The following is a 49,229-nucleotide window of genomic DNA, read 5'->3' on the forward strand; positions in this document are numbered from 1 at the left end:
TAGACATCTCTCCATGGAGTTTTGGTCCAATACCTGGAAATTTTATCTGAACTGGCAAAGTTGGGCGGAATACAAGGGTAACCCAACCCACCGAACACTGGATTCCAAACCATTCTCGGATGAGGAAATCAGTGACAACAGCTATCAATGTAGAGACATAGCCTAAAATTCTCCTAATTTGATGTCCTTGATTTGAATTGCATCCAATGCATCGAATTTGGTCGGATTCATCATCTCTTCCAATAGTTTTTTTATATCGTCAACACTGGCTTTTGCCAGATTGATGTCTAGTTCTACTGTTACTTCAACTTTCATACATAGCTCCTTTGGCAGTTTTTTTATCTTAATTCAGTGTGTCCTATTACTCCGTACCGTCAATTAGCTTACAAATGAAATCGATGGATTCGCCTGCCAGGCTAGGCGCAAACCGTAGTCATAGCCATAGCTATGGCGAGGATTTGCAACAACGCATGACAGGCGAAGGCGCGATTTCATGTAAGCGGTTTGGCGGAACGGAGTACTATAGCCATACTATTCGACATGATCTTAAAAAACAAACTGAGAAGATTGTACAAGACACGTTCAATTGTCAGTTCAGCAGTAAGCGGTGACAAGGTGATCTATGCGCTGATAGTATTCTGTCCACTTTGTTTGTCATTGCTCGCTTCCACGCTACAAGCATTATTGGGGCAGCCAGTTGTGAACTGGCTGCGAGGAGGTGAGTGAATCAATGATCAGAACTGGTAGGAGGCCATGAGTTTGTAATTCCGGCCGGGGTCCCTGAGGACGGTAAGATGACGCCGGTAGTCCTTGTCTGTCAGGTTGTCGATGCCAAAATCCAATCTGATTCCCCTGAAAGCACCATTCTGCGGCATCCAGGCGAGTGTCAGGTCGTGTAACGTATAGCCGGGAGTCGCCGTTCCTCCGGCTGGAATGCGGTTCTGGGCTGAGACGATGCTGCTGCGCCAGCCCATGGAGAGATCGTAGGTGGGCCAGTTCAGGCCTGCCAGGACAATCCATTTATCCGGTTGTACGTTGGAAAGTGGACCGCCGAGTGTCTGGTTGCGGCCTCTTGTCTGGCCGTACGAGAAACCGGCATAACCGTATTTTGCAGCATAATTGGCTTCTATTTCGAAGCCTTCCAATATCGCATTGCGTACATTGCCGCTGGTTGTGGTGCCGCCTCTATCCGGATTGCCGGGTACCGGAAAAGGGGCGACGGTAACCATCATGTCGATGAAATCCTTGACTTGGTTGTGGAAGTAGGCTGCGCGAATGGCCAGCTGGTCCCCGCTATTCAGCAGGTTGGCGCGATGAATGCGCACCCCGGCTTCCTTGTTGAAGGCGGTTTCTGGTTTCAGGTTGGGGTTGGGGACGAACAGATTGGCGCAGCCTGGCCCACAAGTGAAATGTGTGCCGGTAGTGAACAGTTCACCCAGCGTGGGGGCGCGAAATGCCTCGTTGTAACTGGCCGTGATGGAGAGCCAATCAGTCACTTCGAAAAGCCCACCAATCTTGAAATTAACCCGGTCGTTCTGGTTGGCGCTGATGGCCTGTCCGTCTGCCTGGCTGCGGAAGTAGTCCCAGCGAACACCGGGAATCAATGATAATCGTTTCCACAAAGTAATTTCATCCTGCAGGAATACCCCGACCACATCGGCATCGCCACGCGGAAATTCCGGCCGCGTGGCGCCATTGCGCCGGCCTTTGCCCTGGTTGTGGAAATAATCGACGCCATAGGTGAGCCGTTGCGTAATGTGGGTGTTGATATCCATCTGCGAGGTATTGCGCAGGTTGACACCGGTCGTCGAGAAATTGGTCTCGTCGCGCCGTTGGTCAAATAGGCGTTTTTCCAGGGAGTGAGTGGTGTTGTGGTAAAGCAGTAATTCCGGATTGAGCCATTGATTGTCCGGGTTCTGGTAACGATAGCGCAACGTATAGTTCCGCTGTTCGGTGTCTCTGTCGACCAGTGTATTGGTCGTTGAAGGAGATTGTGCATTGGATGGTACTTTTCCAGCTTGGTCGAATGTCTGCGCGGAGAATGTGAACTGGTGGAAACCAGGCGTCCAGTTCAGTTTTGCCAGGCCTGCGTAGGACGAGAACCCGGAGTGCTGCAGTTTGGATCCGTCGCCGTGGCGGATGTCATCGGCGGCATGGCGGTAGGAAAAATCCAGCAAATAGTCAAATTCATCCCCGAGCAAGCCAAACATGCTGAGTCCGGGTGTGTATTGCTCATTCATGCTCTGAAACCCGCTCCTGACCTTGACACCGAAGCGTTCATTGGCGCGCAGCAGATCGGTTGCATCCCGAGTGGTGAAGGAAAGCACCCCGCCTAGTGCACCGCTGCCCCACACAACCGATGAGGGTCCACGCACAATATCAACGCGCTTCAGCAATGACGGGTCGATAAAGATCCGTGCATTGTGCCCGCGCCGGAAATCCTGCCTGGCACCATCCAACAGGAACAGAACGCGCGCATCGCCCAGGCCGCGAATATTGGGATTGAGGCCGATATTGCGCGGCCCGCCACCCAGATCGACGTTAGGGACATAGCGCAGCACATCCGCGATATCGGCCGCCTGGCGGGTTTGCAGCTGCTCGCTGTCGACCACGCTGACCGACTCCGGGACATCTTTGAGTGCGCGGGTGGTGCGCGTCGCGGTAACAGTGATTTCCTGCAAGTCACCCATAGCGAGTTTATTTGTGGATGGTGTGTCGCTGAATGTCTCTTGTGCTAAGGCATGTTTGCAAAAAAAGAGTGAAATAACAATTAAGTAAACCCCTTGCATGAGCGGGGTTTGCCAGAATTTTGCACGCATAGGTATGTTCTTCCAAAATGGTGAAAGTTTCTGGCTGGCTGGCGACTAGTACTCCGTTCCGCCAAACCGCTTACATGAAATCGCGCCTTCGCCTGTCATGCGTTGTTGCAAATCCTCGCCATAGCTGCGGCTATGACTGCGGTTTGCGCCTAGCCTGGCAGGCGAATCCATCGATTTCATTTGTAAGTTAATTGACGGAACGGAGTACTAGTGTGCTGGCTGGCTAACAAAAATGAATGCTGTCGATCAGTGATTCATCGCTTGGGCGTACTGCTGCATGCCTTGATGAATTTGTTCCTCTACCCACTGCGTAAACAGTGGGTGGGGCGCGAAGCCGCTGCCCAGTTCAAATTGCAATCCGGCCAGGAATCTTTTCTCTGGACCAGTGGCGGTTGTGCGAGCGGGAATCACGATTGCCCTGCCATCGTGCTTGCTGGCTTCCGTGACCATGTTTCTGACTTTTTCGATCCAGGGGGCGCGCTTGTCGGGCCAGTCTTCGCGCCAGGTTGCCACCTGGATGGCCTTGAATTGCTGGCCGCCGTTATGGCGCATATGCTGGGCGATTCCTTCCAGTTTATTGAGCCAGGCGAGATTGCGTTGATCATCCTTTGTGCCATGCGCAACGACAATGATGGTTTCCTTGGCAGGATCTTTGGATAATCCAAGTGCGCGATCGAGCAGTGCAGTGGCAAACAGTGGATGGTCGTCATAGCCGCCAGTGAAGATGACAGGCAGGGTGGTCAGGATTCGGGATGGGGATTCACCGGGTTTTCCATGGTGGCCATGATCGGTATGTTTGCCAGGATTATCGGGGGTGGCCTGCCCGGCACGCCGGTTCTCGAAATCCAGGCCGGTCAGCTGCTCGATTTCCTTGCGGAATGAGCTACCGGTTGCGTAGGCGCTGACTATGATCGCTGTTTTTGCGCCGCGTTGTTCCAGTTTGCGTAATGCGCGTTCGATTGTGCCAGGGTCTGCCATGGAGAAGGCAAATTCGACCAGATAGCGCTCCATCAAAGGTTGTACGGCTGTTCGCAGATTCTCGTTCCAATGGAAATCAGAGCCATGGGCAAAGAGAATGACGCCGGTACTGGCGGGGGTAAGGGACTGGCTGCGGTTGGCTTCGCGTGTCATCCAGGTGGTCAGGTATTTGGGATCAGCCGGATGATCGACCAGTTTGGCATGTTCCGGGAGCAGCCATGTCAGACGTGCTTCGAGCGACATCATGCTGTCATGCCTGGGTCCGAAGGCAAACGGGAGGACATGGAATTGCTTGTCCGCCTTGGTGGATGAGCGAGATTTGAGTGCCGTGGCGAGCAATTGCTTGATATGTTTGAAATAGGCTTCTCCATCTTCATCTTGACCTCTTTCTGGAAGAATCAAGGTTTGGATAGATTGCACGTCCAGGCCGTTTGCAGCGTGATGGACTATTTGCTCCCAATCCTGTTGCATGCCCCGTTGACTGGCCTCATCTCTGGCGCCATAGCCGACGATCAGCAAATCCTGACCGGCGATTGATGGTGTGGCGCGCATGCGGCCAGCGAGTTCCTCGACCGCGATATAGCTTTTTCCATAGGCACGGGCGAATGACAGGGAGAGATCCGATTCTTTCTGGATCAGCAGTTCCCGGACGAGTTGATAGCGTGGGGTCGAGGTGGACAGGAACAGAGGCAGCACGACGATATGTTTGGCGCCCCGGTTCTGAAGCGAAGCCAGACTAGATGTCAGGGACAGATTTGTGCGTTCATCCGTGACAAAGACTAATGCTGCATTGCGATGTTGTTCGAAATTCGCGAATGCATCGCGAATTTCTTCGTTGCCGACAAAACCGCGATCGGCGGCAACGACCAGAAACCCGGTGGAATTGTTCTGCTGGGTGTCTTGCGCTTGTACAAGAGCAGTATGCAACATGGCAATGAAAGCGATAATGAGTAAAACTGGCTGTTGCAACGCAGGCCAAAAATTCATAAACCCTCCATGAAATTATGATAGTTATTGGTTTGTTGATGGTTTCAACGAGATGCTTGGTTAAGGGTGCGCCACTGCCAGAAACAATCATGTCAGCGCACCCGGTTTCATTTGCATAGCGCATGCGGACCCGCTCCGGTTGATAGGGTGTTTGCCCGCATACGTTATGCCATTCACATGGCAGTGCTGTGAATGGTGGAATTGCCGGTTGTAATCCTGGTCAATGCCGTGGCAAAGCTGGAGACGCCCATGCCTTTGAAGAGCAGGCAGGGAATATGGCTCAGGCGGCAGAGTCGTTTGACTTGGTAATAGGCGGCGTGACTCACGCAATCAGTGGGGCAGATGACCGCGTGTGCGCTGTATATCATTTCGGGTAGGCGTGACAGAGCATCTTCCTGGCCGCCGTCATGATGGGCCAGCTCGAGTCCCATTTGCCTGGCAAGCGCCCGGTATTGCGGCAGCAAAGTGATCTTGCCGCCCACACACAGTATGCAAGGACAGGATCCGGTGTCATCAGTCGCACTGGCCTTGCTCCCATCCGCGTCATTGCCGTGGTCAGCATGCTGTGTGAGCAGCAGCTGTTCTAGTGCATCCCGTTCCTTGCGCAGATTGTCGCATTGGTGTTGTATGGCAAATAAATCCTGTTTGGCGCGTTTATATGCCTGATCGAGCTGCTTGGCGCCTTCAGCCTTGATTCGCAATTGTTCGTTTTCGGTTGTCAAGCGCATCAAACGTTGTCCCATGGCATGCATGGCCTGACAGGATTCCAGTTTCTCCAGGCGCTGGCGGAGCATTTCGGCCTCCTGCTGGCTAGCCTGCAGGCGCTTGATTTCTGCCAGCGCCTGGTTCAATTGAGTGCGCAAGCGGGATTCTCTGGTGGCGTGCTGTTGTTTGTATTTTTCCAGTGTGCCGGTTGTTTCCAGCAGCATTTGTTCCGATTCCAATAGCCTGGCTTGCGCCGAGGCGAGATCGATAACTGCCTGATGCATATGCATGTGTATGCAGTCGTGAATGCGTGCCTGGCTGGCATCGCCAATGCGTTTGTGGGTCAATGCCGCCCATAACGGGCCGGCAATTTTTCCTTGTGAATAATAGTGCTGCCAGAGAAGCAGCACTTCATCGTCGCTTTTGGCACTCTCAAATTGTTTGATATATCCCTGATATTGCTTGTCCAGATACTTGTGAATGGCTTCAGAAAATCGGTTTCTGCTGGCTGCGCGGCAGACCGCCTCGACATGCAGGGCATGCGTGTGGCTGATGGGCGCATCAAAATGAAAGCGCCGGGCAAACCGCTCCAGTTCTGCAGTCGATATGCAGATGCCCATAATGGGGCAGTGAAAGGTGCGGTTCAGATCCCAGATTTTTGTGCGTTTTATAGGAGAGGGTGTGATTTCAACGGTAATGGTCTCGGGCAGTTTTCGTGCTTGCGGCCATGTATCGAATGAAGGTTGTTTTTCTATTACCGGGCTGTTCATACTCGGATCTCCGTATTGGGTATTTATTCTCAAGGGTGGTTAGTGCTCGGATCAGTATCGGTGATACGATTTAAATGAATAATAATACAAATGATAATCATTATCATTAAATGATTCAACTGGCGTGAATTTGACCGGGGTAAGCTTGCAGGACCGAATTACTTCCTATTATTCATTGCAAGCGTAAATCTAAATGGAATCAGGGAGTTGTTGCAGCCCCCCCTCTTTGGAGAATAGGCTGCTAAATAATTTTCAGTGGGAGGCATGAGATGCTGGATAATCTCGCATCAGTTGTAGGGCGCATGGCACGCACTTGCGCTTGCCGGCATCCGCTTGCGTGCCCTTGTTTGCTGAGGGGTGCTTGCTCTTTGCGTTTCATGCTTGTAATCTCTTTAACAAGAAAGGCTTTGCGGTATATTGCTTTGAACCAGCCTAGGAGGCTGTCTGAGAATAGCGATCGTAGCGAGGGCGAGGCTGGTTGAGTTGGATTTTTCGATCATTTGAGGCGAATAGTCGTTCTATTTAACGAAAAGGATCGTAAAATCCGGCCAATCAGGCTTGTTCGCAGTAGATCAGTCTATTCTCGGACAGCCTCCTAGCACAGGGAGGCGGGCAGTATTTTCCGATAATCTGATCAAACGGGGGGAAATTTGAATAATAATCCATTCATCGTGAGGAAAGCTGCAGTATTGGGCGCAGGTGTCATGGGCGCGCAAATTGCAGCGCATCTGGTCAATGCCAACATAGAGACACTGTTGTTTGAATTGCCTGCGGCATCCGGCGATGCCAACGCCAACGTTATCAAGGCGATTGGCAAGCTGAAAAAACAGGAACCGGCGCCATTGTCGAGCAGTGCCAGAGCGGGCAGTATCGAGCCCGCCAACTACGAGCATCATCTGGAAAAGCTGCGGGATTGCGATGTCGTCATCGAGGCGATTGCCGAACGCCTGGATTTGAAAGCGCAGCTATATGAGAAGGTTGCGCCGTATCTGCATGATCAAGCCATTTTTGCGAGCAACACTTCCGGCCTGTCCATCAATAAACTGGCCGAGGCGGTGCCGGAATCCTTGCGCCCACGTTTTTGCGGCATTCATTTTTTCAATCCGCCACGCTATATGCACCTGGTGGAATTGATTCCGAGCGCGCACAGTGATGGGGGCGCATTGGACGTGTTGGAAGCCTTTCTGGTGACTGCCCTGGGCAAGGGGGTGATCCGCGCCAAGGATACGCCCAATTTCATTGCCAATCGGGTGGGCATCTTCTCGATTTTGTCGAATATTCATCATGCTCAGCAATACGGGTTGAGTTTTGATCTGGTGGATAAGCTTGCCGGGACGCTGATCGGGCGGCCGAAGAGTGCGACTTTTCGTACGGCGGATCTGGTCGGGCTGGATATTCTCGCGCATGTGATGCAGACCATGCACGATGAACTTGCCGATGATCCCTGGCATAAATACTTGGCTGTGCCGGATTGGTTGCAGAAACTGGTGGAGCAGGGCGCACTCGGGCAGAAGAGTGGCCAGGGAATCTATCACAAGCAAGGTAAGGAGATTCATGTGCTGGATCTGGCTACTGGCGATTACCTGCCCGCTGCAAGCGAAGTCGATAGCGAGGTCGAAGCATTGTTGAAGCAAAAAGATCCAGTCGCCAAGTTTGCCGCCTTGCGTGAGCATGACCATCCGCAGGCCCAGTTCCTGTGGGCAATTCACCGTGATTTATTTCATTATTGTGCTGTGCATTTGGCTGCAATCGCTGACAACGCACGCGATCTCGATCTGGCTGTACGTTGGGGATTCGGCTGGCAGCAGGGGCCGTTCGAGATTTGGCAGGCGGCAGGCTGGCGCGCTGTCACGGAATGGATTAACGCTGACATCGATGCCGGTAAATCCATGGCTCAGACACCCTTGCCGGATTGGGTGCAGGCAGCCGGTCAAGGTCCGGCGCCAGGCGTGCACACGCAGGAAGGTTCCTACGCGCCCGCGGCGGACAGCCTGCAACCACGATCACAACTGCCAGTCTACCGGCGCCAGCTGTTTCCTGATCGCTTGGTAGGCGAAACGGCGACCTATGGCGAGACCGTTTTTGAAACCGATGCATTACGCATGTGGCACACCGGTGACCAGCTCGCGATCGTCAGCTTCAAGACCAAAAAACACACCATCGATGATGCGGTTCTGCAAGGCATGCAGCAGGCCATCTCGGAAGCGGAGCGGCATTTCCGTGCCTTGATTCTCTGGCAGACCGAGCCGCCATTCTCGCTTGGCGCCAATTTGCAAAAAGCGACAGAGCGTCCAAAACGCGAGGCGCCGCCGTCTGCATTCGACGAGTTTGTCAAGAAGATCAAAAAGACTGCGCAGTCCACCATTCTGCAGGCTGCTCGCAGTCTCGATATGGCCGATGCGCTGATGGCTGGAAAGTTGGCTGAAGTGGAAGCGATGATTGCCCGTTTCCAGCAAGTCTCGCAGAGCTTGCGCTACAGCAGGGTGCCGACGGTTGCGGCAGTCGATGGGCTGGCCCTGGGCGGCGGGTGTGAATTTGTCATGCATTGCGATCGCGCAGTGGCGACATTGGAAACCTATATCGGGCTGGTCGAGGCGGGCGTGGGGTTGCTGCCGGCTGGCGGTGGCTGCAAGGAATTTGCAATGCGGGCAGCAAGTCATGCGATCGATGGCGACCCATTTCCCTATCTGAAACATTATTTCGAGACGGTTGCAATGGCGAAACTGGCCAAAAGCGCGCAGCAGGCGAAGGAGTTGGGTTATCTGCTCTCGGCCGACCAGGTGGTCATGCATCGTTTTGAATTGCTGCATGTTGCCAAGGCTCAGGCGCTTGCCTTGGCTGAGGCCGGCTACCGGCCGCCTTTGCGTCCTCGTGAAATCGTGGTGGCCGGTTCGACCGGCGTGGCCACCATCAAGGGCACATTGGTCAACATGCGGGAAGGGGGCTTTATTTCCGAGCATGATTATCTGATAGGCGGCAAGATTGCGCATGTGATGTGTGGCGGCGATGTGATGGCGGGCAGCCAGGTGGACGAGGAGTGGCTGCTGGAGCTGGAACGCTCCGCCTTCATCGAATTACTGGCGACCGAAAAAACCCAGGCCCGTATTGCCCATACGCTCAAAACCGGTAAGCCGCTGCGCAACTGAGGGCGTGATGGCCAGGCCGGTCAATGTTTCAAGTTTAGCGAAGCAGTGTCTGCTGGCGCTGCTCTCTGAGAAGCCGGATATTCAAGAATCAAAGGAGAAGTCTGATGATCAAGCAAGTTCAGGATGCCTATATCGTCGCCGCCACGCGCACCCCGGTCGGCAAGGCGCCGCGAGGAATGTTCAAGGATGTGCGCCCCGACGATCTGTTGGTGCATGTCATACGGTCGGTATTGGCGCAATGCGAGGGGCTGGATCCGGCAGCGATCGATGATGTCATCGTCGGTTGCGCCATGCCGGAGGCAGAGCAGGGTATCAATGTGGCACGTGTGGCTTTGCTGCTGGCCGGTTTGCCTGACCGCGTGCCGGGCATGACGATCAATCGTTTTTGTGCTTCGGGATTGCAGGCGGTCGCAATCGCTGCTGACCGTATCCGTCTGGGAGAAGCTGATGTGATCATGGCCGGCGGCACCGAAAGCATGAGCATGATTCCCATGATGGGCAACAAGGTGGCGATGAATCCGGCATTGTTTGTGAATGATGAGCATGCCGCCATTGCTTATGGCATGGGGATTACTGCCGAGAAAGTGGCGACCCAGTGGAAAATTGCACGTGAGGACCAGGATGCCTTCGCGCTGGAAAGCCATCAGCGGGCAATGCGGGCAATCGAACAGGGCGAGTTCAAGGACGAGATCTCACCCTATGTTGTCGAGCAGAACCGGCTGGATTTGTCTGCCCATGAAATCCGTCATTTGTCAGTAGTCAGGGATACCGATGAGGGTCCGCGCGCGAATACGAGCCCGGAAATGCTGGCTAAATTGCGATCTGTCTTCGCGGCCAAAGGGTCGGTGACTGCGGGCAACAGTTCACAAATGTCCGATGGTGCCGGGGCGGTATTGGTCATGAGCGCGGCCGCATTGCAACGTTTCAATTTGACCCCGATCGGACGATTTATCGGTTACAGCGTGGCCGGTGTGCCGCCTGCAATCATGGGGATCGGTCCGGTTGAAGCAGTGCCCAAGGTATTGAAACAAACCGGGATGAAACTGGATGATCTGGACTGGATTGAATTGAACGAAGCCTTTGCCGCTCAAAGCCTGGCTGTCATCAACGATTTGGGACTCGATCGCACCAAGGTCAACCCTTTGGGTGGCGCAATCGCGCTTGGCCATCCCCTGGGCGCGACTGGCGCAATTCGCGTCGCCACGCTGATGCATGGCCTGCGGCGCCGTAATCACCGATACGGCATGGTGACCATGTGTATCGGCAGCGGCATGGGCGCAGCCGGTATCTTTGAGGCACTGTAAGTACCTCGGTTATGATACTGCGTTGTGATACCCGGTTGCGGTATTGAGGGTCTGCCTGAGACAGGTGGGCCCAAATACAATTCCTTGGATCGTGGTAGTGATGCCTTGAGCGCCATGTGGTGGTTGCTAGGAGGCTGTCCGAGAATAGACTGATCTACTGCGAACAAGCCTGATTGGCCGGATTTTACGATCCTATTTCGTTAAATAGAACGACTATTCGCCTCAAATAATCGAGAAATTCAACTCAACCAGCCTCGCCCTCGCTACGATCGCTATTCTCGGACAGCCTCCTGGTACTCCGTTCCGTCAATTAGCTTACAAATGAAATCGATGGATTCGCCTGCCAGGCTAGGCGCAAACCGCAGTCATAGCCGTAGCTATGGCGAGGATTTGCAACAACGCATGACAGGCGAAGGCGCGATTTCATGTAAGCGGTTTGGCGGAACGAAGTGCTAGCAGTCAGAAAGCATGAATCAACCGCCAGGCAACCGTCCACTCGGTCCGTTTGGGATCTTCCAGCTTGGAGGGGCCGCCCCCCACTTGTAGGGAAGTGTGAGGGGTAAAGTCGTAATGGATTTGTGGCACCAATCGATAGCGCCATTTGCTCCAGCGAGGCATCTCGTTATTGATTTCAAATCCGAGTGTCAGCTGTCGTGAGAAATGATAGAAGAGGCTATTGTTGAGCAGTCCGTTGAAACGTTCCCGTTTTTCAGAAAAATTGTTGCGTACGCCCAGCATGTGGAACATGCTCCATTTGCTGGAGAGACGCATGCCATTCAAATAAAGTGTGTCGGTCAGGTAGGCTTTCTCATGCCGGTTATAGCGGCCAATGATTTGCCAGCCATGGATCATGCGTGCATTAAGCAGTGTGCCGAATGTGCCCTGGAGCGCAAGTTTGTATTCGGCCACTGAAAAATCCTGGAATGGCAATTCCAGCTCGATTGCATAACCGTCGAGGAATGCATATTCAATTTCCGGCGCCCATTCAGTATGTCCGGCACGTAAAGCGTGATCAACCAGTGTATTGATTTCCAGTTCGCCCTTGGCCGCACCCAATGGCCTCACCAGGTCAAACAGCATCGGTTCCGGAATATGGGGAATAACGCTGCTTTGTGTTGCGTCCACCGGTCCAAATTTGTGATTGTTGTTGGAGGCTTGGGCGCTGGAGATGATCGCTATGGACGTAATGACAGCTAACAATATGAAAACATGTTTCATTGGCACTCTGATCTATCAAGATATGTTTTATTAGCCTGGCAGTAAAATTTGTATGATTGCCGTAATCGCTGGCTATAACGGCAAATCACGAATAGAACCTGAATCCCTCTGAGATCGTTTGAGAATTCTAAATTCCAGTGAAAATACAACTACCTGTGTACCCTGGCAGGTGCAGTTTCTTCAAAATTGCCATCACCACTGCCATGACGAGCGTATCGATCCCTGCTGCGCCCATTCCGCTTGCGGATTGATGGGATGTTAAGGGTCTGACCTCAGGCAGGCATGCTCAAATAACTTTTCAGCCGGTTGCCGATTCTGACGTAAACATTATCAGTTGTTAATATTTCAGAATTGCGAGGAGGCGTGAGCATTTTGCAGCGAGCCATAAGCATGGATAAAACGCTGGTTATTTCTATAACGCCCAGCCATAGGGAATGGTTTTCTCTCGCCGGTAGCATGGCGAACGGCTACCACCCAGGCTAAAAGCCGGTTAGTTTATCACTACCTGGCCATCGTTTGTGCCAATCCTAAAATACAGCCTGGCATTTGTGCTGGGGGCCATTTTATTGCAGCAACAACCGCAGTTGCCGGATATGTCTCTGGCTGCCGGGTGGGCGTTGACCGCACTGCTGGTGCTGCGCCTTCGGCGCTATCGCTCCGGGGCGGCCTTGCTTGCGAATGGATTTCTTCTGTACGGTATCGTGCTGGGTGCTGGATTTCTGTGGGCGGCATTTTGCGCCCAGACCAGGCTGGCGGATGCTTTGCCGCATGCATGGGAGGGACGGGATATTAGCTTGGTCGGTGTGGTGGCCAGGATGCCGCAGCGCGACCGCCAAAAAATACGATTCCGGTTTGATGTCGAACAGGTGCTCACGCCCGATGCCACTGTTCCGGGGCGTATTGTGCTTTCCTGGTATCAGGGCAGGCAGAAAACGGTCCATGCGCCACCCGACTTGCGGGCTGGTGAACGCTGGCAGTTACTGGTTCGGCTCAAACGTCCGCATGGTAATGCCAATCCGCATGTGGCTGACTACGAGGCCAAGCTGCTGGAGCGCCGGGTGCGTGCGGTGGGGTATGTGCGCCCAGCACCCAGCAACCAGCGTCTGGAGGACTGGTGCGGCAACCTACGCTATGGGTTCGAGCGGATGCGGGAGCATGTGCGCGCCCGCTTTACGCATTATTTGGCGGATAGCCCTGATGCAGGCGTATTGATTGCCCTGGCGGTGGGTGATCAGCGTGCCATCCCTGCGGTGCATTGGCAAACATTCACGCGTACCGGCACCAATCATCTGATGGCCATCTCTGGGTTGCACATCACCCTGGTGTCCGGTCTGATAGCCATGGCCGTGTATGGATTGTGGCGGCGCATCGCCTGGTTGTCGCTGCGATTGCCGGCGCGCAAGCCGGCAATGCTGGCGGGATTGATCGCAGCCCTTGCATACGCGTTGCTGGCTGGCTTTGCCATTCCCGCGCAACGCGCCTTTTTAATGTTGCTGATCGTGGTGGCGGCATGTTGGCATGACCGGCGTGTTGCCATGTCAGCCGTGCTGGGATGGGTGCTGCTGGTGGTCGTGACCGGCGACCCCTGGGCTGTCATTGCACCGGGGTTCTGGCTGTCGTTCGGGGCGATTGCCCTGATTGGCTACGCTTTATCCGGGCGCATCGGCCAATCTGGCAAGGCGGCCGGCTGGGTGCGCATCCAGTGGATGATCACACTGGGCTTGTTCCCGCTGCTTCTCAGCCTGTTCCAGCAGGTGTCATTGGTATCGCCCATCGCCAATGCGCTGGCCATCCCAGTGATGACTTTTGCCGTAGTGCCCTTGACTCTGCTGGCGGCTGTGCCGGGCTTGGAGTTTTGCTTATCGATCGCGCTTTTTATTTTGCAGGGATTAATGACCGGCCTGCAGTGGCTGGCTGAGTCTCCACCTGCCATTTGGCAGCAGCATGACCCGCCAGCCTGGACGGTAGCGGCAGCGGTAGCGGGTGTGCTGTGGCTCATGTTGCCCGGAGGGCCGGGGCTCGGTATCCGGGCGGGTTTTCCGGCACGCTGGTTGGGTTTGCTAATGCTATTGCCTCTCTTTCTCGTGTTCCCGGCCAGACCGGTAGAGGGAGAGCTATGGTTGGATGTGCTCGATGTGGGGCAGGGCCTGGCAGTGGTGGCGCGCACGCGTCATCACGCCATGCTTTATGATGCCGGGCCAAGCTACGGTGACAGCGACAGTGGAAAGCGCATCATCGTGCCTTATCTGCGTGGCGAAGGCATACGAGCACTTGATTTGATGATCATCTCTCACGCCGACTCGGATCATAGCGGTGGCGCATTGTCAGTGCTGCAATCTGTGCCGACCGCGGCGCTGCTGGCCTCGCTTGGGCAGGATCACCCGATCCGGCAGAAGTTCGCCGACCATAGGAACTGTCTGGCAGGGATTGCCTGGGTGTGGGATGGCGTGCACTTCGAGGTATTGCACCCCCGACAGCCTAGCTATCTGGCACAGCGGCACAATACCAATGAATCGAGCTGTGTGCTGAAGATCACGACCCGTCACGGCAGTGTGCTATTGCCGGCGGATATCGGCCAGCCGACTGAAAGCGAATTGCTCCGGCAAGTGCCCGACCGGCTGCCAGCCACCGTCCTGATCGTGCCGCACCATGGGAGCAAGTCATCTTCCTCGCAGGCTTTTGTGCACGAGGTGAACCCGGCCTACGCAATTTTTACGGCGGGTTATCGCAATCCTTTCGGACATCCCCGAGCAGAGGTGGTCAATCGCTACCGCGCACTAGGCAGCACACTGCGGCGCAGCGATCAGGATGGCGCAATCCTGCTGCGTTTTGCCCAAGGCGGGGTGGAGGTAAATACCTGGCGCGCGCTCAAGCGCCGGTACTGGCATGACAGGTTGTTCGAGGAGGCGCAATAGTCAATAGTTATACGGTGATACGACCTCTATGCCGTTTCAGGGTCTGTGTGCGGATCCGGCGGGCGACTGCCGCCACGGAACGCGCGCAAGCGGCAGCATGCAATGTCGCTACCTTGAGTAGTCACGCACACCCATACACACTCAATTGCAGAATCCAAGATGATTAAGGGAAAACTTTTAACCGAGAAGTGTAATTTATTTTTAAAAAAATAACAAGCATGGCTTCTATGCAGTGAAATTCTATATAAGTTATTGATAATAAAACATATTGTATGGTTTGTGTTTTGTGAGAAAACATGCTGATTTTCCATGTTTGGACGGGTTTCGCATTTGACAGGACGATGCAACTTCCTATAGGGTAATAAGGAAGCAGTGATCTGGAAATTGAAGATTATCAACTGAAAACAAACTACAGGACTCATATTTGGAAGTAGAGCAGCTCAGTAATATCGTTATACGCCAACCCTTTTCCACGGATGGGGCTTCTGTAAATGCACTGATTGCAAACTGTCCACCGCTCGATCAAAACTCCCTTTACTGCAATTTGCTGCAGTGCACGCATTTTTCAGCAACTTCCGCCCTGGCCGAACAGGATGGCAGGATTCTCGGTTTTGTTTCAGGCTATCGGTTGCCAGAAGAACCCGAAACGCTGTTTATCTGGCAGATGGCAGTAGACCGTGTCGCACGAGGCAAGGCTTTGGGTAAACAGTTGATCCTCGATATTTTGTCGCGCCCCGTATGTGCCAGTGTTTCCATGCTGAAGACCACTGTGACTCAGCCCAACGCAGCGTCGTGGGCAACGTTTGAAAAAATAGCTGCGGCATTGGGCGCACCCCATCAACGCACACTGTTATTTGACCGCGACCAGCATTTGGGCGGCCAACATGACAGCGAGTTCCTCATATCTATTGGCCCGTTTCAAGTGCCGGGCAGGGTAAATCAAACAGAAGGAAAGAATCATGACCACACATAAAACAGTCACAACGGCAGATCATATTAATACCGATATTTTTAAACGCAATGAATCGCAGGTGCAAAGCTATGCGCGCTCCTTTCCTTGTGTCTTTGAGCGCGCTGAGAACGCTACGCTTTATGATAGCGATGGGCGCGGCTATCTCGATTTTCTGGCGGGCGCTGGCAGTTTGAATTACGGTCATAATCATCCAGTGTTGCGCGATGCGCTGCTGGAGTATATCGCTTCAGATGGCATCACCCACAGCCTCGACTTGCACACCCGTGCCAAGGCTGGCTTTCTCGAAGCCATGCGGACACATATTTTCGAGCCGCGCGGTCTGGATTATGTCATTCAGTTTACTGGCCCGACCGGTGCCAATTCGATTGAAGCCGCGATGAAAATAGCCCGCAAGGTCAAGCGGCGTACCAATATTGTATCTTTCACCAATGGTTTCCATGGTGTCACGCTGGGCTCGCTGGCGGCAACCGGTAACCAGCATCATCGCGGGGGCGCCAACATGTCTCTGACAGGGGTCACGGCAATGCCCTATGATGGCTATATGGGTGATGAAGTCGACACCATAGACTACTTTGAGAAAGTGCTGGGGGATGCCAGCAGTGGTCTCGATCACCCTGCCGCAGTCATTCTCGAGACCGTGCAGGGTGAAGGCGGGTTGAATGTGGCGTCTTATGAGTGGCTGCAGCGGCTGGAGCGCTTGTGCCGCCGTTACGATATGCTGCTGATCATCGACGATATTCAGGCAGGTTGTGGCCGCACCGGCAATTTTTTCAGCTTTGAGGCCGCCAATGTCAAACCGGACATTGTTACCTTGTCAAAATCGCTTTCCGGATATGGTTTGCCCTTCGCTGTCACATTGATCAAACGTGAACTCGATATCTGGGAACCGGGTGAACATAATGGCACTTTCCGCGGCAACAACCACGCTTTTGTGACCGCCGCGGCGGCGATCGAAACATTCTGGCGCGATGACCAATTTTCCAAATCTGTTCAGGCCAAAGCGGCGATGTTAACCCAACGCTTGCGTGCCATTGCCGAGAAACATAACAAGGGCCTCATCAAGGTGAAGGGGCGCGGTTTGATGCAGGGCATTGACTGCGGGAGTGGTGAGCTGGCTGCAGCCGTTAGCCGTGCCGCCTTCGCGCGCGGCCTGGTCATTGAGACCAGCGGACCTGATAGCGAAGTTGTCAAATGCTTGTGCCCGCTGACAATCAGCAATGAAGATCTGACACGCGGTCTGGATATTCTGGACGAAAGCGTCACGGTGGCTGTTGCCAGCCAGCGCAAACCCCTCAGTAACGTAGTGGCTGCCTAGATATTATGATCGTGCGTAATTTGAAAGATGCGCGCAACTCTTCTCGCAGGGTTGTGGCGCAAAACTGGGAAAGTACTCGTCTATTGTTGAAAAATGATGGTATGGGTTTTTCTTTCCATATCACGACCATCTATGCGGGTACCTTGACTGAGATGCATTATCAGAACCATCTTGAATCGGTTTATTGTATTTCCGGCCACGGGATGGTCGAAACTCTGGATGACGCCAAGCAATATCCGATCACGCCAGGGACGATCTATATTCTGGATCAACATGATAAGCATGTCTTGCGTGCCGATACCGAAATGGAGCTGGCGTGCGTCTTTAATCCACCACTTAACGGCCGTGAGGTGCATGACGCAACTGGCGCCTACCCTCTTGAGGCTGAAACCGTCGAATGATGAGATATAAAGATGAAAGAGCAACTTCAAGCGGGCTTTGTTACAACACAAGCTGATTGTTATCCATCGCGCGTGCATGCCATGCCCGAGATGCTGGCACGTCAGGATCCTGTCGTCTACAGCGACTGGACAACGGTGTCACCCCTGACACGCGCACAAACGGAAAGCTATGTCCGGGATGGCTTTCTGGTGTTGCCTCATTTGCTTACCCCTGACGAAATTGTCTGTTTACAGCGTGAAATGGGGGGGGTGCGAACCGAGACAGAGGGCATTGACCCGGAACTGCTGATCCGGGAGCCTGGCAGCGGGGCGCTGCGCTCGATCTTTAAAGTTCATGAGGTCAGCCGCATTTTTGCGCGTCTGGCCAGCGACCGGCGCCTTGCAGGCATCGCCCGTTTCCTGTTGGGTGACGATGTTTACATTCACCAGTCGCGTCTCAATTTCAAGCCGGCCTTTCGGGGTAAGGAATTCTATTGGCATTCCGATTTCGAGACCTGGCATGTCGAGGATGGTATGCCGCGTATGCGCGCTTTGTCGATGTCGATCGTGCTGACACCTAACCGCAGCTATAACGGGCCGTTGATGCTGATCCCGGGTTCGCACCAGAAATATATCGCCTGTGTCGGGGAGACACCTGATAATCACTATGTACAGTCGCTCAAGAAGCAGGAATACGGCGTGCCCGATGACGATAGCTTGCGCGCATTGGCCGAGGCGGGCGGCATCGAGACGCCCTTGGGACCGGTCGGTACCGTGATTTTGTTCGATTGCAATACTATGCATGGTTCAAACAGCAATATCACACCCTTTCCGCGCAGTAACTTCTTTGTTGTGTATAACGCGCTCAGTAACCGCCTGGTAGCACCCTTCGGCGGAAAACGCCCCCGGCCTGATTTCCTGGCAAAACGCGGTTCGCCATACGCCTTGCCGATATACGAGGGCGACATCGCCTGAGACTGCACTGTTTCGCAGGCGCGCTATCAAAATAGGATCATCGCCACATGAGCATGGCTAGTTTTATTATCTTTCTGGCCGGCTTCTTGTTGGTTGGACTTGCCTCGGTGTACAAGAGCCGTGGCACCAAAGTCGATTATTATCTCGCCAGCCGTTCGGTTTCGCCCGCGTTGACAGGCTTGTCAGCCGTCGCCACCAATAATAGCGGCTATATGTTCATTGGTGTGATCGGCTTTACCTATCTCACTGGCCTGGCCGCAATCTGGCTGATGCTGGGCTGGATATTGGGCGATTTTCTTGCTTCGCTATTCATTCACCGGCAATTGCGGATATCGACCGAGCATACCCGCGAGATCACCTTCGCAGGCGTGCTCAGCCGTTGGCAGGGCGGGGACTTGATCTATGTGCGCAAATTCGCTGCCGTCATCACGGTCCTGTTTCTCGGGGCCTATGCGGCAGCGCAGCTCGCCGCCGGTGGCAAGGCATTGCATGCCTTGTTTGGCTGGGAGCATCAGTCCGGTGCCATTCTGGTCGCTGTCATCGTGGCCGGTTATTGTTTGGCAGGGGGCATACGTGCATCGATCTGGACTGACGCGGCGCAGTCGCTGGTGATGGTGTGTGCGATGGGGCTTTTGTTCATAGTGGGTGTGGATGGCCTTGGGGGCATTGACGCGACCTGGCGGCAATTGGAGCAAATCCCACATTACCTGAACTGGTTCCCCGATAATCTGCTGATGCCTGGTCTGGGCGGTGTGGTACTGTTCGTTGTCGGCTGGATGTTTGCGGGTTTCAGCGTGATTGGCCAGCCGCATATCATGATCCGCTTCATGGCGCTGGACAATGCCGCCCATATGCGCCAGGCGCGCGTCTATTATTACAGTTTTTTTACGATATTCTATGCCTTGGCGACCGGTGTCGGCATGCTGTCACGGCTATATCTGCCCGAGCTGCAAGGACTGGACCCTGAGCTCGCCTTGCCAACCATTGCGATGCAATTATTGCCGCCGGTCTTGGTTGGCCTTATCCTGGCAGGTATTTTTGCCGCGACTATGTCGACAGCCGATGCCTTGGTGCTTGCCTGCTCATCAGCGTTGACCCATGATCTGGCACCCAGGCGACTGGAAAAAACCTGGGAGATCAAGAGCATGACGCTGGCGGTCACAGCGCTGGCATTGCTCATTGCACTGGCGGAAACGCAGAGTGTCTTCAACCTGGTGATCCTTTCCTGGTCGACCCTGGCGGCTGCATTTGGGCCGCTTTTGTTCATTCTGGTACGCCAGCATCCGGTCGATGAACGTTTGGCGCTGGTCATGATGGCTGTGGGTATGGGCACGGCCTGGCTTTGGCGTTATTTCGATTTGCATGAAGACATTTACGAAGGCATGCCGGGCATGCTGGCCGGGTTGGCGGGCTATTACCTGCTCCGCCCTGCACTGGTTTCCAAGGATGAGAAGCCTGCCTAATTCTTAGGAGCCGTGAAGGAATAAGTGTGACAATTGAGCGCGTCTGGCTGGATGCAATGCAAGGCGAGAGGAGGAGTCATAGCGAGCTATGGCAACGACGAACAACGCCGCAGTGTACCTGCCAGATGTGATCCAAGTGTTACAGTTATTCATGAACGACTCCTTAATGCCAGGCGAGTACCAGTCGTTTGAATTTGCCGAGGGTCGGGCAGCCTACATATGCAATATAAGTTGACTCATCTGTACACAACCTTACAATGCCCATAAATACCGTTTCCCCGGCTGCTCGGTTCGGAAAGATGACCTATTGCCAGCAGCCGTGATGGAGCAGCAGCATACGTTAAACAATTCATGGACTGCTTATCATGATTACAGAGTCTGACTGGAAGAAGTTCAAAAAACTTAAAGAGGCCGCCCTGGAGAGATTTTGTGCGGAGGTGCTTGCTGACGTTCAGGCAGCGAACAGCCAGGCGGATATGTCGAATTATGCCAAATACATCTATCTTTACAAGCTGGTTGAGAATGCAGACAAGCGGCTGTCTCTGCTATTCGACAGTCACAGCCGATCGAAAGCACGCATGCAACTAATGCATCTGCGCAGCGAGGGATTGATTGCAGAGAATGATTTGGAGGGTCTGTCGGATGAACTGATCCAATCTACCGAGCCGATTGTAAGGAATCCCTGACAAGCTGCCCGCGCTCGCTCTGGACTCTGCTGCGCTTCATGCATCCTGCTGAGAATTTGGAAGCACAAAATAAAGCAGGCATCAGCTGGGGAGCGGGGCTCATTCCGACCGCGTGCATGTTTGTAAATATTGCCAGGCCATGCGGCCCAGATGGGGGTTTCCCTTTAGTGAGGCGGAGACAGTTGCGCCGTCGGTTGCTTTCAACAGCAAGGAAAACCTGAAGGCTGGCATGAGGTAGGTGCGATCGATTTTATCGTAGGTGTGCACCACTTCCGGGGCTGGCGAAACATATTCCATGACCGCATCCGGGTTGGTGGGCGAATTGCGTGCATAGATGCCGGGCAATAGTCTCATGTCATGGGCAAGAATCTCCGATGCCTCAATGTCCTGAAAGGTTCTATTCCTGAACTGTAGCAGGCGCATGGACCACCGCCTGTCCCTCTGCAATTTTTCAGTGACGCATAATGCAAGTTCAGCGTGATTTCCCGCAAAACTGTCTTCATAGGCCGAGCGGCTTTTTCCAGGCTCGTCGATACTGGCGCAAGCGGTCAAAGATACCGCCAGGATTGCAATCAATGGTTTCATATCAAGATGCTCCAGGAATTTGATGCTGTTTGAGTATAAACATATTCTCGAATGCTGCCGATCGATATTATCAGACGAAAGTTTTGCCTCTGGCTATTGCAATGATTACATCATATTTTCGTCTGGGTCATCTGACTAATGCTGCTTGTTTATGGGGTAGGAGGCATTCAATGTATGTAGAGTTTGACGGTACTCGCAAAACACTCGGTGACGTTGATATCGTTTATCACGATGACTGCTATCACCTCTTTCACCTGGTATTGCCCAATCATGATTATATCGCGCATGCGGTCAGTCGTGATGGGCTGCATTGGGTGCGCGTGGAAAATGCGATTTTCATCGGGCATCCGGGCAGCTGGGATGATTCGATGTTGTGGACGATGCATGTGACACCGGATCCATACCAGCCCAAGGGCTGGCGAATGTTCTATACCGGTATCTCCCGCCGCGATCACGGTTTGATACAGCGTATCGGCCTGGCTGTAAGCGATGATCTGTATCATTGGCGCAAACAGCCGGTTGCCTGGCGGCATAACGAGAACAATCGTGGTGACGCAAATCCCGAATCGTCATTGATTTCGGCGCCGCTCGATCCGGCCAGTTGCTATCCCCTGGCGTCCTCGTCAGAACATTATGAAGCGGATATCTGTGAAGGCAGGCAATGGGTCAGCTGGCGGGATCCGTTCTATTTCCGGGAGGACTCGCGTGGCTGGCTGCTTTGTTCGGGCAGGGTCAACGATGGCCCTATTGTCCGGCGTGGTTGTGTGGCGGCGATGGAGGAGGTTGAGGAAAACCGTTTCGTTCATCGTCCGCCGCTCTATCATCCTGGACTCTATGACGATATTGAAGTCCCCAATTTACTGAAGATCGATCAGGAGTATTACTTGATTGGCAGTATACGCGAGGATGCCAAGATACGTTATTGGCATACGCGACGCATGGGTGCTTCCTGGAAAAGCTATCACGATAACGTGTTGCTCGGCGAGGGGAATTACGCGGGGCGTATCTGTGCTGATCCTGGCGGCTGGCTGCTGTGGAGCTTCTTCACGCATGACCGGATGCGGCGCGATGTCGCCAATATGCTGCCGCCGCCCAAGCGCCTGGTGAGAACGCCGTCGGGTTTGCTGCGCGTGCAGTCGTTCGAGAAAATACTTGATGCTGTCATCGAGCGGCTGGACACGAGAGGGCTGCGCCCGCTCAATCGAACCGGGCCCGAAGATCACTGTCATGCAAGCGGTGACGGTTGTGCTAGGCTCAGTGGTCGCTCGGGATTTCAGCCCTTCCTGTTTGATGGCGAACTGGACAGTTTCCGGTTGCAGGTGTCGATGCGGTTATGTGGATCCGGGAAGTGCGGCATCGTGTTCCGAATCGATCGTGACACTCACGATGGCTTCTATCTTTCGCTGGATTTGATGAAGGGGGTCGCCCAAATGCGGGACTGGGGCACCAACTGTGCGGCCACCGGGGAACAGATGATGCGGTTCGAATCGTTGCAGTCCGGTTTCTGGCAGTCGGAGAGACGGGGAATGGCCAGCATCCAATTGATCGCGTTCGGGCGCTACCTGGAGCTGTCTGTTGACGACCGGGTCGTGCTTTGTCTGGTCAGTGATGCATATCAATCGGGTGCGGTTGGTTTTTATGTGGAAAGCGCCGAGCTCGAATTGCGCGATATTTGTCTGCAGCGGTTGAAATCCCCAGCACAATCAGATGAGAATCTGGCGGTCGGTTAAAGCTGGAATCCCCGGTTGTTTGCTATGTGATACGGCTGATGGATTGTGATGCATCTGGCGGGGCGATGATTGCATGTCCGGTTTGATGCGTTTCGTTTCTAAATGGCGCCTCAGACGGCGAGCGGCTTGACGAAGACTTTGGAACGCCTTTGGTAATTGTAAAGATTCTGCCGAGGCAGGGGGAGCTGGTCCAGGGTGGTTTCCGAGTAACCGCGCTCGACGAACCAGTGGGCAGTACGGGTGGTGAGGACGAATAGACGAGTGTAGCCGCGTTTTCTGGCCTGATTTTCAAGATGGTCGATCAGGATACGGCCCATGCCGGCCTTGCGATAATGGGGATGCACGGCCAGGCAGGCCAGTTCACAGGCCTGGTCGTCGGGGAAGGGGTAGAGTGCGGCGCAAGCGATGATGATATTGTCATGTTCGAGCACCGTGAAGCGGTCGATTTCCATTTCCAGCAATTCTCGGCTGCGCCGGACCAGCACGCCTGCATTTTCCAGTGGTTCGATCAATTGCAAAATCGCGCCGATATCCTCGATTTCTGCCTGGCGTATGATTTGCAGCGGATCGCGCGTGATCATGCTGCCGATCCCTTCGTGCGTGAACAACTCCATGAGCAGCGCGCCGTCGACATGACGGCTGATGAGATGTGCCCGTCCCACGCCTTGCTCACAGGCCTGCAGTACCCACGGCAGATAGAGCTGAATATCTTCATCTGGTGGTTGCGCCGTGGTTTGCATGGCTGCGAGCAAGGCTTTACCCTGTTTGACGGTCATTTCCTGTAACAGTTTTTCGCTGTCGCCGGATGGCTGATAAATCCCCTCGGTGTTCACCAGAAAGATCAGTTTGTCCGCTTTGAGCGCGATCGCTACTTCGGCGGCGATATTTTCCAACGTGAGGTTGAAGATTTCTCCGGTGGGCGAATAGCCGAGCGGCGAGAGCAGGGGAATGGCGCCTTGTTCAAGCTGGTCGAGGATCGCCATGGTGTTGACACGGCGGACTTCACCTGTGTACTGCAAATCTATGCCTTCCAGGACACCGATCGGGCGGGCCGTCACGTAGTTGCCGCTGGTGACGCGGATGGCGGAATTGGCCATGGGCGAGTTGGGTAGCCCCATGGATAACAATGCCTCGATTTCAACGCGCACTTTGCCAACGGCTGCTTTGACGCACTGGAGGGCGGCAGCATCCGTGACGCGCTTGCCCTGTACATAGGTAATATCCTGCTGTTCCATTTGCAGCTGGGATTCAATTTGCGGACGCGCACCATGTACCAGCACCAGCCGGATACCCAGGCTGGCGAGCAGATTGAAATCATGGACAAGCTCGACAAATTTTCCGTCCGAGACCACTTCGCCACCGAAAGCAATGACGAAAATCTTGCCCCGGAAACCGTGAATATAAGGCGTGACAGAACGAAACCAGCTGATAAATTCGGTATCCGATTTCATTGAGCGAATCTTGTGCGAATAAAGACAGTAGATAGTGTGAGGATCAATAGTCGCCCCACAGGGTTTGGGCTGCGGCAATTGCAGCCAGCGCCGCGCTTTCGGTGCGCAGGATGCGTTTGCCCAGGCGAATCGACTTAAAACCGATCGTATGGGCTGCATCCATTTCTTCGCGGGTGAATCCCCCTTCCGGCCCCACCAGCAGGGTGAGGCATTCATGGGGCTGAGGCGGCGGCAAGTCCGCCAGGCGATGATTGGCCGCCGGTGAGAGCATCAGATAATAGCGCGGTCGTTCGCCCGTTTCTGCTTGCTGGGCAAATTTCCGTTCGAACCATTGGGACAGCGACAGCAACGGCAACAATTCGGGAACGCTATTCCGGCCACACTGCTCACATGCGGAAATGATGACCCGCTGCCAATGGCGTTGGCGTTTGCCGGCGCGTTCAGCGCTCAAGCGGACGACGCTGCGCTGCGTCGTCAGGGGTTGGATGCGGGTCACGCCTTGTTCGACTGCTTTCTGTATGATCCAATCCATTTTTTCATGGGCGCAGATTGCCTGGGCCAGTTCAATAGACAGGGGAGATTCGCGCGTCACATCTGAAAAGCGGTCGATCTGGACCAGACATGCTGTTTTCTTAATTTGCGCCAGGTGGCCGGAGAATTCCCCTCCCTCGCCATTGAAAAGCACAACCGGGTCGCCCTGCTGCAAGCGCAGCACCTGCGAGGCATGATGACTGGTATCACTAAGTAACATGATCAACTCGCCCGGCTGTATGGGTTGAGGGTGAAAGAAGCGTGCTGTCATGCGGGATGGATGATTTTAATAATGGGCGATCAAAAGTTTGTAAACATTTCCATGATAATATAACAAAGATAGGATCATTAAATGGAAAAGGAGTGATTGTCGATATGGCGAGTCTGGAAACACCAGTTTGTGATTTTGGCTGGCAAGCAGTGGATTTCGATCTTCCTGGCGTGGATGGCAAACGCTATGACCTGGCTGCGGCACGGGGTGAGAATGGGTTGCTGGTGATGTTTATCTGCAACCATTGTCCTTACGTCAAAGCCATTCGGGACCGGATCATCCGCGATGTCAAGGAACTTGCCGGGCACGGTATCGGTACCATTGCCATCATGTCGAATGATCCGGCGGACTATCCGGAAGATTCATTTGATAACATGGCCAAGATTGCCCAGCAATATGCGTACCCTTTCCCCTATGTCTGGGATGAAACGCAGGCCGTTGCCAAGGCATACGGCGCCGTGTGCACACCCGACTTCTTCGGTTTCAACAGCCGGCTGGCATTGCAGTATCGCGGCCGGCTGGATGCCTCCCGCAAGGAAGCCGCGCCGGCTGATGTGCGCCGCGATTTATTCGAAGCGATGGTGGAAGTGGCCAGGACTGGCCAAGGGCCTCGAGAGCAAATTCCCAGCATCGGCTGCTCGATCAAGTGGCGGGCCGATTGAGTATGCTGGAGCGAGTTATCGCAGCAGTGAAAGAGGTAGCGCACCAGGAAATCATGCCGCGTTACTTGCAGGTCGAGCGGATTTACAAGGAGGACGGCAGCTTTTACACTGAAGCCGATATGGCTGCGCAAACCAGCCTGCTGGAGAAGCTGCATAGGATTTGTCCTGCGGCCATGCTGGGTGAGGAAATGACAGGCTTGCAGCAGCATGAACAATGGGAGGCGGGTCAGGATGGCGTTTGGGCCATCGACCCTCTCGATGGCACTTCCAACTTCATGAATGGCCTGCCTTTTTTTGCCACCTCTGTTGCCTTGTTGCGTGAGGGCAGAAGCGTGCTGGGCGTGGTGTATAACCCAGCCACTGACGAGTTGTTCTATGCGGAGCGGGGTAAAGGTGCTTTTCTCAACGGGAAGCCGCTGCCACTATCCAGGCGCAATATTCCATTGAGCAAGGCAATTGCCAACGTCGACTTCAAACGGCTGAATCGTAAGCTGGCCGAGGCGGTCGTGGCAGGACATCCCTATGCTTCCCAGCGTAATTTCGGCGCTTGCGCGCTCGAATGGTGCTATACCGCTGCAGGCTATTTCGATTTGTATCTGCATGGTGGGCAGAAGCCCTGGGATTATGCCGCCGGGTGCCTGATCCTCGAGGAAGCAGGTGGCCACCGGTGCGCACTGGATAAGGATGATTACTGGTCCGGCCAGCCGTGGCGCCGTTCAGTCATTGCGGCACTCGACCAGGAATTGTTCAATCAATGGCGTGATTGGGTGCGATCACATCAATCCTGATTGGTATTTCCTAGGAGGCTGTCCGAGAATAGCGATCGTAGCGAGGGCGCGGCTGGTTGAGTTGGATTTTTCGATCATTTGAGGCGAATAGTCGTTCTATTTAACGAAAAGGGTCGTAAAATCCGGCCAATTTTTCATGGGCTTGGGAATCCCATGGTGAACGAGCTGAGCCACGCAACATTGCTGCATTGACCTATGGTTTGATGCATCTGCGCATGCACAGGCTGCATTGCCCGGGTCATGTTTTTATGGTTTACTGCGCGCCCTGCAGGCCCCAGCTATCGTTCCAGACAATCAGTGCTCATTCCGCGCTGGACCAGCGCTGGTTCCTCGCTTATTTGATTGATTATTGTGTATTGTGTATTGGGTACTGGGAATCGTTACGGCAGTAGTAACGATAGCAAAGGTATGTCTCGGCGTTTCCAGGGACGCTGGTGAAGGCGGGCGCCATGGTTTAAGGTTATTACTATTACTCAAGGCGGAGACTGGTATTGAAGATCATCATCCTGGGAGCGGGTCGGGTAGGTTCAACCGTGGCAGAGAGTCTGGTCGGCGAAGCCAATGATATTACCATGGTCGATCTGTCGGCAAGCAGACTGAGTCTGTTGCAGGATCGGATGGATTTGCGTACCGTGGCCGGGAACGCTTCTCATCCTTCTGTCATGGAGCAGGCTGGCGCGGACGATGCCGACATGATTCTGGCGGTAACCGGCAGTGATGAAACCAATATGGTTGCCTGCAAGCTGGCGGCCAGCCTGTTCAACACCCCCACCAAAATTGCCCGGATACGGGCCACCAATTATCTGGACCATCCCGAGATATTTTCCAGGGAGAATTTTTGCGTGGATTTCGCGATTTGTCCAGAGCAAATCTTGACCGGATATATTGAGAAATTGATCGAGTTTCCGGAAGCCCTGCAGGTGCTAGACTTCGCTTCCGGTAAAGTCAGCTTGGTGGCGGTCAAGGCGTTTTATGGCGGTCCGTTAGTTGGTCAGCAGCTGCAGGAATTGCGCCAGCATGTGCCGAATGTGGAGACTCGGGTGGCGGCAATCTTTCGTCGTGATCGTCCGATCATTCCCGAGGGCAGTACCGTGGTCGAGGCGGGCGATGAAGTGTTCTTCATCGCCTCTTCCCGTGACATCCGGATCGTCATGAGTGAATTGCGCAGCATGGACAAACCTGCCAGGCGTGTGATGATCGCAGGCGGCGGCAAGGTCGGCAGGCGGCTGGCCGAAGCGCTGCAACACAGCTATCAGGTGCGCATTATTGAATATAATGGCAAAACCTGCGAGTCGCTGGCGCAGGATTTGCACAATGTGCTGATATTGCATGGCGATGTCACTGACGAAGAATTGCTCGAAAGTGAGAACATCAGTGAGATGGATGTCTTTTGTGCGCTGACCAATGACGACGAGAACAATATCATGGCAGCCCTGATGGCCAAGCGCATGGGGGCGCGCAAGGTGATTGCGCTCATCAATCGCGGCATCTACGTGGATCTGATGCAAAGCAGCGGGATCGATATTGCGATTTCGCCCGCGCAGGTGACCATCGGCTCATTGCTGGCCTATGTCCGGCAGGGGGATGTGGTCGTGGTGCACAGCCTGCGACGAGGCGCTGCCGAAGCACTGGAGCTGGTCGCGCATGGCGATGCCAGTTCGTCGAATGTGGTGGGCAAGAAAATCGAGGATATCAAGCTGCCCAAAGGGGCCACGATTGGCGCGATTGTTCGCGGTCTCCCGCCCGGCGACGTCTACCGCCAGGACTTGCCTGAAGACGAGAAAAAGCATATCTCCGAGCGATGGAATCAGGCGCAAGTGATTGTGGCGCATCATGATACGGTGATTGAACAAGATGACCATGTGATTATGTTTGTAGTCAATAAGAAAATGATCCGTCAGGTCGAGAAGTTATTCCAGGTGAATGTGGCATTTTTGTAAACAGCGCCAGTTATGACTCATTTTCTTGCGGTTGCCAACGTATTGGGCAAGATGATTCTGGTGTTCGGCTTGACCATGCTGATCCCCTATGGTGTGGCTTACTGGCTGGATGACGGCGCTCTGGACGTTTTTCGGGACGCATTGCTGATCACCCTCGGATGCGGTGCGGCCATTTGGCTGATAACCCGTCCTTTCAAGCGCGAATTACAGATTCGTGACGGATTTCTACTGGTGGTATTGGTGTGGCTATCATTGCCGTTGTTTGGCATGTTGCCTTTTCTAGCTTATTTTCCGGAGCTGGGCATCGCCAAGTCGTATTTCGAGGCGGCTTCCGGATTGACCGCGACCGGTGGAACGGTTCTGACCGGTCTTGATTCGCTGCCCCGTGCCATCAATTTATGGCGTGGCCTCATGATCTGGCTGGGCGGGATGGGATTGATTGTCTTGGCGGTCGCGATTCTGCCGATGTTGGGAGTGGGTGGCAGGCAGCTATTCAAGGCGGAGATTCCGGGCCCGATGAAAGAATCCAAGTTGACCCCGCGCATTGCCGAGACCGCCAAGGGCTTGTGGCTGGTATATGCTGCGCTGACGCTGCTCTGTGTCTTCGCCTACTGGTCGGCCGGGATGAGTGAATTCGACGCGGTCATGCACGCATTCACCACTCTGGGTTTGGGCGGATTTTCCTCGCATGACGCCAGTTATGGTTACTGGGATTCGCCGCTGATCGAGGCGGTCGCGATTTTTTTCATGCTGCTGGCGGGGATCAATTTCGCCACCCATTTCATGGTCTGGCGAACCAAAAGTTTTTCTTTCTACCGAGTCGATCCGGAAGCTAAGCTTTTTTTTCTGATCGTGCTTGGCAGTTGTGCCGGTCTAGCTGTTTATCTGTGGGATGAGGGCGTTTACGAGGAGCCGCTGATGGCGCTGCGCTTTGCTGCCTTCAATGTGGTTTCTGTGGCCACAACCACGGGCTACAGTAATACTGATTATGCTGTCTGGCCCATTTTTGCGCCGCTGTGGATGATGTTTCTGTCGGGTTTCAGTACCTCCTCGGGATCGACCGGTGGGGGCATCAAAATGATCAGGGTGCGGATACTCTACAAACAGTTCTTCCGGGAAATGATCACCATCATGCATCCACGCGCAGTTTCTCCGGTCAAGATCGGACGCAGCGTGATTTCCCACAAGATTATTTTCGCTGTTCTGGCCTATTTGTTCGTTTATGCAGCCAGCATGGTCTTGATGACCTTGATGCTGACTTTGAGTGGACTGGATGGTATGACAGCCTTTTCGGCGGCGATTGCCTGCCTGAATAATCTTGGGCCAGGCATGGGTGAGGTCGGCCCCGCTTCAACCTATGTCTCGTTGAACGATTTTCAGATTTGGTTGTGCAGTTTTGCCATGTTACTGGGCAGGCTCGAGTTTTATACTTTGTTGATCGTTTTTACCATCGCTTTTTGGCGCAAGTAAGGAGTGGTGGTTCCAGGATGGCACTAAGACTGCCGGAGAATGTGGAAATTCCTGCGGTAGCCACCCGATAGGCTTGTGAATAAAAATGGAAGCCAGGCAGCTTGTTCTGGAAGGAAACTGCTGACAGCCCGTTGAGGTGGCGCGTTGCCGCCTTGTTATGCCGCGCATAGTTCTCTGCTTTGCACTGATTGTGCGGATTCCGGCCTGCGTCTGCCTGAGGTTTACTGGATTATGCGTTATCATAGGGCTATTGGTATCGACGAAACGGTTTTTCGTTGTGCTGATAAAAACTTGGCCAAGAAGGGTGGCGGAGTGAGGGGTGGCTGTGAGTGAATGGGATGATTTGGCGGGAATCAAGGTCTTGGTGGTCGATGACAGCAGCACTATCCGTCGAGCCGCCGAAATTTTTCTCGCACAATCCGGTTGTGAGGCGATGCTTGCCACAGATGGGTTCGATGCGATGGCAAAGGTCATCGATGGCCGGCCCGACGTCATTTTTCTGGATAGCGTCATGCCGCGGCTGGATGGTTATCAGGCTTGCATGCTGATCAAGCGTCACCCTCAATACCGGTCAATTCCGGTTGTACTGCTTTCCGCCAAAAGCGGGTTGTTCGATCAGGCGCGTTGTAGAATCGCCGGTTCCGATGGACATCTGGCCAAGCCGTTCAGCAAGGAGGCATTGCTTGCCAGCGTCAGGCAATATGCGCGACAGCGCAATCAATCTTAGAATGAATTCAAGCATAACAATTTATCCTTTCCATCATAGCAGCTTAGCCATGTCGACTAGTACTCCGTTCCGCCAAACCGCTTACATGAAATCGCGCCTTCGCCTGTCATGCGTTGTTGCAAATCCTCGCCATAGCTACGGCTATGACTGCGGTTTGCGCCTAGCCTGGCAGGCGAATCCATCGATTTCATTTGTAAGCTAATTGACGGAACGGAGTACTAGTGGTCAAACGAGACGTCTGAAATCATTTGCCATCGCAGATAACGCGCTGAATGTCTTTTTGTAGATCGAGTATGCCTCTGCTGGTCTTTCTGTCTTCCAGGTTTTTATTGTAATGAAGATCAACCCGCCCTCGGCATGGCACCCTGCTCCAGTTTGTGCGCCTGTCGACATCCGCTGGTGGTTGCGCCACCGTGATTCGCTGACGCGCCTGCTGCAAGCGCATAGTGACCATTTCCGTGTCGAGCCGGTATTTCAGGCGCTGGCTGCCGCATGCATCGATGAATTGGCGATCATGAATCTGCGTTGGGGGGTGCGGGCACTGGTGCGCGAGGTGTATCTGCACTGCGACGATGTGCCGGTTGTCTTCGCGCATTCGGTGGTGAAATCGGCGCATTTGCAAGGCGCGTGGCGCGGATTGGGTCGCCTGGGCAACCAATCGCTCGGTACCATGCTGTTCACTAATCCATTGATCCAGCGTACGTCCTTCGAGTATAAACAACTGAAGTCACACCATCCACTATTTGAACGGGCTTGCGAGCAGTTGTCTGATCGGCCGATGAGTCTGTGGGCTAGGCGTTCGCTGTTCACTCTGCAAGATCAACCTTTGCTCGTGACAGAGGTGTTTTTGCCCGCGATTCGGAAACTGAGAGCCGCTGAATGAGTGCTATGCATGTCCGATTCACAGTTTGCTTGTTCCAATGACAGCTCATTATTAGATATTATGATACCTAAAGAAAAATTATTTGCGTATTACCAACTGATCAGATTAGATAAGCCGATCGGTATTTTGTTGTTACTGTGGCCGACGTTATGGGCCCTGTGGCTGGCAGCCGATGGCCTGCCAGATTTGATGATACTGACGATTTTCGTGCTGGGAACGGTTCTGATGCGTTCCGCAGGTTGTGCCATCAATGACTTTGCCGATCGTCACATCGATCCGCATGTAGCGCGTACCCGGCAGCGGCCGCTGGCAACTGGCCTGGTGCAACCACAGGAAGCGTTATGGGTGGCCGCTGGGTTGAGCTTGTGCGCATTCCTGTTGATTTTGCCGCTCAACTGGCTCACGATCGGGCTGTCCGTGTGCGCGCTGCTCCTGGCAGCTTCCTATCCTTTCACCAAGCGTTTCTTTGCCATGCCGCAAGCGTATCTCGGATTGTCGTTCAGCATCGGGATGCCCATGGCCTTTGCCGCCCAGACCAATGCTTTGCCACCCATTGTCTGGTTGTTGATGGTGGCCAATCTCTGCTGGGTGATTGCTTACGATACGCAATACGCGATGGCTGACCGGGAAGATGATCTCAAAATCGGCATCAAAACCTCTGCCATCACGCTGGGACGTTTTGATGTGGCAGGCATCGTGCTGTGTCACGTTACTTTTGTCAGTATCCTGGTGTTTGCGGGCGGGCTCTTGCAGGGGGGAATTTTGTACTATGCTGCGCTGCTGGTCGTGCTGGGTTTGATTATTCATCAATATCACCTGATTCGCGATCGGGAACCGGCTCGTTGCTTTCAAGCGTTTCTACACAATAATTGGATCGGTGCGACGGTTTTTATCGGTATTCTGCTGGATGCTATGTCCGGGATCGGTCGGTAAGTGGCGCTGCATGTGATCGCATTGCATTATCACGCGCCATATCACAGCGCGGCGAGTGGGCCGCTGGCTTGCGAGGATCCGCTCTGGGTGATGCGGCTTTACCCAGACTGCCCTGGCTTTTTCCGGCCACTCTCCAGACTGTTGGTTGCGTTTTCCATTTAGATTTTCTATCCATCCATGAAATATAAAGATTTACGTGATTTTCTGGCGCAGCTCGAACAGCGTGGGGAATTAAAGCGGGTCCAGACGGAAATCGACCCCCGCCTGGAAATGACTGAAATTTGTGACCGTCTGCTCAAGCAGGCGGGGCCCGCGGTGCTGTTTGAACGGCCCGCTCAGCACACGATCCCGGTATTGGGCAATCTGTTCGGCACGCCCGAACGGGTCGCGCTGGGCATGGGCCAGTCCTCTGTTGCTGCCTTGCGCGAAGTGGGCAAGTTGCTTGCCTATCTCAAGGAGCCTGATCCGCCGAAGGGCCTGCGCGATGCCTGGGATAAGCTGCCAGTGCTCAAGCAAGTGCTGAATATGGCACCCAAACAGGTCTCTCATGCGCCCTGTCAGGAAGTGGTCTGGGAGGGCCAGGCCGTCGATTTGAACCGTTTGCCCATCCAGACCTGTTGGCCGGACGATGCCGGACCGTTGATTACCTGGGGGCTGACAGTGACCCGTGGTCCGCACAAGACCCGTCAGAATCTGGGGATTTATCGCCAGCAGGTGATTGCGCCGAACAAAGTGATCATGCGCTGGCTGGCACACCGGGGCGGCGCACTCGATTTTCGTGATTTCTGCATGACCCATCCCGGTCAGCCCTATCCGGTTGCGGTCGCGTTGGGTGCAGATCCGGCTACGATTCTCGGTGCCGTGACACCGGTTCCGGATAGCCTGAGCGAATACCAGTTCGCTGGTCTGCTGCGCGGTGCGAGAACCGAGGTCACCCAGTGCTTGACACATGATCTGCAGGTTCCGGCGAGTGCCGAGATCGTTCTGGAGGGCTATATACAGCCCGGGGAAACCGCCCTGGAAGGGCCTTTTGGCGATCATACCGGCTACTATAACGAGCAGGAAACCTTCCCGGTGTTCACGGTCGAGCGCATGACCATGCGCCGTGACCCGATCTATCATTCCACCTATACCGGCAAACCGCCAGACGAGCCCGCCATCCTCGGCGTGGCGCTGAATGAAGTATTCGTGCCGTTGCTGCAGAAACAATTCACCGAAATTGTCGATTTCTACCTGCCGCCGGAAGGCTGTTCCTACCGGCTGGCGGTAGTGAGCATGAAAAAACAATATGCCGGCCATGCCAAGCGTGTCATGTTCGGTGTCTGGAGCTTCCTGCGGCAGTTCATGTACACCAAGTTCATCATCGTGACCGATGACGATATCGATATCCGGGACTGGAAAGAAGTCATCTGGGCGATCACGACGCGGGTTGATCCCGCGCGGGATACCCTGATTGTCGAGAATACGCCAATCGATTATCTCGATTTTGCCAGCCCGGTTTCTGGCCTGGGTGGCAAAATGGGGCTGGATGCGACCAACAAATGGCCGGGTGAGACCCCGCGCGAGTGGGGGCGGACCATAGAAATGGATGCGCAGGTCAAGGCAAAAATCGATCGCATCTGGCAGGAGCTGCCATTCTGACAGGCAGGCCGCAGCATGAATTCTGCTGAACAGATAGTCGTCAGCCATTTGAACGTAAACGGCATGGTGGTGGCAGTTGTGCGCAAGCCGATCAAGCATATGTATCTTTACCTGGATCCACCTGACGGACGGGTGCGGGCAGTGGTGCCGTCGATAGTCAGCGATGAAGCCATTCGCCTGATGGTCATCGGCAAGCTGGCATGGGTCGAAAGGCGGCAGGCAGCATTTACAGCGCGGCCCGCTGTGCCTGCACAGGCAATGATAGACGGTGAGCACCATCATTTTCTCGGGCAATGCTATGCGCTACGGGTACATGAGCAGACGCTTCGGCATGGTGTCGTATTGCGCAAGCCGGATCAGCTTGAGTTGTATGTCTGGCCGGGGGCTGGCAGTGAACAGCGCAAACTGGTTCTATCGCATTGGTATCGGGCGCAACTGCAAGCATTGATTCCGTCGCTGCTGGCCAAATGGCAGGCTGTGGTGGGTGTGCGGGTGGTGGAATGGCGGATCAAACGCATGCGAACCCGATGGGGAAGCTGCAACCCAGCCGCCAGGCGCATTTGGTTGAGTCTGGAACTTGCCAAAAAATCCATCGCATGTATCGAATATGTGCTCGTTCATGAGCTGGTGCATCTTCACGAACGGCGGCATAACCAACGTTTCAAAACATTGATGAGTCACTATCTTCCGGACTGGCGGCAAAGGCATACCTTATTGAATCAATCCGTCTGGAATGAGAGTTACCGGCCGTAGCCGGCAATTACCCTGGCCAGATGTTGCTAACTCAGCCTTGTGCCGATGAGGTGAGAAGTGATATGACTGACCGGCTGCCGCATTGCAAAGTTATCCAGAAACCTTCTATTTCGCCTGATCGGGGCAATTCGAGCGAGACCCGCTTGGTTGTTTGTGTTGCCATAGAACAACAGGTGATCGAGCGATTTGGCGCAGAATGCTAAAATAATGCGCTATTTTGGATGCAGGTGGTTCAATCTTGTTTCCGGTGACGCGTTATTCAGACAAAAGGCTACACAAACTGATTATGGCAAGCGCGGTTGATAAATCAGGCGAAGCCAAGTGGCCTTTTGTAGCAGGGTTATATTGCGGCGAATGTTTTGAGGATGGCTTTCAGTATTGTCGGTATCAGAGAGTTTTATAAAATGGGCCAACTTGGATATTCTTGCTGCTGAGCATTTTAAAATAAACTTTTGGAGTAGATGAAGATGACAGACTATTACCAAAATGTGCAACGCCATTTCTTGCGGTTTACCTTGTTCTCCAGTCTGATGCTTGCTGCGCAATTAGGACTGGCCGAACAGGACCGGCATTCAGCTACGCATTCTGCCATCAGCTTTCCCAATGAACAGGCGCTGCCTTATCTTGATCGGGATGCCAAAGCGTATCGTACGCCACGCGCAGGCGAAGGCTTCAGAACCGAGATTTTTGGCGAAGAAATCGTGGTTGAGAGCCGCGACCGGCGATCAGTCGATGCCTGGATGCTGGGGCTGCAATACAATATGCATGAACCGGATGACCGGACTATATTTCCGATCGGTAGCCTTTATTTCTGGCGTCAGCCAAAAGAAAGCCAGTTGTTTTATGCAAATGTTGCCGGTGTCTATAACGATATCTTTTACGGCGAGCAATTGCCTGACTGGGGGAATTATCAATATGCGCTGGCATTTCGCAACTTTACACCACCCGCGCCGTTAAGCGAGATTGTGGATGGCAAGCGGGTCCGTGATGAAGAAATGTACTGGGGGCGCTTGCAGTGGAGTGCGGGTATCGGGTATCGCGAACAGATCGCGCCTGGCTACAATGACAACATGTTCATGGTCAATCTCTTTTTTGAGCCAGGTTTTCTCTATTTCAACAAAAGCCGTAAAGCGGCTGATAATTTAGTGACGCCCAGTGATACGGTGGAGCTCGGCACACGACTGGAGATCAAATACGATGCGCTGGAGCGGAATATACTGTGGCTGGCGCATCAGGGTTTTGCCGCCGGTGCCAATTTTGTTTATGGTCATCGTTTGAATTGGCGTGACTGGGGACTGGATGGCATGCAACACAAGGCGGGCAGTTCACGCGATCATGTCAGGTTCGATGCCTATGCACTGGCAGCGGGTGGGGTGCCATTTATAGATAGCGACCGGCATCGCCTGCTGGGCGCCGTCCATGTTGGCACTGGCAACAATCTGGACCGTTTCTCGGCGCAGCGGATCGGTGGCGGGGTGAACCCCATGGGCTGGGATTTTTCGTCGACTGCCATTCCGGTATTGCCCGGCGCCTCGGTCTGGGAGTTTTATCCTGAGCATTACCTGATTGCCAATACGGAATACCGCTGGGAACCGATTTTTTTCAGTTACCTGAGTTTACATGGCACGCTTGCCTGGCTTGATCCCGTGCGCAATGTCGATGGCGAATTTAAGCGCAAAGATACTTTCTATAGCGCAGTCGGGGGGCGTGTGGCCACCGGCTTTCTGGGGGATTCCATGCTAGTTGTGGACATGACGCATAATCTCAACGTCATCAGAGACAATAAACGGGGTGGCACCGATATCACCTTTTTTGTGGTCAAGGAGTTTTGATCTGGCTGCGTCAAGGAGAGGGCATTCAATTCCAGCTGGTGAAAAAGACTGATTCCAGTTTGCATTGCATGATCGGCTAATTGGAATCAGAATCCATTTCGCCTGCTTGGGGCGCTTCTTGTTTTATGGATGTATCCTGGATGACTTCCACTTCGCCTTTCAAATCCATCAACAATGTTTCAACTTCAATCTGCGGATATTTCTCATTGATCATCTTTTTGAGATGCATGAGATTGGCGGTGTGTACTGCGGTTTCTTTATCTAAATCCGAGGAATAATCTTCGCCCAGCAACATTTTGTAGGCACCGCAATCGCGATGATCCATTACGATAACGGTATGGATACCATGCAATGTAACCGAAAGATCCAGGTGGTCCCAGAAGGTTCTGGTCCATGCCGGATATTTTTCGGTGATTGCGCCCAGCGAGGCGCCGGCCAGCACGATGTGGTCATAATTATGATACAGGCCTTTGCGCAGCATATAGCGTTCAATTTCATCCATTAAGCGATAATCCATACAGCTTAACAGCAAAGTTTTCGCTTTGCCGCTGGCATGCGCTTGCCGGGCACCCGTTGGCACTGTGAACAGGCTGACGCCGGCGCCTAATGTCGCCAAATGGAGCAGTTTTCTGCGCTGTTTGCCAGAAGGGGGCAAATTTTCGCTACGATGCGCGCAATGATGTTTTTTCATTTTTTGGAAAAAGTAATTTTGGGGGCCAATCTTAGTGGTTTTTCCAGTCAATTATCAAGCTATTTCTGAGTAGGGTCTTGCGTATCTGCTGGCAACCCGTTCCAGACGGGGAATGGATTCAGCGCAGCAATCTCATTGAAGCCACGCGCCGCTCGATTTTGTCCATCATTTCAATATATTGTGGGCTGTCTATGCCCCCGAAGCGTGCTTTAAAGGTGCTTTCGGACATATGTTCGGGCAGATCCGACCAATAGGGGATGAGATCGGTATCCTCTATTCCCGACAGTATTTTGTTGCGCATGGCCTGTGCTTCAGTTGGATTGGCCAGTATTTTTTCGGCAAAACGGGTGCCTGAACGGTTGGCGGCGATATCGTTGAATGAGAATCCGCTGCCGGAACGGGCATCTTCCAACTCCTTGTAGAGGCCAATTGCATCGGATAAAATGGTGTCCGTATAGGCGGTAATTGCGGTAGAAGCCATGAAGTGCATGGCGAAGTCCGCCCGTCCATCCAGCGTGACCCTGATTCTGACAGGATTGGGCCAGCTGGCCGTCTCCGGGATGACCGATCTGAGTGGAAACTGCAGTACGTGAAACGCGGTAACCAGCACTGCGGCACGGATCTCTTCCACGATATTCCCTGATGCGTTGTGCCGAACGGTTTCCCGCATGACGGCCATCAGCAGTTCGGAGAGCGGCATCGACCGTCCTGCCTGATGACGGTTATGCTCATTCAGGAAATGATGATAACGGAGCAGCCGATCCAGCTGTTGTTGATTGAAAAGCGGGGCACTCAGTGAAGAATAACCGGATTGATCGGTTCCCCAGCCCTCCCAGTAGTATGTGATGGCGATACCATTGCGGGAGATCTGTAATTTCCGGAAGGCTTCCAGCGCTGCGCGGACATCCGGACTGCTTTTTTGTAACCGGGTCAGAAGCTGTGATATCAGCAGGTTGGCAAGCGCATCCGGTACGGGCAATTTGCCAATCTGAACCGATTCCAGCATGGGGCGGCCATTGGCTGCTGCCACAACTGCCTGGATGTTGAGAAAACTGCCGGCATTGCCTACCGGCACGGGCAGACTCAGTTGAATCAGCGCGCTTTGATCCTGTACGGTTGCTCTGGCACGTCCTTGCGCGAAATGATGCGCCAGGTAATTGAGAGCGATATCCAGATCATCCGGCTGAAATTTGGCTGTTGCTGACTTGCCCGGATAGACTTGGTAGCGATGCGTATCAAGCAGCTGCTTGGCGCGCGCAATATGTTCCGGCGTGACGAGAATTTCTCTTTCGATTTGGGGCTGCTGGTCGATCGCAAAATAAATCAGGGCGATACAGGCAGCGGTAAAAGCCAGGATGAGAATCGTGAATAAGGTAAATAGCTTCCACATAAGTTGTTAATGATATTTTGCTGCTGGCATGGGGTGAGCGACTGCGGAGCGCTGGTAGCGCAAAATACTTGGCAACGGGCGATGCTGCGTCTCTTGATTTTGCAAGTGTCCAGAATTTTCGCTGCGTTCGAAATAAGCTATTGCGGGTGATTTGGCATTGTTTTCAAAGGGTAGTACAATTTTCTATGGCATCTGATGGATACCGGAACCGGTTCTGGAATTCCGGATGACGGCAGTTATACAGCCAAGTTGGCGGTAAAATGCTCATATTATCAGCATTTGGGCTTGGCCAGTATAAGTTGAATGCCGACAGCTCTTGGCGCTGACCCTTACTGATGCGGGTTTTGCGTGGCTGCATGGGTGATTGAGCGGCAATTTGTCAGCGACCCCGCGACGCCTACCACCAATACCCATAAGGGCCGTAAAAGCCTCGGTAAAAGAAAGGATGGCCATAATAGCCGAAGGGGTAGGGGGGTGGATAGCGATATCTTTGATCTCCAGCATAGCGTCTTCCCCGGTAATCCTTGGGCCATAGATAAATCGTGGCAGCAGACACCAGCGGAATGCGTATAATCTTGTTGCCGACCATCCGTTCGATTTCACCTTTCAAAGTGCCGGTGACCGTAATTTCAGCATCTTCGGTAAAGATCGCCGGATCCAGGAAATCACTGGTTTCGACCGCGAACCGGCCATCGCTGGTTTGGCTGATTTGAGGGTAACCATTGCGATCCAGCGGGTAAAAAAGTACCTGTACAAGACTTGAATCCGTTTCGTTCTCTACGTCGATAACCGTGCCACCCCAGCGTAGCGGGGTATCCTTGTAGGCATCGACATCCTGACTGACGAGCTGATAAGGAATATCCATTGCCGGGAAGTCCTTGATGGCAGGCGGCATGCTGGTACATGCAGCGAGCCACAGCAGGCAGAACAAAAGCAAGTAGGATTTCATGCTTTCCTCCAATGTAGGTGGAGCCAATCAAATTGGTCGAGTGATCATGCGGCCTATCTTCTTTATCCGGTATGGATATAGAGGACGAACGAGCACAGTTACACCCGCACTGCATATTCAGTTTTTACTTAAAAACCTCGCTTTGCAGGTATCTGCGTTCGCTGATTATTCTACAAGCAATATTTGACAACCAATCGCAAGCTTAATTCTTGCAAAAGGATGTTCAGGGAATCTGAACATTGCCATAAGAGCACCTCTAAAAATCCATATTTCGTCACAATACGTCGTTGTGCACAAAGAATGTCTCCTTCCCTATCCATCATATGCTGCGTCAACATTTTTTGTTCTCGCCTGGTCTTGTTTAAAACTCTGAATTTTTAGAGGTGCCCATAATTGTGACAGGTGTCTCGTGATTGATGCCATGATTCGAAATTGTCCTGACAACGAGGCTGACGGTTGGGTGCTTACCACCAATATCCGTAAGGACCGCAATAGCCGCCAAAATAGGGATCCGGAACATAGCGGAAGATTGCCTCATCGTAATATCTACTTCCCCGGTATTCCTTTGGCCATAGGCAAATCGCCTCTGCGTCGATGAGCGGCATACGTACGGGTTTATGTCCGACCAGGCGTTCGATTTCGCCTTTTACAGATCCGGCAACGGTAATTTCCGCATCTTTGACAAAAATTGCCGGATCCAGAAACTTGCTGGTTTTGATCGCAAACCGTCCCTGGCTGGGTTCATCGGTTTGCGGATAGCCGTTGGCGTCGAGCGGATAGAAAAGCACTTGCACGAGGCTGGAATCGATTTCGTTCTCCACATCGATGACGGTGCCGCCCCAGCGCAGTTGGGTGTCCTGGTAGGTATCGGTTGCCTGGCTGATGAGTGTATAAGGGGCGGGTTCTGCAGGAAAATCCCGGATTCTCGATGTGGGACTGGTGCATGCGCCGAGCAGGATCAAACAGAGTAAAAATGAATGGGATTTCATGCTTTCCTCCTTGACTGGCAGATAGATGAAGCATACTTAATTTCATGCTGTCAGGCACCAATTTTTATGCATTATTTGCAAGCAACATGACGTGCGTTATGCTATGGCAACTGCACTGCAAGCATTTTGCCCGATTCCTGGTTAAAGCAGTTTATTCCATTGGATTGAAAGGTATAATGGCTGCTTTTATTTTGAACGTGGGATCTTGATCCCACTTTTCCATACATATACCCGCATGATTGATTCTGCGGACAGCTCAGAGTCTTGTCACATGGATGGTTTGCAATCTTCCGTATTGGAATTCAGGAGCAGTACTTTCTTTGCACCAGTTCTGGTTTTATACAGCAATGACATGCATGCAATCACCCTGCACCTACAGGAAAAAATTGCCAGTGCGCCCGATTTCTTCAAAAGTTCTCCGGTATTGTTCGATTTGACCGAACTGAACGAGCGCGGCCAGGCAATCGATGTTGCCGCACTGATAGCGCTGCTGCGGCAATCAGGGTTGTGCCCTGTGGGTATCCGGGGCGGCAGCGATGCCCAGGCGCGCCTGGCTTTGGCATCATCGATTCCGGTGGATTCCGGCCGCAGCAGTGGCAGTGCGCGGCTGGAGTTGAACAATGCGCCCGCTGCCATACCCGAGATCCAGGCCATGGTTGTCAAAGAAGTGTCACATGCGCCAGCCATGCTTGTTACCCAGCCGGTGCGTTCGGGCCAGCGGATTTACGCTGGCGGAGACCTGGTGATTCTGACGCAAGTCAGTGCCGGAGCGGAGATTATGGCGGAAGGTAACATTCATGTTTACAACACCCTCAGAGGGCGGGCCCTGGCTGGTGTACAGGGCAATACCGCCGCCCGCCTTTTTTGTCTCGATTTGCAGGCCGAGCTCGTTTCGATTGCCGGGGTTTACAAGACAAGCGAAGATTTGAAGACAAGTATCAAAAAAAAGCCACTGCAAGTTTATTTGCAGAACCAAGCGTTGATTGTTGAGGAACTCGATTAAAAACTATTTCTGGGAAAGGAGATTCAATTGGCAAGAATCATCGTTGTAACATCGGGTAAAGGTGGGGTCGGAAAAACCACGACCAGCGCGGCTATCGCCATGGGGCTGGCTAAAAGGGGGCATAAGACCGCTGTCATCGATTTTGATGTTGGATTGCGCAACCTCGATTTGATCATGGGATGTGAGCGCCGGGTGGTGTATGATTTTGTTAATGTCATCAATGGCGAGGCAAATCTCAACCAGGCTTTGATCCGGGACAAGAATTGTAACCAGCTCTATATCCTGCCTGCCTCACAGACTCGCGATAAAGATGCGTTGACCCTGGAAGGCGTCGGCCGGGTGTTGGAAGAGCTTTCCAAGGATTTCAAGTACATTGTTTGTGATTCGCCGGCTGGCATTGAGAAAGGCGCCAATCTGGCCATGTATCACGCAGATGATGCATTTGTGGTGACGAATCCGGAAGTGTCATCGGTCCGGGATTCGGATCGCATGTTGGGAATACTGGCAAGCAAGTCGCGCCGGGCTGAGCTGCGCATGGATCCGATCAAGGAGTTTTTGTTGTTGACGCGTTATGACCCAAGCCGCGTCGAATCGGGCGAAATGCTAAGCCTGGAGGATGTGCAGGAAATACTGTCCCTACATTTGCTGGGTATCATTCCGGAATCGAAGTCGGTTCTGAATGCTTCCAACGCCGGGATCCCGGTGATTCTGGACGAGAAAAGCGATGCCGGCCAGGCTTATGCGGATGTCGTGGCGCGATATCTCGGCGAAAAAAGGCCACACCGCTTTATTGAAAATAAAAAGGGGTTCCTCAGAAAGTTGTTCGGAGGTAAATAATGAGCTTACTGGATTACTTTAGATCGTCTAAATCTAAAACTGCTTCCGTCGCAAAAGAAAGGCTGCAAATCCTCGTTGCGCATGAGCGCTATTATCGCAATAAACCATCCTATTTGCCGCAGTTGCAAGAAGAGTTAATGCAGGTGATTCGGAAATATGTCGAGGTGGACCAGGATGCGATCTCCGTCAAATTCGAGCAGGATGATAATCAGGAAACGCTCGAATTGAATATAGTGCTGCCGGATGCGCAACATCCCCGGAATGCTGCGACTGAAGCAAGAAATGCGCTTTAACCAACAACCATCTTGGTATTGATATCATAGATAAGTTGTTCGTAGGGTATGCACGATCGCTAGGAGGCTGTCCAGCATGTGCGGTTTAAGTGCTGAAAAGACTTGGCGTGTTCAGCGGTGGTTGTGCGTGTGTTTGTTACTGGCCAGCTGCGCTGGGCCGGCGATTCGCCCTGCTGCCATCACAACGACCATCATTCCGCCTGCTTTCGAACAGACTGAATCGATGGATCGTTTTTTTATGCTGGTAGGCCGGCTGGCGGTGAAAACCGATCAGCAGACATTCTCGGGCAGTGTACGTTGGCGGCATACGGCACATGAAGATGAAATTTACCTGTTCTCTCCACTGGGTCAGGTGGTCGCCGAAATTTATCGCGATCGGGCAGGCGTGCGCCTGACGACATCCGAACCGGCAATTTATCGCGCGGCTACGGCAGAGCAACTCACGGCACAGGTATTGGGCTGGGAGCTGCCGCTCGCCGGTTTGCGATATTGGGTACGTGGCCAGCATTTTCCGATGACAGTGGCCGAAAAGGATACCGACCGCGATCATCGTACCGTCGCGATCCGCCAGGATGGCTGGCAGATCGCTTATTTGGATTATTATCCGGAACGGGCAACGCAATCCGCTTTGCCGCGATTGCTGGAATTCAGTCGTGCGGATATGAAAATGAAACTGATCATTGATCAATGGCAGGATGAAAACGCCCCACGCCCAGCAAAATAAAAAATAGTGAATGTGCTATGCATACATTTCCAGCCCCCGCCAAGCTTAACTTGTTTCTGCACGTGATTGGACGCCGTGAGGATGGCTACCATCTGCTGCAAACGGTTTTTCGTTTTATCGATTACGCGGACCAGCTGACTTTTACTGTCAGGGATGACGGGCTGATCCAGTTGACCAATCCCATGCCCGGTTTGCCCGACCAGGATAATTTATGCGTGCGTGCAGCTAAGCTGCTGCAGGAGCGGAGCGGCTGTTCTCTGGGTGCCGACATCCATCTGGAGAAACGAATTCCGATGGGTGGCGGGCTGGGGGGCGGAAGCTCTGATGCCGCTACGACATTGATCGCCTTAAATCGGTTATGGAAGATTGACCGGGACAGGGAACATTTGATGACACTCGGATTGGAATTGGGCGCCGATGTGCCGATATTCGTCTATGGCAGGAATGCGTTTGCCGAAGGTATCGGTGAAATATTTACGCCTGTAGACTTGCCTTCCTGTTGGTATCTGGTGCTGACTCCGCCTGTGCATGTCTCCACGGTCGAGGTTTTTTCGAGTCAGGAGTTGACACGCGACACAATTCCGATCAAAATGGCGGCCTTTTCCACCGGACAGGGACATAACGATCTTGAACCGGTCGTTGCGCAGATGCAGCCGCTAGTCGCCAGCTGGCTGGCGTGGTTAAGGCAGCGGCGAGGTGCGACGAAAGTCGCAATGAGTGGATCGGGGTCGTGTATATTTGCAGAGTTTCCTGACGAGTCCAGTGCGCGGGAAGCATTCATACAGATGCCCGGCGAGATGAGTGGTTTTGTCGTGCAAGGGCTTGCAAGCCATCCTTTGTCGGATTTTTAGGAAAATTTATATTGGGGAGTCGCCAAGTGGTAAGGCACCGGATTTTGATTCCGGCATTCGTAGGTTCGATCCCTACCTCCCCAGCCAGATCTCAGTAATAATCTGTCAGCAGCAAATGCTGGCGTTACACAACCGATTATGTCGACCTGCACCGTTTTTTTTATCCCGGGATAATAGTTACACATGGCCTACGACAGCTTGATGGTGTTTACCGGCACGGCCAATCCAAAGCTCGCGCAGGATGTGGTCAGGCACCTGAACATCAATATTGGGCGCGCAAAAGTTGCACGTTTCAGCGATGGTGAGATCATGGTGGAAATACTCGAGAACGTGCGGGGCAACGATGTGTTCGTGTTGCAGTCCACCTGTGCACCCACCAACGAAAGCCTCATGGAAATTTTGGTGATCGTGGATGCCTTGAAGCGTGCCTCGGCCGGTCGTGTTACTGCCGCTATTCCTTATTTTGGCTACGCGCGGCAAGACAGGCGGCCGCGTTCAGCGCGTGTGCCCATCACAGCCAAAGTGATCGCGAATATGCTGACCAGTGTCGGCGTGGATAGACTGCTCACCATGGATTTACATTCCGACCAGATCCAGGGATTTTTCGATATTCCCGTAGACAATATCTACGGCATGCCGATTCTGCTCGGCGATATCTGGAAGCATAACTATAAAAATTTGATCGTGGTGTCACCCGATGTAGGCGGGGTGGTGAGAGCGCGCCATATGGCCAAGCGCTTGGAGTGCGACCTGGCAATTATCGATAAACGGCGTCCCAAACCGAACGAATCCATAGTGATGAACATCATCGGTGAAGTCAAAGGCCGTACTTGTGTGATCATCGATGATATGGTAGATACCGCGAACACCTTGTGTGAAGCCGCAGCGGCCCTGAAAGAGGAGGGGGCGTTAAGCGTGATTGCCTATGCGACGCACCCAGTGTTGTCAGGCAGCGCGGTGACACGTATTGAGAATTCCGGTCTGGACAAGCTGGTTGTCACCGATACGATTCCCTTAAGTGAAGAAGCGGCAAGCTGCGATCGTATCAGTCAACTGAGTGTGGCAAGCTTGTTCGGTGAATCGATGCTCAGAATAAGCAATGAAAGCTCGTTGAGTTCATTGTTCATGGAATAAACCTATATGATTTCTTGATTCATCCGGTGGCGGATGAGTCATTTTCAGGAGAACGCAATGCAAATCGAAATAAGTGCCAGTAAGCGAACATTAGAGGGAACGGGAGCAAGTCGCCGCTTGCGCGCGGCAGGCAGACTGCCCGGAGTTGTATACGGAGGGGATAGTACTACTGCCCAGCCAATTGAATTGGATCACAAGGATTTGTTTTATAAATTAAAAATGGAAGCTTTTCACGCATCCATTCTTACTCTCAATGTTGACGGAAAATCCGAACAGGTATTGTTGCGGGATGTACAAATGCATCCGTTCAAGCAGCAAGTGCTGCATGTCGACTTCCAGCGGGTCAATCAGAACCAGAAAATTCATATGAAAGTGCCACTGCATTTCATCAATAGCGATATCGCTCCCGGCGTGAAATTGTCTGGCGGTATGATCAGTCATGTACTGAACGAAATCGACGTCTCCTGCTTGCCCAAGGATTTGCCTGAGTTCATTACTGTCGATTTGTCAGACATGACCGCAGGCAGTACTTTGCATTTCAGCGATCTGCAATTGCCCGAGCGAGTCGAAATTCCGGCCTTGCTCAAAGGCGACGATCAGCCAGTCGCTACCCTCATTGCACCACGTGGTGGTGTCGCAGCAGGCGAATCGGAATCCGAGTCCGCCTAAACCGTTCTTGCTCCCGGAGTAAGACTAGGAGGCTGTCCGAGAATAGCGATCGTAGCGAGGGCGAGGCTGGTTGAGTTGGATTTTTCGATCATTTGAGGCGAATAGTCGTTCTATTCAACGAAAAGGATCGTAAAATCCGGCCAACCAGGCTCGTCCGCAGTAGATCAGTCTATTCTTGGACAGCCTCCTAGCCTAGTCGATCATCCGGGAGTACCGCAAATTCAAGTCACGTTTTATCCAGTCATTTATTGCCAAGGTCGAATCAGGTAGTGGAATCACCCATCAGAATTGTGGTTGGACTTGGCAATCCAGGCGAAAAATACACAGCCACCCGCCACAATGTCGGCTTTCATTGGCTGGACCAGTTGGCCGACACCTTGCATGCATCGTTCAGAGTGGAAGCCAAATTTCATGGGCTATGCGCGCGCGCAACCCAGGACGATAGTGAATGCTGGCTGCTCAAACCACAGACCTACATGAATGCCAGCGGTCTGGCTGTGGCAGCCATCTGCCGTTTCTACAAGATAGCACCAGAACAAATCTTGATCGTGCATGACGAACTGGATCTGGAGCCGGGCATAGTCAAATTGAAATCGGGTGGCGGAGCAGGCGGACATAACGGCCTCAAAAGCATTATCGCCCAGCTATCAAGCCAGTCTTTCTGGCGTTTACGGATCGGTGTTGGTCATCCCGGAAACAAGCATGCGGTTGTGGATTATGTTCTGCATCCTCCCAGGAAGGAAGAAGCGTCACGCATCGAGCAGGCCATCGATCGCAGCATGCAGGTGTGGCCACTCATTGCCAGGGGCGATCTAGCGGCAGCCATGCACCAATTACATACCCGGGGTGACAAGTAGCGTGTGCGTTTGTCCAACCGTTTGTAATTTCCTACTATTTCCTAAAAAATTGATGAGAATCCGATCATGAGCTTGAAATGCGGGATCGTAGGCTTGCCAAATGTGGGCAAGTCCACATTGTTTAATGCGTTGACCAAAGCCGGCATTGCGGCCGAGAATTATCCCTTCTGTACGATTGACCCCAATGTTGGCATAGTCGAAGTGCCCGACCCGCGCCTCGCTGGCCTGAGTGAAATTGTCAATCCACAGAAAGTGCAACCGGCAACCGTGGAGTTTGTCGACATCGCTGGACTCGTGGCTGGCGCTTCCAGGGGCGAAGGTTTGGGCAATAAATTTCTGGCTAATATCCGGGAAACCGATGGCATTGTGCACATGGTCCGTTGTTTCGCGGATGATAACGTCGTGCATGTTGCTGGCCAGGTGGATCCTCTATCGGATATGGAAGTGATCCAGACCGAGCTGGCATTGGCAGATCTGGCAACAGTGGAAAAGGCGATGCAGCGCGAAGCCAAGCTGGCAAAATCTTCGGGTAACAAAGAAAGCGTTCGTTTGCTGGCGATATTGGAGAAATTGCATGCGCACCTGGACCAGGGTCATCCTGCCCGCAACCTCGAACTCGAAAGCGCCGAACAGGCATTGCTGAAGCCACTTTGTTTGTTGACCGCCAAGCCTGTTATCTATGTGGCCAACGTGGCGGACCAGGGCTTTGCAGACAACCCCATGCTGGACAAGATCAAAAAGCAGGCCAAACAGGAGGCAGCGCCCGTGGTGGTGATTTGTGCCGCCCTGGAGGCCGAGATTGCAGATCTATCTGATGAAGACAAGCAGATCTTTCTCGCGGATATCGGGCTCGAGGAACCTGGTCTGAATCGCCTGATTCGCGCGGCCTATCAAATTCTGGGGCTCCAGACCTATTTCACAGCCGGCGTCAAGGAAGTCCGGGCCTGGACGATACGCAGCGGCTCAACCGCTCCCCAGGCTGCCGGTGTCATTCATACCGATTTCGAGAAAGGCTTTATACGCGCCGAAGTCATCGCCTATGACGATTTTGTCGCCTACCGGGGAGAGCAAAAGGCCAAAGAGGCCGGAAGAATGCGCCTCGAAGGCAAGGAATATATCGTCCAGGATGGTGATGTGATGCATTTCCGCTTCAATGTTTGAGCCAAGACAGGTATTCCTGGAATCTATCCAGGGTTTCTGAAAGGCCCTGAAAACAGGATGTTTCGTGATGCACCTATGGCCGCCATGGAGAGTCAGGGCGTCAAGACCATACCTTCCAGCCGATCTTTATCGAGAATTTCCAACAGAAATAGACACTGTTTCTCTGTTGGAAGCTGGGAGGGAATTTGCATGACCACCATGAGCACACCATCTGCCTTCAATCGTTCAACAACGATACGATAGTCATTGCCCATCCGTCAAAATTTATGCGCATATAAAATCAATGTCAACCCTATCGGCATGATATTTCATCATATTTTTATCGCATTCTTGACTTAGACGGTATTATGACCTAGTTTTCATTTCTGTCTAAATCTAATTAGCGTTGCAGACGAATAGCGAGAAGTAGTACTAGCAATTACTAGTACTTTGCGCTAGGATAGCTCCACGGTCAGCGCAGATGGAGCAAGAAATGAAAGATGACAACCCCCTAGTAGTTCAGTCAAAGACAAATATTGCTAATACCCTCCGTGCCTTAGCTACTGGCATTGAGCAAGGCACTGTGAGTCACTATGAAATCAAGCAGTCAAGTGATGGCAGTATTACAGTCAAAGCGGATTCAACTGACGGAAAAGCTAGAGTAATTCAAACGCATTCTGAAATGGAAGGATATGCCCACAGCTCTACTCAACATATTGAAAAACAAAAGCCGGAAGCTCGTAGAAGAACTGTCAAGAAAATGATTGAAAGTGGGTTGACCCAGACAAAAATAGCAGAAAAAACGATGTACTCACAAAAAACCATTTCCAATGATGTGAGACGGCTTAAAGAGGATGGTGAACTTTTGCGC

At 53.1% G+C, this 49,229-nt stretch carries 43 protein-coding genes and 1 tRNA gene; 31 read left to right on the forward strand and 13 right to left on the reverse strand.

The genetic code is table 11. From position 1 onward, the window contains the following. Window positions 1-162 precede the first annotated feature (162 nt). The 4 genes from ABTW62_RS06620 to ABTW62_RS06635 form a co-directional block, all read right to left on the reverse strand. Window positions 163-315 (reverse strand): hypothetical protein, encoded by a 153-nt coding sequence (locus ABTW62_RS06620; protein ID WP_430903808.1) that lies wholly within the window; start codon window positions 313-315, stop codon window positions 163-165. A gap of 419 nt (window positions 316-734) precedes the next feature. After that, complete coding sequence (locus ABTW62_RS06625) at window positions 735-2,819, reverse strand: TonB-dependent hemoglobin/transferrin/lactoferrin family receptor (RefSeq protein WP_430903809.1); 2,085 nt, start codon at window positions 2,817-2,819, stop codon at window positions 735-737. A 246-nt stretch (window positions 2,820-3,065) separates the two neighbouring features. Then, on the reverse strand, window positions 3,066-4,784 hold the full coding sequence (locus ABTW62_RS06630) for a sirohydrochlorin chelatase (RefSeq protein WP_430903810.1): 1,719 nt from the start codon (window positions 4,782-4,784) through the stop codon (window positions 3,066-3,068). A 173-nt stretch (window positions 4,785-4,957) separates the two neighbouring features. After that, window positions 4,958-6,259, reverse strand: a complete 1,302-nt coding sequence (locus ABTW62_RS06635) for a DUF2325 domain-containing protein (protein ID WP_430903811.1) — start codon at window positions 6,257-6,259, stop codon at window positions 4,958-4,960. 650 nt (window positions 6,260-6,909) lie between these two features. Here ABTW62_RS06635 and ABTW62_RS06640 point away from each other — a divergent pair. Both ABTW62_RS06640 and ABTW62_RS06645 read left to right on the forward strand, forming a co-directional pair. After that, the gene (locus ABTW62_RS06640) at window positions 6,910-9,405 is read left to right on the forward strand and encodes a 3-hydroxyacyl-CoA dehydrogenase/enoyl-CoA hydratase family protein (RefSeq protein WP_430903812.1); all 2,496 of its coding nucleotides are present in this window, start codon (window positions 6,910-6,912) and stop codon (window positions 9,403-9,405) included. A gap of 104 nt (window positions 9,406-9,509) precedes the next feature. Next, on the forward strand, window positions 9,510-10,709 hold the full coding sequence (locus tag ABTW62_RS06645; RefSeq protein WP_430903813.1) for an acetyl-CoA C-acyltransferase: 1,200 nt from the start codon (window positions 9,510-9,512) through the stop codon (window positions 10,707-10,709). 459 nt (window positions 10,710-11,168) lie between these two features. On the opposite strand, the gene ABTW62_RS06650 is transcribed toward ABTW62_RS06645, so the two are convergent. After that, entirely contained in the window at window positions 11,169-11,927 is a 759-nt protein-coding gene (locus tag ABTW62_RS06650) for a hypothetical protein (RefSeq protein ID WP_430903814.1), read from the reverse strand. Window positions 11,928-12,445: 518 nt separating this feature from the next. On the opposite strand from ABTW62_RS06650, the gene ABTW62_RS06655 reads away from it, so the two are divergent. The 7 genes from ABTW62_RS06655 to ABTW62_RS06685 all read left to right on the forward strand — a co-directional run bounded on the left by ABTW62_RS06655 (window position 12,446) and on the right by ABTW62_RS06685 (window position 20,634). Continuing rightward, a complete protein-coding gene (locus ABTW62_RS06655) occupies window positions 12,446-14,842 on the forward strand; it encodes a DNA internalization-related competence protein ComEC/Rec2 (RefSeq protein WP_430903815.1) in 2,397 nt (798 codons plus the stop codon). A gap of 424 nt (window positions 14,843-15,266) precedes the next feature. Beyond that, window positions 15,267-15,815: a diaminobutyrate acetyltransferase gene (gene ectA / locus ABTW62_RS06660; RefSeq protein ID WP_430903816.1), complete on the forward strand. Its 549-nt coding sequence runs from the start codon at window positions 15,267-15,269 to the stop codon at window positions 15,813-15,815. Continuing rightward, window positions 15,802-17,130, forward strand: coding sequence for a diaminobutyrate--2-oxoglutarate transaminase (ectB, locus tag ABTW62_RS06665; RefSeq protein WP_430903817.1), 1,329 nt, complete (start codon window positions 15,802-15,804; stop codon window positions 17,128-17,130). Before ectA ends, ectB begins: the two co-directional genes overlap by 14 nt. A gap of 5 nt (window positions 17,131-17,135) precedes the next feature. Next, on the forward strand, window positions 17,136-17,531 hold the full coding sequence (locus tag ABTW62_RS06670; RefSeq protein ID WP_430903818.1) for an ectoine synthase: 396 nt from the start codon (window positions 17,136-17,138) through the stop codon (window positions 17,529-17,531). A 12-nt stretch (window positions 17,532-17,543) separates the two neighbouring features. Further along, window positions 17,544-18,485 carry an ectoine hydroxylase gene (gene thpD / locus ABTW62_RS06675; protein ID WP_430903819.1) on the forward strand — a complete coding sequence of 314 codons (942 nt, stop codon included), beginning with the start codon at window positions 17,544-17,546 and terminating at the stop codon, window positions 18,483-18,485. Window positions 18,486-18,532: 47 nt separating this feature from the next. Next, window positions 18,533-19,948 (forward strand): sodium/proline symporter, encoded by a 1,416-nt coding sequence (locus ABTW62_RS06680; protein ID WP_430903820.1) that lies wholly within the window; start codon window positions 18,533-18,535, stop codon window positions 19,946-19,948. A gap of 365 nt (window positions 19,949-20,313) precedes the next feature. After that, window positions 20,314-20,634, forward strand: a complete 321-nt coding sequence (locus tag ABTW62_RS06685; protein ID WP_430903821.1) for a hypothetical protein — start codon at window positions 20,314-20,316, stop codon at window positions 20,632-20,634. A gap of 99 nt (window positions 20,635-20,733) precedes the next feature. Here ABTW62_RS06685 and ABTW62_RS06690 read toward each other — a convergent pair whose 3' ends face one another. Further along, window positions 20,734-21,219 carry a hypothetical protein gene (locus ABTW62_RS06690; RefSeq protein ID WP_430903822.1) on the reverse strand — a complete coding sequence of 162 codons (486 nt, stop codon included), beginning with the start codon at window positions 21,217-21,219 and terminating at the stop codon, window positions 20,734-20,736. 170 nt (window positions 21,220-21,389) lie between these two features. Here ABTW62_RS06690 and ABTW62_RS06695 point away from each other — a divergent pair, with 170 nt between their 5' ends. Further along, window positions 21,390-22,949 (forward strand): hypothetical protein, encoded by a 1,560-nt coding sequence (locus ABTW62_RS06695; RefSeq protein ID WP_430903823.1) that lies wholly within the window; start codon window positions 21,390-21,392, stop codon window positions 22,947-22,949. A gap of 110 nt (window positions 22,950-23,059) precedes the next feature. Here ABTW62_RS06695 and argA read toward each other — a convergent pair whose 3' ends face one another. Next, window positions 23,060-24,400 (reverse strand): amino-acid N-acetyltransferase, encoded by a 1,341-nt coding sequence (gene argA / locus ABTW62_RS06700; RefSeq protein WP_430903824.1) that lies wholly within the window; start codon window positions 24,398-24,400, stop codon window positions 23,060-23,062. A 43-nt stretch (window positions 24,401-24,443) separates the two neighbouring features. Further along, entirely contained in the window at window positions 24,444-25,202 is a 759-nt protein-coding gene (locus ABTW62_RS06705) for a 16S rRNA (uracil(1498)-N(3))-methyltransferase (protein ID WP_430903825.1), read from the reverse strand. A 104-nt stretch (window positions 25,203-25,306) separates the two neighbouring features. On the opposite strand from ABTW62_RS06705, the gene ABTW62_RS06710 reads away from it, so the two are divergent. The 10 genes from ABTW62_RS06710 (at window position 25,307) to ABTW62_RS06755 (ending at window position 36,831) form a co-directional block, all read left to right on the forward strand. Further along, on the forward strand, window positions 25,307-25,864 hold the full coding sequence (locus tag ABTW62_RS06710; protein WP_430903826.1) for a thioredoxin family protein: 558 nt from the start codon (window positions 25,307-25,309) through the stop codon (window positions 25,862-25,864). 2 nt (window positions 25,865-25,866) lie between these two features. Next, window positions 25,867-26,652, forward strand: a complete 786-nt coding sequence (locus ABTW62_RS06715) for an inositol monophosphatase family protein (protein ID WP_430903827.1) — start codon at window positions 25,867-25,869, stop codon at window positions 26,650-26,652. A gap of 491 nt (window positions 26,653-27,143) precedes the next feature. Further along, the gene (trkA, locus tag ABTW62_RS06720; RefSeq protein ID WP_430903828.1) at window positions 27,144-28,592 is read left to right on the forward strand and encodes a Trk system potassium transporter TrkA; all 1,449 of its coding nucleotides are present in this window, start codon (window positions 27,144-27,146) and stop codon (window positions 28,590-28,592) included. A gap of 12 nt (window positions 28,593-28,604) precedes the next feature. After that, window positions 28,605-30,062, forward strand: a complete 1,458-nt coding sequence (locus ABTW62_RS06725) for a TrkH family potassium uptake protein (RefSeq protein ID WP_430903829.1) — start codon at window positions 28,605-28,607, stop codon at window positions 30,060-30,062. 325 nt (window positions 30,063-30,387) lie between these two features. Beyond that, window positions 30,388-30,789, forward strand: a complete 402-nt coding sequence (locus ABTW62_RS06730) for a response regulator (protein ID WP_430903830.1) — start codon at window positions 30,388-30,390, stop codon at window positions 30,787-30,789. A gap of 334 nt (window positions 30,790-31,123) precedes the next feature. Next, on the forward strand, window positions 31,124-31,672 hold the full coding sequence (locus ABTW62_RS06735) for a chorismate--pyruvate lyase family protein (RefSeq protein ID WP_430903831.1): 549 nt from the start codon (window positions 31,124-31,126) through the stop codon (window positions 31,670-31,672). 60 nt (window positions 31,673-31,732) lie between these two features. Continuing rightward, window positions 31,733-32,605: a 4-hydroxybenzoate octaprenyltransferase gene (gene ubiA, locus ABTW62_RS06740; protein ID WP_430903832.1), complete on the forward strand. Its 873-nt coding sequence runs from the start codon at window positions 31,733-31,735 to the stop codon at window positions 32,603-32,605. Between the two features lie 177 nt (window positions 32,606-32,782). Beyond that, the gene (gene ubiD, locus ABTW62_RS06745) at window positions 32,783-34,246 is read left to right on the forward strand and encodes a 4-hydroxy-3-polyprenylbenzoate decarboxylase (protein WP_430903833.1); all 1,464 of its coding nucleotides are present in this window, start codon (window positions 32,783-32,785) and stop codon (window positions 34,244-34,246) included. 15 nt (window positions 34,247-34,261) lie between these two features. Beyond that, the gene (locus ABTW62_RS06750) at window positions 34,262-34,999 is read left to right on the forward strand and encodes a M48 family metallopeptidase (RefSeq protein WP_430903834.1); all 738 of its coding nucleotides are present in this window, start codon (window positions 34,262-34,264) and stop codon (window positions 34,997-34,999) included. 467 nt (window positions 35,000-35,466) lie between these two features. After that, complete coding sequence (locus ABTW62_RS06755) at window positions 35,467-36,831, forward strand: hypothetical protein (protein WP_430903835.1); 1,365 nt, start codon at window positions 35,467-35,469, stop codon at window positions 36,829-36,831. 76 nt (window positions 36,832-36,907) lie between these two features. Here the strand turns inward: ABTW62_RS06755 and ABTW62_RS06760 are convergent, their stop codons facing one another. The 4 genes from ABTW62_RS06760 to ABTW62_RS06775 form a co-directional block, all read right to left on the reverse strand. After that, window positions 36,908-37,522, reverse strand: a complete 615-nt coding sequence (locus ABTW62_RS06760; protein WP_430903836.1) for a carbonic anhydrase — start codon at window positions 37,520-37,522, stop codon at window positions 36,908-36,910. 118 nt (window positions 37,523-37,640) lie between these two features. Beyond that, on the reverse strand, window positions 37,641-38,912 hold the full coding sequence (locus ABTW62_RS06765) for a hypothetical protein (protein WP_430903837.1): 1,272 nt from the start codon (window positions 38,910-38,912) through the stop codon (window positions 37,641-37,643). A 397-nt stretch (window positions 38,913-39,309) separates the two neighbouring features. Further along, the gene (locus ABTW62_RS06770) at window positions 39,310-39,861 is read right to left on the reverse strand and encodes a Slp family lipoprotein (protein ID WP_430903838.1); all 552 of its coding nucleotides are present in this window, start codon (window positions 39,859-39,861) and stop codon (window positions 39,310-39,312) included. 464 nt (window positions 39,862-40,325) lie between these two features. Then, on the reverse strand, window positions 40,326-40,850 hold the full coding sequence (locus ABTW62_RS06775) for a Slp family lipoprotein (RefSeq protein WP_430903839.1): 525 nt from the start codon (window positions 40,848-40,850) through the stop codon (window positions 40,326-40,328). Between the two features lie 271 nt (window positions 40,851-41,121). Here ABTW62_RS06775 and minC point away from each other — a divergent pair, with 271 nt between their 5' ends. The 10 genes from minC to ychF all read left to right on the forward strand — a co-directional run bounded on the left by minC (window position 41,122) and on the right by ychF (window position 48,379). Next, window positions 41,122-41,853, forward strand: a complete 732-nt coding sequence (gene minC, locus ABTW62_RS06780) for a septum site-determining protein MinC (protein ID WP_430903840.1) — start codon at window positions 41,122-41,124, stop codon at window positions 41,851-41,853. Window positions 41,854-41,880: 27 nt separating this feature from the next. After that, window positions 41,881-42,690 (forward strand): septum site-determining protein MinD, encoded by an 810-nt coding sequence (minD, locus tag ABTW62_RS06785; protein ID WP_430903841.1) that lies wholly within the window; start codon window positions 41,881-41,883, stop codon window positions 42,688-42,690. After that, window positions 42,690-42,983 (forward strand): cell division topological specificity factor MinE, encoded by a 294-nt coding sequence (gene minE, locus ABTW62_RS06790; RefSeq protein WP_430903842.1) that lies wholly within the window; start codon window positions 42,690-42,692, stop codon window positions 42,981-42,983. Before minD ends, minE begins: the two co-directional genes overlap by 1 nt. A 76-nt stretch (window positions 42,984-43,059) precedes the next feature. Next, window positions 43,060-43,707: a lipoprotein insertase outer membrane protein LolB gene (gene lolB, locus ABTW62_RS06795; protein WP_430903843.1), complete on the forward strand. Its 648-nt coding sequence runs from the start codon at window positions 43,060-43,062 to the stop codon at window positions 43,705-43,707. A gap of 17 nt (window positions 43,708-43,724) precedes the next feature. Next, the gene (ispE, locus tag ABTW62_RS06800; RefSeq protein ID WP_430903844.1) at window positions 43,725-44,558 is read left to right on the forward strand and encodes a 4-(cytidine 5'-diphospho)-2-C-methyl-D-erythritol kinase; all 834 of its coding nucleotides are present in this window, start codon (window positions 43,725-43,727) and stop codon (window positions 44,556-44,558) included. A 12-nt stretch (window positions 44,559-44,570) separates the two neighbouring features. Then, window positions 44,571-44,645 (forward strand) — tRNA-Gln (locus ABTW62_RS06805). A 96-nt stretch (window positions 44,646-44,741) separates the two neighbouring features. Next, window positions 44,742-45,692 (forward strand): ribose-phosphate pyrophosphokinase, encoded by a 951-nt coding sequence (locus ABTW62_RS06810; RefSeq protein ID WP_430903845.1) that lies wholly within the window; start codon window positions 44,742-44,744, stop codon window positions 45,690-45,692. A 57-nt stretch (window positions 45,693-45,749) separates the two neighbouring features. Beyond that, window positions 45,750-46,361: a 50S ribosomal protein L25/general stress protein Ctc gene (locus ABTW62_RS06815; RefSeq protein WP_430903846.1), complete on the forward strand. Its 612-nt coding sequence runs from the start codon at window positions 45,750-45,752 to the stop codon at window positions 46,359-46,361. 269 nt (window positions 46,362-46,630) lie between these two features. Continuing rightward, window positions 46,631-47,218 (forward strand): aminoacyl-tRNA hydrolase, encoded by a 588-nt coding sequence (pth, locus tag ABTW62_RS06820; protein ID WP_430903847.1) that lies wholly within the window; start codon window positions 46,631-46,633, stop codon window positions 47,216-47,218. A gap of 66 nt (window positions 47,219-47,284) precedes the next feature. After that, on the forward strand, window positions 47,285-48,379 hold the full coding sequence (gene ychF / locus ABTW62_RS06825) for a redox-regulated ATPase YchF (protein ID WP_430903848.1): 1,095 nt from the start codon (window positions 47,285-47,287) through the stop codon (window positions 48,377-48,379). Window positions 48,380-48,471: 92 nt separating this feature from the next. Here the strand turns inward: ychF and ABTW62_RS06830 are convergent, their stop codons facing one another. Next, on the reverse strand, window positions 48,472-48,633 hold the full coding sequence (locus ABTW62_RS06830) for a hypothetical protein (RefSeq protein WP_430903849.1): 162 nt from the start codon (window positions 48,631-48,633) through the stop codon (window positions 48,472-48,474). Window positions 48,634-48,851: 218 nt separating this feature from the next. Between ABTW62_RS06830 and ABTW62_RS06835 the strand changes: the two genes are divergently transcribed. After that, window positions 48,852-49,229 (forward strand): hypothetical protein (locus ABTW62_RS06835; RefSeq protein ID WP_430903850.1); only part of this gene is annotated, 378 nt, incomplete at its 3' end.

The organism is Nitrosomonas sp. ANs5 (assembly GCF_050584665.1).
In the GTDB taxonomy this organism is placed as follows: domain Bacteria; phylum Pseudomonadota; class Gammaproteobacteria; order Burkholderiales; family Nitrosomonadaceae; genus Nitrosomonas.

What these genes read in the sequence shown, in the direction of transcription:
- ABTW62_RS06775 (WP_430903839.1), bottom strand. Translation starts at nt 40,850, where the DNA reads ATGAAATCCCATTCATTTTTACTCTGTTTGATCCTGCTCGGCGCATGC.
- ABTW62_RS06645 (WP_430903813.1), top strand. Translation starts at nt 9,510, where the DNA reads ATGATCAAGCAAGTTCAGGATGCCTATATCGTCGCCGCCACGCGCACC.
- ubiD (WP_430903833.1), top strand. Translation starts at nt 32,783, where the DNA reads ATGAAATATAAAGATTTACGTGATTTTCTGGCGCAGCTCGAACAGCGT.
- ABTW62_RS06735 (WP_430903831.1), top strand. Translation starts at nt 31,124, where the DNA reads ATGAAGATCAACCCGCCCTCGGCATGGCACCCTGCTCCAGTTTGTGCG.
- ABTW62_RS06680 (WP_430903820.1), top strand. Translation starts at nt 18,533, where the DNA reads ATGAGCATGGCTAGTTTTATTATCTTTCTGGCCGGCTTCTTGTTGGTT.
- ABTW62_RS06725 (WP_430903829.1), top strand. Translation starts at nt 28,605, where the DNA reads ATGACTCATTTTCTTGCGGTTGCCAACGTATTGGGCAAGATGATTCTG.
- ABTW62_RS06760 (WP_430903836.1), bottom strand. Translation starts at nt 37,522, where the DNA reads ATGAAAAAACATCATTGCGCGCATCGTAGCGAAAATTTGCCCCCTTCT.
- ABTW62_RS06750 (WP_430903834.1), top strand. Translation starts at nt 34,262, where the DNA reads ATGAATTCTGCTGAACAGATAGTCGTCAGCCATTTGAACGTAAACGGC.
- lolB (WP_430903843.1), top strand. Translation starts at nt 43,060, where the DNA reads ATGTGCGGTTTAAGTGCTGAAAAGACTTGGCGTGTTCAGCGGTGGTTG.
- ABTW62_RS06635 (WP_430903811.1), bottom strand. Translation starts at nt 6,259, where the DNA reads ATGAACAGCCCGGTAATAGAAAAACAACCTTCATTCGATACATGGCCG.
- ABTW62_RS06650 (WP_430903814.1), bottom strand. Translation starts at nt 11,927, where the DNA reads ATGAAACATGTTTTCATATTGTTAGCTGTCATTACGTCCATAGCGATC.
- ABTW62_RS06670 (WP_430903818.1), top strand. Translation starts at nt 17,136, where the DNA reads ATGATCGTGCGTAATTTGAAAGATGCGCGCAACTCTTCTCGCAGGGTT.
- ABTW62_RS06695 (WP_430903823.1), top strand. Translation starts at nt 21,390, where the DNA reads ATGTATGTAGAGTTTGACGGTACTCGCAAAACACTCGGTGACGTTGAT.
- ABTW62_RS06685 (WP_430903821.1), top strand. Translation starts at nt 20,314, where the DNA reads ATGATTACAGAGTCTGACTGGAAGAAGTTCAAAAAACTTAAAGAGGCC.
- minE (WP_430903842.1), top strand. Translation starts at nt 42,690, where the DNA reads ATGAGCTTACTGGATTACTTTAGATCGTCTAAATCTAAAACTGCTTCC.
- ychF (WP_430903848.1), top strand. Translation starts at nt 47,285, where the DNA reads ATGAGCTTGAAATGCGGGATCGTAGGCTTGCCAAATGTGGGCAAGTCC.
- ABTW62_RS06630 (WP_430903810.1), bottom strand. Translation starts at nt 4,784, where the DNA reads ATGAATTTTTGGCCTGCGTTGCAACAGCCAGTTTTACTCATTATCGCT.
- argA (WP_430903824.1), bottom strand. Translation starts at nt 24,400, where the DNA reads ATGAAATCGGATACCGAATTTATCAGCTGGTTTCGTTCTGTCACGCCT.
- ABTW62_RS06705 (WP_430903825.1), bottom strand. Translation starts at nt 25,202, where the DNA reads ATGACAGCACGCTTCTTTCACCCTCAACCCATACAGCCGGGCGAGTTG.
- ABTW62_RS06715 (WP_430903827.1), top strand. Translation starts at nt 25,867, where the DNA reads ATGCTGGAGCGAGTTATCGCAGCAGTGAAAGAGGTAGCGCACCAGGAA.
- ABTW62_RS06625 (WP_430903809.1), bottom strand. Translation starts at nt 2,819, where the DNA reads ATGCGTGCAAAATTCTGGCAAACCCCGCTCATGCAAGGGGTTTACTTA.
- ubiA (WP_430903832.1), top strand. Translation starts at nt 31,733, where the DNA reads ATGATACCTAAAGAAAAATTATTTGCGTATTACCAACTGATCAGATTA.
- ABTW62_RS06755 (WP_430903835.1), top strand. Translation starts at nt 35,467, where the DNA reads ATGACAGACTATTACCAAAATGTGCAACGCCATTTCTTGCGGTTTACC.
- ABTW62_RS06690 (WP_430903822.1), bottom strand. Translation starts at nt 21,219, where the DNA reads ATGAAACCATTGATTGCAATCCTGGCGGTATCTTTGACCGCTTGCGCC.
- ispE (WP_430903844.1), top strand. Translation starts at nt 43,725, where the DNA reads ATGCATACATTTCCAGCCCCCGCCAAGCTTAACTTGTTTCTGCACGTG.
- ABTW62_RS06810 (WP_430903845.1), top strand. Translation starts at nt 44,742, where the DNA reads ATGGCCTACGACAGCTTGATGGTGTTTACCGGCACGGCCAATCCAAAG.
- minC (WP_430903840.1), top strand. Translation starts at nt 41,122, where the DNA reads ATGGATGGTTTGCAATCTTCCGTATTGGAATTCAGGAGCAGTACTTTC.
- ABTW62_RS06710 (WP_430903826.1), top strand. Translation starts at nt 25,307, where the DNA reads ATGGCGAGTCTGGAAACACCAGTTTGTGATTTTGGCTGGCAAGCAGTG.
- ABTW62_RS06815 (WP_430903846.1), top strand. Translation starts at nt 45,750, where the DNA reads ATGCAAATCGAAATAAGTGCCAGTAAGCGAACATTAGAGGGAACGGGA.
- ABTW62_RS06620 (WP_430903808.1), bottom strand. Translation starts at nt 315, where the DNA reads ATGAAAGTTGAAGTAACAGTAGAACTAGACATCAATCTGGCAAAAGCC.
- ectB (WP_430903817.1), top strand. Translation starts at nt 15,802, where the DNA reads ATGACCACACATAAAACAGTCACAACGGCAGATCATATTAATACCGAT.
- thpD (WP_430903819.1), top strand. Translation starts at nt 17,544, where the DNA reads ATGAAAGAGCAACTTCAAGCGGGCTTTGTTACAACACAAGCTGATTGT.
- ABTW62_RS06770 (WP_430903838.1), bottom strand. Translation starts at nt 39,861, where the DNA reads ATGAAATCCTACTTGCTTTTGTTCTGCCTGCTGTGGCTCGCTGCATGT.
- ABTW62_RS06830 (WP_430903849.1), bottom strand. Translation starts at nt 48,633, where the DNA reads ATGGGCAATGACTATCGTATCGTTGTTGAACGATTGAAGGCAGATGGT.
- ABTW62_RS06765 (WP_430903837.1), bottom strand. Translation starts at nt 38,912, where the DNA reads ATGTGGAAGCTATTTACCTTATTCACGATTCTCATCCTGGCTTTTACC.